Raw genomic sequence first — 56,126 nt, 5'->3', positions numbered from 1 at the left:
GGCGGCCAGAACGCCCTCGGGCGCGCCGCCTTGGCCCATGTACATGTCGATGCCGGTGATCTCGGCCTCGGCGCAATGGATCACGCCCGCCACGTCACCATCGGTGATCATGCGGATCGCGGCGCCGGTTTCGCGGATCTCGGCGATCATGTCGGCGTGGCGCGGACGCTCCAGCACGCAAACGGTGATGTCGGCGGCGGCGCAGCCGCGTGCCTCGGCCAATGCGCGGACCCGGTCGGCGGGCGACATGTCGAGGCTGACCACACCCTCGGGATATCCCGGGCCGATGGCCAGCTTGTCCATGTAGACGTCGGGCGCATGCAGCATCGTGCCGCGCGGGCCCATGGCGATGACGGTCAGCGCGTTCGGCATGTCCTTGGCCGTGAGTGTGGTGCCTTCCAGCGGGTCCAGCGCGATATCCACCGCCGGGCCGTCCCCGGCGCCGACTTCTTCCCCGATATAAAGCATCGGCGCCTCGTCGCGTTCGCCTTCGCCGATGACGACGACGCCCTCGATCTCCAGCTTGTTCAACTGTTCCCGCATGGCGTTCACGGCAGCCTGGTCCGCGGCCTTCTCATCGCCGCGCCCGACCCAGTCGGCCGAGGCGATGGCGGCGGCCTCCGACACGCGGGCAAGGCCCAGCGACAACATGCGGTCGTTGAAATCTACGGGGTGCGACATGGGATATCCTTGCATGAAACGGGCTTGGCCTCGGACTTACCCGCCGGGGCGCAAAGGGGCAAGGATGGGTGCGCTAACGTAGCCGCGCCAGTCCCCCGGTGCGCAGCAGCATCTGGAGAAGCAGGCCGATCATCACCCCGTTCAGCACATGCCACAGGAAATGCGTGCCAAGCGGCAGTGCTTCGCATAAATCGCGGTCAACGGTGCGCAGGATCAGCGACAGAACGAACACGCCCGTCGCAGCCAAAAGCCAGGGCGCGGCGGGATGGCTCCACCGCCAAGTGAGGAGGGTAAAGGTCGCTAGCGCCAAGAGCGCGGGGGCGTATTGCGCCGAGCCGTTCAAAGGGTCCGGCCCGGCAGGCTCGGTGCTGCCCTCGCCCATTGCCAGACGCGCGATCAGCACGGCCACCGTCACGACGGCCAGCGAGACACCGGCCACCCGCGCTGGCGGCATACCGCCGATATAGCGCATCCCGGCCAGGACGAAGGTCGCGACGAATGCCCAGATCGGGACAACATCGGCCAGCGCGGACCAGGTGTTGGCAAAGGTGTGAAACAGGAAGGATCCAACCCCGATCAGCCCGGCCAGTACGATCAGCAGCCATGCCACCCAGTGGCGGATGCCAAGCCGTGCCGCCGTCACCCCGCCCCAGATCGCCGCCGCGATGAAGGCAAGGTTCGACCATGCATTCCAAGGCTCGGCCCAGAACTCCGCGCCGACCCGTTCACAGTAGATGTCGACAGGGGCCAGCCAATCCATCGCCTCAGAGGTCGACGATGCGCAACGCCACAGGCTCGCCGACCATCACGCCGGTGCCGGGCAAGGCGGACAGGGCCGCGTCCAGATCGCCCCGCGCGGTCTTGTGCGTGACGATCAGAACCGGCGCGTTCTCGCCGGAATGATCGTATTGGCGCATGCGGTCGATCGAGATGCCGTTATTGCCCAGAACGGTCGCCACCTTGGCCAGCGCCCCGGGTTTGTCCAGAAGCTCCATCCGCAGGTAATAGCTCTCCGGTGCCTCGGCGGTTGCGGCGGGCGCGTGTTTCAGGCTTGTCGCCGGCTGGCCGAAGACCGGCAGGACGATCCCGCGCGCGATATCGCAGACATCGCCCATCACGGCGCTGGCGGTCGGGCCTTCGCCCGCGCCAGGGCCGCGCAGCACGATCTGCTCGACCGCGTCGCCTTCGATCACGACCATGTTCGTGCCGCCGACCAATTGCCCGATGGGCGACGTCGCGGGCACGAGGCAGGGGGTCATGCGCTGTTCCAGCCCTCGGCCGGTCATCTGCGCCACGCCCAAGAGCTTGATCTTGTAGCCGAGATCGCCCGCCTGCCGGATATCGTCGATGGAAATGCGACCGATGCCTTCCAGCGTCATGTCGTCGAAGGCGACCTGCGTGCCGAACGCGATGGAGGCGAGGATCGACAACTTGTGTCCCGCGTCGATGCCGCCCACGTCCAGTTCCGGGTCCGCCTCGAGGTAGCCAAGCCCGTCGGCCTCGGCAAAAGCCTCCTCGTAGGTGAGGCCGGCCAGTTCCATCCGGGTCAGGATGTAGTTGCAGGTGCCGTTCATCACGCCCATCACGCGGGTGATGGCGTTGCCGGCCAGCCCCTCGTGCAGGGCCTTGATGACGGGAATGCCGCCAGCCACCGCCGCCTCGTAGCGCAGGGCGACGCCCGCGGCTTCGGCCGCTTCGGCCATGGCCTGCCCGTGATGCGCCAGAAGCGCCTTGTTTGCCGTGACCACATGCTTGCCAGCGGCTAGCGCGGCCTCGGTTGCGGCCTTGGCAGGGCCATCCGAGCCGCCCATCAATTCGACGAAGACATCGACATCGTCACGGCGGGCGAGGGCGACCGGGTCATCCTCCCACGCGTAGGCCTTGAGCGAGACGCCGCGATCCTTGTCGCGCGACCGCGCGGATACCGCGCTGACCTCGATCGGGCGTCCGCAGCGCGCGGCCAGCAGGTCGGCTTGTCGCTGCACGATTTTCACGACGCCCGCGCCCACGGTGCCAAGCCCCGCGATGCCAAGGCGGATAGGGTCGGTCATGTGGGGTCTCCGGAATATCAGACAGGCACGATCCCGCATCTGTTAGCCGCTTCGCGCGGCGGGTTCAACGCGAGGCTGTCTCGGATCAGGAGATCGACATGCGGCGGAGTTGCGCGGCCCGGCGGCGCAGGTCTGCTGCGCGCGACTCGAGGCTTTGCCCCTCGGCGGCCGCGCTGCGCGGCAAAAGGGCGTCGACCTGGGCCAGAAGCGGGCCAAGCGGCACCAATTCGGGGTAGGGCGCGTTGCGCGATGCCTCCGTCAGCCGCGAGTCGAGATCGGGCATGCCACTGGAACAGGCCGCAAGCGCAAGCGCGGCGGCGGTCGAGAGGGCAAGGGGCAAGCGGCGTCGCATGCGCCAGAGGTAACCCCATGTGCCCGCGCAAGTCCAGCACGCAAGGCGATGCGGCGGCGCTTTCCGGTCGCCTTCGACAGTTGAATTGAACGTATGTTCAGATAATCTGGTGGACATGGCACGAAAACAGGGCTCTCACGCCGATATCACCGGCCCCAAGGTGCGCGACGCGGCGCTGCGCCTGTTCGCGCGGCACGGGTTTGCCGCCGTCTCGATGCGCCAGATCGCGGCCGAGGTCGGGGTGCAGGCCGGCGCGCTTTATCTCTACACGCCCGACAAGCAGGCGCTGCTGTTCGAATTGATGCGCGACCACATGGAAGAGCTTCTGGCCGACTGGCAGGCGCCCGATGCGCCGCCGACGGATCAGTTGGAGGATTTCGTGCGCCACCACATCCGGTTCCATCTCGACCGGCCGGAACTCGTTTTCATCGCCTATATGGAATTGCGCAATCTCACGCCCGAGAATTTCGCCGTGATCGAGGGCCTGCGTCGGGACTACGAGGACCGGCTCGAGGCGATCCTGCGCGCGGGACAACAAAGCGGCGTGTTCGCGGTGCCCGATACCAAGCTCGCCACGATGGCGCTGATCGCCATGCTGACCGGCGTCACCACGTGGTATCGCGAAGGCGGACGGCTGAACCGCGCCGCGGTCGAGGGCATCTATTGGGACATGGTCCGCAAGGCCGTGGCGGCTTGAGGCGGATAGCGGCTTGGCGCTGGTCGTGCCCTGCGCTACGCCTTCCACATGATCGTGCCGCTCTTCCTCCTGATCCTGTCGCTGGCCGGTGTCGCGGCCGCGGTCCTCGTGCCCGAGTTCTCTGACCTACTGCTGATCGCTGCTCCGTCTGCTGTCGCAAGCCTTTTCCTCCTCCTCAAGGCATGGCGTGGACGCCCCGATGCCGGGGGGGCGACGAAGTATATCGTGATCGACGGCTCCAACGTCATGCATTGGGCCAATGGAGAACCAAGCATCGAACCGGTGCAGGACGTCGTGCGACATCTCAAGCGCCTTGGCTTCACACCGGGCGTCATCTTCGACGCGAATGCGGGCTACCTGCTGTCCGGGCGCTATCAGCATGACCAGGAATTCGAGAAACTCCTCGGGCTGAAGCGTGATCGCGTGATGGTCGTGAACAAGGGCGAACCGGCGGACCCGACGATTCTGCAGGCTGCGCAGGACATGAACGCCCGCGTCGTCACGAATGATCGTTACCGGGATTGGGCCGACCAGTTTCCGTCAATCCGGCAGCCGGGGTTCCTGGTGCGCGGTGGATTTTCGGAGGGCCGCCTCTGGCTCAATCTCGACCCGTCCCGTGAAGAGACTTTGGCAGGAAAGCGACGGCGCTGACGACCGGGCAGCCGAGGCAAAATCCATGGTATTGCCGGGAGATCATGCGCCGCTGACCACCGGCCGGTGTCGAGCCTCGCGCGGGAAGGGGACCAGTCTTTCCTGCTCCTCGTCCCAGAGCTTCAGCGTGAAGGACCGCAGCGCCTCGGCCCAGCCGATGGTCTGCACCTCGTATTTCTCGCGCAGGGCGCGGTGGCAGGCCCGCAGGCGATAGCTGGGGATATTGGCGTTGAAATGGTGGATGTCGTGATAGGTGATGTTCGCCACGGCAAGGTCGAACCACCATCCCAGATCGAGCGCAGACGACCCCTGTAGCGCGGCCCGGGCCGGGTTCAAATCGGGTTTACGGTCCCACCACGTGTCCTCGAAATTGTGCTGAAGGTAGACGAGGAACACGCCGATGCAGCCGGCAATGAAAACGGTGGCCGCGTAGATCGCCATCGCTGGCCAGCCCCCCAGAAGCCACAGCAGGGCGACCCATGCGACCAGACCCGCGTTGTGCAGCAGAACTCCGCGCGCATCGACCGTTCCCGCGTTCTTCGGCCAGCGATAAGCGAGCACGTAGGTAAACAGCCCCCCGATCGGGATCATGATCAACGGGTTTCGGTAGATCCGGTAGTAGAGGCGCCGCCACGGTCCGGCCTCATTCCATTCCCGAACCGTCAGCGTCAGGATCTCGGTCGTGTCACGCTCATCCAGGTTTCCCAGATGCGAGTGGTGCTGATTGTGATTGTGCTTCATCACCCGGTAGGGCGTCAGCGTGAAAACCGAAAGCGCATGCCCCGCAAGGTCGTTCGCATGCTTGGATGTGAACAGCGATCCATGCCCGCAATCATGCTGGAGCACGTAGAGCCGCACGCCAGCCATGGCGTTGATCAAGACCAGCGGGGCGATCAGCCACCATGTCGGCCACAAGGCCACGGCGGCCCAAAGAGTCAGGAAATAAACGGCAAAGGTCGCGAGATAACTCAGGCTAGCCAGCCGGTCGTCGCGCGCGGTCCAGTCGCGGACAAAGGCCCGGATCTCGCGCTCGGCTTCTTGCCTGTATTCGAGGGTAATCTGGGGTCGGTTGGGCGAATCGGCAGTCATGGCATCGGTCTCGGTCCAAGGACAGATCATCGCTGGGCGCGCGCATACGTCTCCCAGCTACCGTCCACCTAGACGCGCACCTTGCCCCTGCAAGGTGACATGCATTTGAAAGCCCTGCAAGAAAACGCCGCCCAACGCAAAGGCGTGGGCGGCGAATGGCCTGTCACGACTGGCGCGGGTGCGCCGTGTGCGTCAGAGATGGGGATAGATCGGGAAACGCCCGCAGAGTTCCAGCACTTCCGATTTCACCTTGTCCTCGACGGCGCCGTTGCCGTCCTCGCCATTGGCGGCAAGCCCATCGACCACCTCGGTGATCCAGCGCCCGATCTGGCGGAACTCTTCTTCCGAGAAACCGCGCGTCGTGCCTGCGGGGCTGCCGAGGCGGATACCGCTGGTGATCATCGGCTTTTCCGTGTCGAAGGGAATGCCGTTCTTGTTGCAGGTGATATGCGCGCGGCCGAGGGCTTTCTCGGTCGCGTTGCCCTTCACGCCCTTGGGACGCAGGTCCACCAGCATCAGGTGCGTATCGGTGCCGCCGGTCACGATATCAAGGCCGCCCTGCATCAGCTGATCGGCCAGCGCCTGCGCGTTCTTGATGACCTGGGTCTGGTAGTCCTTGAACTCGGGGCGCAGCGCCTCGCCGAAGGCCACGGCCTTGCCCGCGATCACGTGCATCAGAGGTCCGCCCTGGATGCCGGGGAAGATGGCCGAGTTGACCTTTTTTGCGATGTCCTCGTCATTGGTCAGGATCATGCCGCCGCGCGGACCGCGCAGGGTCTTGTGCGTGGTGGTCGTCGCCACATGCGCATGGGGGAAGGGCGAGGGGTAGTGCCCCGAGGCCACGAGCCCTGCGAAATGCGCCATGTCCACCAGCAGGTAGGCGCCGACCGTATCGGCAATCTCGCGCATGCGGGCGAAATCTATGATGCGCGGAATGGCCGAGCCGCCGGCTATGATCATTTTCGGCTGATGCTCGGCTGCAAGGGCTGCGATCTGGTCGTAGTCGATTTCCAGGTCGCTTTCGCGCACGCCGTATTGCACGGCGTTAAACCACTTGCCCGACTGGTTCGGCTTGGCGCCATGGGTCAGGTGACCACCGGCATCGAGGCTCATGCCCAAGATCGTGTCGCCCGGCGTCAGAAGTGCCGTGAACACGCCCTGGTTGGCCTGGCTGCCCGAGTTGGGCTGCACATTGGCGAAGCCGCAGTTGAACAACTGCTTGGCGCGGTCGATGGCGAGGTTCTCTGCGATATCGACGAACTGGCACCCGCCGTAGTAGCGGCGGCCTGGATATCCTTCGGCATACTTGTTCGTCATCACCGAACCCTGCGCCTCCATCACGGCGGCGGAGGTGATGTTCTCGCTGGCGATCAGTTCGATCTCGTCGCGCTGGCGGCCCAGCTCCTTCTGGATCGCGTCGAAGATCTCGGCGTCGCGGGTCTCAAGGCTTTCGGTGAAGAAACCTTCGTCACGGTGAGAGGCGTTCATGGTCATCCTCCTTTCGAGGGGTGGCAGCGGGGCCGCGCCGCAGGGCGGGGCCAATTGCCGCTTGGTTTAGGGCATGGGGTCGGTGCGGGGAAGGGCGGAAAGCGGTGATAAATGACGCGGGAGCGTCACGATGACGGCGACGATCCTGTGCCGCTGTCCATCATCCGGGATTGAGTTTCGGGCCTGCCCGCGCGATGGTCCGACCGTCACACGGCCCGGCAGGGCAGAAAACCCGGAGGTGCCGGATGCCCGCGGCCCGCAATATCGCCTTTCTGGCCTCGGACACGCCCCTCGCGCAGGACGCCAAGGCGCGCCTGACCGCGCGTTACGGCGATTTCGCCCCGGAAGAGGCCGATGTCATCGTGGCGCTTGGGGGCGACGGGTTCATGCTGGCGACCCTGCACGCCACGCAGCAGATCGAGGCCCCGGTTTACGGCATGAACCGCGGCACCGTTGGCTTCCTGATGAACGAATACCGCGAAGACGGGCTGATTGACCGGCTGGAGGCCGCCGAGGAAGAGGTCATCAACCCGCTGCACATGCGTGCGATCGCCGTGGATGGCACCGCCCACGAGGCGCTGGCCATCAACGAGGTCAGCCTGCTGCGCGCCGGCCCGCAGGCCGCAAAGCTCAAGATCTATGTCGACGGGCGCCTGCGGATGGAGGAACTGGTCTGCGATGGCGCGCTTGTCTGCACGCCCGCCGGGTCCACCGCTTACAACTACTCGGCCCACGGGCCCATCTTGCCCATCGGGTCCGACGTGCTGGCCATCACCGCCGTCGCCGCCTTTCGCCCCCGGCGCTGGCGCGGCGCGCTGCTGCCTAAAAGAGCAGTTGTGCGGATCGAGGTGATCGACCCCGACAAGCGGCCCGTGATGGCCGATGCCGACAGCCGCGCGGTCAGCGACGTCGCCTCGGTCGAGGTCAGGTCCGAGCCGGACGTCGCGCATCGGATCCTGTTCGATCCGGGTCACGGGCTGGAGGAACGCCTGATCCGCGAGCAGTTCGTCTGAGGCTCGGCGTCTCTGGTCCGCCGCGCAGAGATGGTTTAAGGCTAAACTATCCAGACCGGAGGGACATCATGAGCGAAGAAAAACACGAGGCCCTGCGCGCCGCCGCGCTGTTTTATCACGAGCATCCTCGCCCCGGGAAACTGGAGATCCGCGCCACCAAGCCGCTGGCCAACGGGCGCGACCTGTCGCGCGCCTACAGCCCCGGCGTGGCCGAGGCCAGCCTTGAAATCAAGGCCGATCCGGTCAACGCCGCCCGCTACACCTCGCGCGGGAATCTCGTTGCCGTCGTCTCGAACGGCACGGCGGTTCTCGGGCTTGGCAATATCGGTGCGCTGGCGTCCAAGCCGGTGATGGAGGGCAAGGCCGTCCTCTTCAAGAAATTCGCGAATATCGATTGCTTCGACCTGGAGATCAACGAACCGGACCCCGAGAAGCTGGCCGACATCGTCTGCGCGCTGGAGCCGACCTTCGGGGCCATCAATCTCGAAGACATCAAGGCGCCGGATTGTTTCATCGTTGAACGGCTGTGCCGCGAGCGGATGAACATCCCGGTGTTCCATGACGACCAGCACGGCACAGCCATCGTCGTCGGCGCCGCGGCCACCAACGCGCTTCGGGTCGTCGGCAAGAAATTCGAGGATATCAAGCTTGTCTCGACGGGCGGCGGCGCGGCAGGGATCGCGTGCCTGAACATGCTGCTCAAGCTCGGCCTCAAGCGCGAGAATGTCTGGCTCTGCGATATCGACGGGCTGGTCTATCACGGGCGCGAGGTCGGCATGACCCCGCAGAAGGCCGAGTATGCGCAAGGGGCCGAACCCAAGAGCCTCGACGAGGTGATCGAAGGCGCGGACATGTTCCTTGGCCTGTCGGGCCCCGGCGTGCTGACGCCCGAGATGGTGAGCAAGATGACGGACCGCCCTGTCGTCTTCGCCTTGGCAAACCCCACGCCGGAAATCCTGCCCGACGAGGTTCGCACGGTTGCGCCAGATGCCGTTATCGCCACGGGGCGCAGCGATTTTCCGAACCAGGTCAACAACGTCCTGTGTTTCCCCTTCATCTTTCGCGGCGCGCTGGATGTCGGTGCGACCGAGATCAACGACGCCATGCAGATCGCCTGCATCGAGGGCATCGCGGCGCTGGCCCGGGCCACGACCAGTGCCGAGGCGGCGGCAGCCTATGCCGGTGAACAACTGACCTTCGGGCCGGAATACCTGATTCCCAAACCCTTCGACCCGCGCCTGATCGCCGTCGTCGCCGGGGCCGTGGCCGAGGCCGCGATGAAATCGGGGGTCGCCACGCGACCGCTGGACGACCTCGGGGCCTATCGCGACCGGTTGAACCAGTCTGTCTTCCGCTCTGCGCTGATCATGCGCCCGGTGTTCGAGGCGGCGTCCGGCACCTCGCGCCGGATCGTGTTCTGCGAGGGCGAAGACGAACGCGTGCTCCGGGCCGCGCAGGCCATGCTGGAGGAGACGACGGACAAGCCGATCCTGATCGGCCGCCCCGAAGCCATCGACCTGCGGATCGAACGGGCGGGCCTGACGGTGCGGCCGGGCATCGATTTCGAACTGGTGAACCCGGAAAACGACCCCCGCTACCGCGATTATTGGGGCACCTATCACGAGGTGATGCAGCGCCGCGGTGTCACCCCTGACCTCGCCCGCGCCATCATGCGCACCAACACCACCGCCATCGGCGCTGTCATGGTTCATCGCGACGAGGCGGATTCGCTGATCTGCGGCACCTTCGGCCAGTATCTCTGGCACCTGAATTACGTGTCGCAGCTTCTTGAAACGCCCGACCTGACGCCCGTCGGCGCGCTCAGCCTGATGATCCTTGAAGATGGTCCGCTGTTCGTGGGCGACACGCAGGTGCACCCCGTGCCCAGCCCCGAGCAGATCGCCGAAACGGTCTGTGCCACGGCGCGTCACATCAAGCGCTTCGGGGTCGAGCCGCAGATCGCGCTGTGTTCGGGCAGCCAGTTCGGCAATCTCGAAAGCGACAGTGGACGCCGGATGCGCGCCGCGCTCGACATTCTCGATTCACAGCCACGCTCGTTCACTTACGAAGGCGAAATGCACGTCGATAGTGCGCTGGACCCCGAGTTGCGCGAACGGATCTTCCCCAATTCGCGGCTGAATGGCCCCGCGAATGCGCTGATCTTCGCGTCGACCGATGCGGCAGGTGCCACGCGAAACACGTTGAAAGCCAAGGCAGGTGGTCTGGAAGTTGGTCCCATTCTCATGGGGATGGGCAACCGCGCGCATATCGTGACACCATCGATCACCGCGCGCGGTCTTCTGAACATCTCGGCGCTCGCCGGGACGCCCGTGGCCCATTACGGCTGAGGGGGAGGAGAGTCCTCAGCCGTTACAGCGTCCATCCAGAGAGGAGCCTGAATGGACGCAACGGGATTACCCGAGGGTGATGCGCACCAGCGTGATGAACATCAGCGCGGTCGCGGCCAGCCCGACGAAGATCAGGGCGGGGTAGCCGAACATCAGAACCGCCGAGGCGATGGCCGCCACGATCCCGAAGATGGCGGCGAAGGCGTTGTCGACGGGGCCGTCGACGACCTCGCGCGCCATGCGGCCGATGACCGGCAGACGATAGGTGACATGGCGGGTGATCCACCGCTGCTGCGGGGCGTCGGGCATGGTTGTCATTGATAATCTCCTGTTCGCTGCCGCCACATATACGAAGTATTGAATGTGATGCGAGGGGCGGGGTGTCGCACTGCGACGATTAGACGGTGTTCCAATGTATACGTTAGCGCTCTCATGTCGTTTGGGGGTCTCGTAATTGCGCGAGGCGCCAATTAAACGATAGGAAATTACCGACCCGGAGGAGGAGGGACAGCATCATGGCCTACGGTGACATTTACGAGGCCGCCAAGCGCGACCCCGAAGCATTCTGGATGGAGGCGGCAAAGGGCATCGATTGGGACGTCCAGCCGTCCAAAGCCCTCTTCGACGAGAACGCACCGCTTTACGAGTGGTATGCCGATGGCAAGCTGAACGCCTGCTGGAACGCCGTGGACCGCCACGTCGAGGCCGGGCATGGCGATCGCACCGCGATCATCTACGACAGCCCCGTCACCCATACGAAACGCGAGATGACCTTCGTCGAATTGCGCAACCGCGTCGCGACGCTGGCCGGGGCCCTTCGCGCGAAGGGTGTCGAAAAGGGGGACCGGGTCATCATCTACATGCCGATGATCCCGGAGGCGCTCGAGGCGATGCTGGCCTGCGCCCGTCTCGGTGCCATTCACTCGGTCGTTTTCGGCGGGTTCGCCTCGCATGAGCTCGCGGTGCGCATCGACGACTGCAAACCGAAATGCATCATCGCCGCATCCTGCGGGATCGAGCCTGGCCGGGTCGTCCACTACAAGCCGCTTCTCGACGGTGCGCTCGAACAATCGACTCACCAGCCGGATTTCTGCGTCGTCTACCAGCGTGAACAGGAGGTTGCCCATCTCGAAGAGGGGCGGGACGTCAATTGGCACGGCTTCCAGTACGGCGTCGAACCGGCGGATTGCGTTCCGGTCGAGGGCAACCACCCGCTCTACATCCTCTATACCTCCGGAACGACAGGGCAGCCCAAGGGGGTCGTGCGCCACACGGGCGGCCATTCCGTCGCGCTGAACTGGACGATGCGCAACCTCTACGACATGAACCCCGGCGAGGTTTTCTGGGCCGCCTCCGATGTCGGATGGGTCGTGGGCCACAGCTATATCTGTTACGGCCCGCTGACCTTTGGATGCGCGACTGTCGTGTTCGAGGGCAAGCCCGTGGGCACCCCCGATGCCGGGACCTTCTGGCGTGTGATCCAGGATCACAAGGTGCGCTGCCTCTTTACCGCGCCGACGGCGTTCCGCGCGATCAAGCGTGACGATCCGACCGGCAGCCTCGTGGGCGACTACGACCTCTCCAGCCTGCGGTCCCTGTTCCTCGCTGGCGAACGGGCCGACCCGGACACGATCGAGTGGGCGCAGGACAAGCTGGGCGTGCCGGTGATCGACCACTGGTGGCAGACGGAAACCGGCTGGGCCATCGCGGGCAACCCACTCGGGATCGAGAAGCTGCCGGTCAAGATCGGCTCCCCCTCGGTGGCGATGCCGGGATATGACGTGTGCATCCTCGACGAAGGTGGCCACCCGATGAAACCCGGCGAGTTGGGCGCCATCGCGGTCAAGCTGCCGCTGCCACCTGGCACGCTGCCCACCCTGTGGGAGGCGGAAGAGCGGTTCCGCAAGGCGTACCTCACCCATTTCCCGGGCTATTACGAGACCGGCGATGCCGGCATGATCGACGAGGACGGATACCTCTACATCATGGCGCGCACCGATGACGTCATCAATGTCGCGGGCCACCGCCTGTCGACCGGCGCGATGGAAGAGGTTCTGGCGGCCCATGCGGATGTGGCCGAATGCGCCGTGATCGGCGTGACCGATACGCTGAAAGGGCAGCTTCCGATGGGCTTCCTCTGCCTGAACAAGGGCGCTGAAACGACCCCGGAGCAGGTGGTCAAGGATTGCGTGAAGATGGTGCGCGACCAGATCGGCCCGGTCGCCGCCTTCAAGCTGGCGGTCGTGGTTGATCGTCTGCCCAAGACCCGCTCGGGCAAGATCCTGCGTGGCACGATGGTCAAGATCGCCGATGGCGAGGACTTCAAGATGCCCGCGACGATCGACGATCCCGCCATCCTCGACGAGATCGCCGAGGCCGTGAAGCCGCTGGGTTACGGCAAGTGACCTGAAGTTGCGGCAGTCGTCCGCCCCGGGCGCAGCCATCGCAGCCAAACTCGAAAGTCGGCCCTCGGGCCGGCTTTTTGCTGCCGCCGGGGGAGGGTGGTCTTCGTCTTGCGCTTGAGGATACACCGCTCCACACTGTGGCTCAGCGGTTGCGTGAACGGAGGCGCCCCATGTCAGAAATCTTGGTCGAGGCAGCGGATATCGTGCGCGCAAAGGCCTATGCGCCCTACTCGAATTTCCAGGTCGGGGCCGCCATCCGCTCGGTCGAGGGGAATGTTCACCTGGGCTGCAACGTGGAGAATGTCGCCTATCCCGAGGGCACCTGCGCCGAGGCCGGGGCCATCGCCGCGATGATCGCTTCGGGCGACACGAGGATCGCCGAGATTGCCGTGATCGCCCAAGCCTCCGCGCCCGTGCCGCCCTGCGGCGGGTGTCGCCAGAAGATCGCGGAATTTGCCTCGGGCGACGTGGTCGTGACCATGGCGACGACGTCAGGCGAGACCTTGTCCATGACCGTGGCCGAGCTGCTTCCGGGCCGGTTCGATGCAGGCCATATGGATGCGTCCGAGGCCCGCACGTGACCGACGCCCGCGCCATTCTCGCCAAGCTGCGCGACGGGATCCATCCGACCGAGGCGGAGTTGTTCTGGTTCGCCAATGGGCTTGCCTCCGGCGAGGTGACGGACGCGCAAGCCGGCGCCTTTGCCATGGCGGTCTGCACCAAGGGGCTGGGCAAGGCGGGCCGCGTGCAGCTGACCACAGCGATGCGGGAAACGGGCGATGTCCTGAAATGGGATCTCGACGGCCCGGTGGTCGACAAGCACTCCACCGGTGGCGTGGGCGATGCGGTCTCGTTGCTGCTGGCCCCGGCGCTCGCGGCCTGCGGCGCCTTCGTGCCGATGATCTCGGGGCGCGGGCTTGGTCATACCGGGGGCACGCTCGACAAGCTCGAAGCGATCCCGGGCTACCAGACGCAGGTCTCCATCGAGGACCTGCAAGAGATCGTGGCCGATATCGGCTGCGCCATCGTGGGCGCAAGCGCCGATATCGCGCCCGCCGACAAGCGCCTCTATGCCATCCGCGACGTGACCGGCACGGTGGAGTCGATCGACCTGATCACCGCCTCGATCCTCTCCAAGAAACTGGCGGCGGGGCTGGAATCCCTTGTCCTCGACGTGAAGGTCGGCTCGGGTGCCTTCATGGCCGACCCGGCCGATGCGCTGGCCTTGGCCCAATCCCTTGTCAGCACGGCGCAAGGCGCGGGCTGCATGACCTCGGCGCTGGTTACGGACATGAACCAGCCGCTGGCGCGCACCGCCGGCAATGCGCTTGAGGTGATCGAGGTGATGGAGGCCCTGACCGGGGGCGACACCGAATCCGACCTTGCCCGCATCACCATCGCGCTTGGCGGCGAGGTGCTGGCGCTTGGCGGGTTGGCCGCCGATGCCGCCGACGGGGAAGGGCGGATCGCCTCCGTTCTGGCCGATGGACAGGCCGCGGAAATCTTCGGGGAAATGGTCGCCATCCTGGGCGGTCCGGCGGATTTCACGGAACGTTGGAGTGACAGGCTGCCGGCGGCGCCGGTGATGCTGGACGTGCATCCGGGGGAAAGCGGGGTGGTCGCAGCAATCGATACGCGCGCCTTGGGCGAGGCGGTCGTGCATCTGGGCGGCGGGCGTCTGAAGCAGACCGACCGGGTGGACCCCGCGGTGGGCCTCTCTGCCATTGCGCGGCTCGGCGACGAGGTCGATGCGCAGACGCCGCTGTTGCGCATCCATGCGGCCAGCGAAGAGGCGGGCCGCGCCGTCGCGGCCAGCCTGCGCGGGGCTTTCGAATTGTCCGACAGCGCGCCGGATCTTCCGCCGCTGATCCACGAAAGGATCGGGTGATGCCCCGTGCGTTTCTCGTTGTGATGGACAGCGTCGGGATCGGCGGCGCGCCCGATGCAGACGACTTCTTCAACGGTGACCGGCCCGATACCGGTGCGAACACAGTCGGGCATATCGCAGCGGCCTGCGCCGAGGGGCAGGCCGAAGAGGGGCGCAGCGGGCTTTTGCACCTGCCGCATCTCGACGCGCTGGGGCTGGGTGCGGCGCTCAGGCTGGCCTCTGGCGCACGGGGCGAGGGGCTCGACGCCGACCCGGTCGGCCTGTGGGGCGCGGCGCAAGAGATCAGCGCAGGCAAGGACACGCCCTCGGGCCACTGGGAACTGGCCGGTCTGCCCGTGCCGTGGGAGTGGAGCTATTTCCCCGACACGACGCCGGCCTTCCCCGAGGATATCGTCGAAGAAACGAAGCGTCTGGCTGGCACCGACGGGATCCTCGGCAATTGCCATGCCAGCGGCACCGAGATCATCGCGCGCCTTGGCGCGGAGCATCAACGCACCGGTTGGCCGATCTGCTATACCTCGGCCGATAGCGTTTTCCAGATCGCCGCGCATGAAGAAAGCTTCGGCTTGGACCGCCTGCTGACGCTGTGCGAGGGCCTTGCGCCGATGCTGCATGACCGCCGCGTGGGCCGCGTGATCGCCCGACCTTTCGTCGGCGAACCGGGCAGCTATGCCCGGACCGGCAACCGCCACGATTACGCGATGACGCCGCCTGCACCGACCCTGCTGGACTGGGCGCAAAGTGCTGGGCGCAAGACCATCGCCATCGGCAAGATCCGCGACATCTTTGCCGGGCAGGGGGTCGACGAAGTGCTGAAAGGCGATGACCGGACCTTGATGGACCACCTCGCCACCAGCGTCGACTCAGCCCCGGATGGCAGCCTGACCTTCGCCAATTTCGTCGAGTTCGACAGCCTGTATGGCCATCGCCGCGACGTGTCGGGCTATGCGCGCCATCTCGAATGGTTCGACGCCGCCATCGGCCCTGTTCTGGCGGCGATGCGGCCCGATGACCTGATGATCCTGACCGCAGATCATGGCAATGACCCGACATGGAGCGGCACCGACCACACCCGCGAAAGGGTGCCCGTGCTTGCCAAGGGGCCCTATTCGGGGCAGATCGGCATCCGCGCCTTTGCCGATGTCGCGGCCTCGGTCGCGGCGCATATGGGCATCCCGGCCGAGGGACCCGGCACCAGTTTTCTGTGAGGGCTCATGACCTCTGAACAAATTTATTTCGTGATGACCTTCGTGGTGGTCACGCTGGCCGTGCGCTACATAGGCCCGCTGATCGGACGCCCGCGCACGCCGTGGCGCGGCGCGATCCTGTTCGGGTTCATCATCGCGTTCATCGGATGGGTGATCGGCGCATGAGAGAGATCCCGAAGGTCGAGCTTCACCTCCATCACGAGGGCGCCGCACCGCCTGCCTTCATCCGTGGCCTGGCCAAGGAAAAGGGCGTCGACCTGTCCGGCATTTTCCGCGAGGACGGCAGCTATGCTTTCCGCGATTTCGTGCATTTCCTGAGCGTCTACGAGGCCGCGACCAGCGTTCTGACCAGCCCCGAGGATTACGCCCGCCTGACCCGCGCCGTGCTGGAGGAAAGCGCCGCCAACGGTGTCGTCTATTCCGAAACCTTCCTCAGCCCCGATTTCTGCGGCGGTGGGGATGTCGATGCGTGGCGCGACTACCTCGCCGCGATCCGCGAGGCCGCCGAGGAGGCCGAGCGCGACTTCGGCATCACGCTGCGCGGTATCGTCACCTGCATCCGTCATTTTGGCCCCGAGGCAGCGAAGCCCATCGCGCTCTGCGCCGCCGAAACGGTGGGCGACTGGCTGACGGGCTTTGGGATGGCGGGCGACGAGATGAAGGGGAAACCCGCCGATTTCACCTGGGCTTTCGACTGTGCCCGCGAGGCCGGGCTGCGGCTGACCGTGCATGCCGGGGAATGGGGCGGGGCGAAATCGGTCCGCGATGCGCTGGTGGCGCTCCGGCCCGAGCGGATCGGCCACGGGGTGCAGTCGATCGACGACCTCGCGCTGGTCGATGACCTGGCCGAGCAGGGGATCGTTCTGGAATGCTGCCCGGGGTCGAACGTGGCGCTCGGGGTCTATCCGGGCTGGTCCGCCCACCCGATCCAGCGCTTGCGTGACCGCGGCGTGAAGGTCACGGTTTCCACCGACGACCCGCCGTTTTTCCATACCACCATGACGGCGGAATACGAAAACCTTGCCGCCACCTTTGGTTGGGGCGAAGAGGATTTCGCCGAGATCAACGCAAATGCCATCGACGCGGCCTTTTGCGACGAGGCCACGAAAGACAAGATCCGCAAGAAACTGGGGGACAGGACATGACCGAACATCTCACCGTGGTCGAGCATCCGCTCGTGCAGCACAAGCTGACCTTGATGCGCGAGAAGGACACCTCGACCAAGACCTTCCGCCAGCTTCTGCGCGAGATTGCGCATCTTCTGGCCTACGAGGTGACGCGCGAGTTGCCGATGACGACCAAGACGATCGACACGCCGCTTTGCCCGATGGACGCGCCGATGATCGAGGGCAAGAAACTCGCCCTGATCTCGATCCTGCGGGCAGGCAACGGGCTGCTCGACGGGATCCTCGACCTTGTGCCGGCGGCCCGTGTGGGCTTCGTCGGCCTCTATCGCGACCCCGAGACGCTGCAACCGGTGAAGTACTACTTCAAGGTGCCTGACGCGCTGGAAGAACGGATCACCATTGTCGTCGATCCGATGCTGGCCACCGGCAATTCCTCCGCAGCCGCAATCGACATGCTGAAAGAGGCCGGAGCCAAGAACATCCGCTTCCTCTGCCTGCTGGCCGCGCCCGAAGGGGTGGCCCGGATGAAGGAAGCGCACCCAGATGTGCCCATCGTGACGGCGTCGCTGGACGACCACCTGAACGACCATGGCTATATCGTGCCTGGCCTCGGCGATGCAGGCGACAGGATGTATGGAACCAAATAATCGTTGTTGCGCCTTTACTTGAGGTAAGTGTTGCGCCACTCTCGGGCCAGCAAACCTGGGGGTCTTGCATGCGGATTAACCAGATCGTCCGCGCCACCGTCTTCGGCTGTGCAGCAGCTGTGGCGGCAACAGGCGCATCTTTTGCACAACAGACCGTGCCAGCGGAAACCCCGCCGAGCAGCTACAGCGGTGAGCAATACGTGGACAGCCAAGGCTGCGTCTTCGTGCGCGTCGGCTATGGCAGCGCCACCGAATGGGTGCCGCGCGTCGGGCGCGACCGACGCCAGCTGTGCGGTTACCAGCCGACGCGCGTGGCCGGTGCGGGCCCTGCTCCGGGCAGCGTCGATCCGGCCAATCCCGGCCCGGGTGTCACCGTGATCGGCGGTCCCGCGACGGCTGTTGCCGCTGTGTCGCCTGCCACACCGCCCGCAACCGTGCCAACGGCCGCACAGCCCCGCACGGTGATCCGGCAAACTCCCGCAGCGGTGTCGACGCCCGGTATCCGTGTTCTGCCAGCTCCCACCGCCACGGCCCCGGCAGCCGCCCGCCCGGCAACGCCAACGCCGCCGCCCACCGAGGTGCGCACCACATGCCCGGGTTTGACCGGCCTGACCGCGCAGTACCTGTCCGGCCCCGGCGTACGCTGCGGCCCGCAAGCCGTTCATCCAGGCGATGCGGCGCGCGGCATCGACCGCGCGGGCGCGGCCCTGAACCCTGCCTCGTATAACGGCCAGACCCTCAGTTCGACCGGCCACCTGCCCGCGCGCATCGTTCCGCCGCCAGCACCGGAAAGGGTTATCCCCGAGGGCTACGTGCAGGTCTGGGATGATGGCCGGATCAACCCGCTGCGCGGTATTCGCCACGTCTCCGGTGAGGCCGAGATGGCCATGGTCTGGACCGACACGGTGCCTCGGCGTCTGGTCGCCGCCGAATAGGCGCGGCACGGGAGTTAGCCCCTGATCCCTTGTGCCGTGCCTACGGGCAGTGCCGCGATCAGCCTCCTGAGCAGATCTCCTGCAAGCTGACCCACCGGTCATCGGGCAGGAGCGGGGTGGCGCCTGAGGTCCGCATCGGGTCTGCCTCGATCAGGCCGAGGACTGTCTCGCCCGACACGTCCCGCGCGAAGGCGTAAGGCTGTGTCGAGAGATTGGCAGCGGCAAAGCGCGCGACGAGTGTCGCCTCGTCGACCGGTGGTTGGGGCCGGCTGAGCAACGTGACTGCATGGGCGGCGAGGGCGTCATCGGCGATCTCCCCCGTCGTGAGAAGGCGGAAGGTTACGACCAAGCCCACATCCTCAAGCAGCGTCTGGATCGGGTCGCTTGCTTGTCGACGCACGTCCTCTGCCAAAAGAAACCCGGCGAGCACCTCGGGTGTTTCAAAATCCTCGACCAGCGCGGCGGAGGCGACGATCAGGTTGCCCGGCAAGGCGATGGTGTCGGGGATCGTGGCCGGAAGGAGGATCACGCCCGGAACGCGCGTGCCCTGGAAAACCCGGTTGGTCAGGTCTTGCAGCGCGGCGCGCCCGCGGGCCGCAGTGCAGGGGCGACCGGCCAGCCGGGTGATCTCATCGAGGAGGGCTTCCCCGATTTCGGCGCGCTTGGCTTGCGGCAGAAGCGAGACCGTCTGCCGGGTCAACGCCTCGGGCAGCCAGAAAAGCGCCAAGGCCATCGCCCCGACCCCGATCGTCGCGCTGAGCAGCCACCTGAGCCGCCCTGGATGTGGACCGGACCGGCGGATCGCGGTCAGGACCTTTTCGAGGGCCTCGATCATGTCGGGGTCTTCGAGTTCCAACTGCTCGGTGCTGTCCGCGCCGGGTGCGTAAAGCGCGGGCACCCGACCCGGGTTCTTGCGCTCGATCGCTGGAAGCGACCAATGCGTCAGCGCTGTTTCGGACGGGGTCGAGATCACAAGCGTCGCATCGCCGAGCGAGACCACGACCTCGCGGCGCTGGTCGGCGGGGCTTTCACGCCACAGGCCAAGGGCCTCGAGCCGCCGATATTGCTCCAGCGCGGTCATGGACGCCTGTCATCCTGCTCATCGTTCTTTGTCAAACAGGATAACCGCTTACCCGGTTTTGCTCAACGCGTGATCGGACACGCCCCTACAACGCGGCGGCCGCTTTGCGCAGTTCGAATTTCTGGACTTTCCCGGTCGAGGTCTTGGGCAGTTCCTGGAACACCACGTGCTTGGGCGTCTTGAACCCGGCAAGGCGCTGGCGGACGAAATCGATCAACTCCTGCTCGGTCGCCTCGGCACCGTCTTTCAGCTCAACAAAGGCGCAAGGGACCTCGCCCCATTTGTCATCGGGCTTGGCCACGACGGCCGACAGCAGGACCGCAGGGTGATGCATCAATGCGCCTTCCACCTCGACCGAGCTGACATTCTCGCCGCCCGAGATGATGATGTCCTTGGCGCGGTCGGCGATCTGCACGTAGGTGTCGGGGTGCTGCATGGCGATATCGCCGGTGTGGAAATAGCCGCCGCGGAACGCCTCGCGGGTGGCGCGGGGGTTCTTGTAATAGCCCTTCATCACCGCGTTGCCGCGCATCATGATTTCGCCAAGCGCCGCGCCGTCCATCGGGATCTGCTCCATGTGCTTGGGCTCCATCACCGTGATGTGGTCCATCTGCGGCATGGGCACGCCTTGGCGCGCCTTGACCATGGCACGGTCGGCCCCCTCCAGAACATCCCAGACCCCATCCTTGAAGGTGCATTCGGTGGCCGGGCCATAGGTCTCGGTCAGGCCGTAGACCTGCGTGATGTTGAAGCCCATCGTCTCGATGGCCGCGAGGGTCGCCGCGGCGGGCGGGGCGCCGGCGGTAAAGACCTCGACCGTGTGGTCGAAGTCCCGGCGCTCTTCGTCCTTGGCGTTGACGATCATGTTCAGCACGATCGGCGCACCGCCGAAATGGGTCACGCCCTCATCCGCGATGGCGTCGTAGATGTTCCTGGCCGTGATCTCGCGGCAGCAGACGGTGGTGCCGCCCACCACGGGCATGGTCCAGACATGGCACCAGTTGTTGCAGTGGAAAAGCGGCACGATGGTCAGGTATGTCGGGTAGAGCGTCATGCGCCACGAAATCGGCGTCCCCATCGAGATGAGATACGCCCCGCGATGGTGATAAACGACCCCCTTGGGCCGCCCCGTGGTGCCCGAGGTATAGTTCAGCGCGATGGATTCCCATTCGTCCTGCGGCATGATCCATTCGAACTCGGGGTCGCCCTCGGCCAGCAATTGCTCGTAGGTCACGTGCCGGCCGCTGGCGTGATAGCCCGCCGCCTCGTCCGGCACCTCGACGATCAGGGGCAGGTCTTCGGCCTCCATCTCCTTCATCGCCGCTTCGACCGTGCCGAGGAATTGGGTGTCGCACAGGATCACCTTCGCCTCGCCATGGTCGAGGATGTAGCTGATCGTGCCGATATCGAGACGGATATTGATCGAGTTGAGGATCGCGCCACAGGCGGGCACGCCGAAATGCGCCTCGACATGCGGATAGGTGTTGGGAAGCACCGTGGCCACCACATCGCCCGGATGCACGCCGCGCCGCGCCAGGGCGGAGGCAAGTCGCGTCACCCGCGACATGTGCTCTGCATAGGTGGTGCGAAAGGACCGGTCGACGACAGCCGTGCGGTTGGCGAAGATCTGCGCCGCGCGTTTCAGGTGGGACAGCGGCGTCAGCGGCACGAAATTCGCCGCGCGTCTCTCAAGCCCGGTTTCGTCCTTCATCCAGCCCATGGCCAACCTCCCTCTTGCGCAAGAATCTGAGGAAAGACATGGCAAGCCGCGCAAGAAAAGGAAAGGGGGATTGGCCTGCGCAGCCGGACTTGCCGGAGTATGGAGTGCCAAGGACGGAAAAAAGCCCGCCCACGCGACTTGGGGACCGTGCGCGGGCGGGCAGATCGGGCCGGGAGAACGACCCGACCGAAGGGATATGGGTGATACGGATCGCGGGCGGGTTTCCGTCGAACTTTTTTCGCGCCGAGTGTCTCAGGACAGACGGCACCGCGCCAAGGCATCCTCGTCAGGTGTCCACCCGAACCCGGGTGCATCGGGCACAGGCTGAAACCCGTCTTGCGCCTGCGCCATGTCTGGCATCAGCAACCGCACGATCCGCGCCTGCGCCCGGTGCAATTCGATGGCGCCCGTCTGCATCGCGCCGCACATCCAGTGCAGGTTCACAAGGTCCCAGCCGCCCGCCGGGGACACGGCCCGTCCGTGGGTGACGGCCGCCTGCGCTGCCGACACCGCCGCGGCAAGGCCGCCCGCGAAAACCGCGTTGGGTTGGATGACATCGACGCCCGCCTCGATGAGCAGTTCGAACCGCTCGCCGCTCTGCTCCATCTGGCCAGCCCCCAGTGGAATGCCCTGCCTCTCGGACAGCCGCCGCAGGGCGTGGCGGTCGTTGCGATGCACGGGTTCTTCCAGCCAGGTGAGGTTCAGGTCTTCGACAAGGCCGCAGAAGGTCAGTGCAGTCTCGAGGTCCATGCCGCAATTCGCGTCGGCGATCAGCTCGGCCTTGGGACCGATCGCCTCGCGCACGGCACGCAGGCGCGCGGCATCCTCCTCCGGGCCGCGCCCCTTGGCGGCAATCAGGACCTTCACGCCCCGCGCGCCCATCGCGATCTCTTCGGCGCAAACGGATACCAAGTCGTCGGTATCGAGGGCCGGAAAGCCGCAGGTCACGTGCACCGGTGCCGCGCCTCTCTGGCCGCCCAGCAATGCCGACACGCTGTGTCCGGCCTGCTTGCCGGCCATGTCGGACAGGGCGACCTCCAGCGCCGACAGGGCGGAGACGACGACACCCGTCATCCCGCGTGGGTTCAGCACCCGGGCGAGGTCCGCCATGAGCTCTGAAAGCAGGACGTCTCCCGACCGATCCGCGAGGGCATCCGAAATCGCCCCGTTGAGCAGATGCGCCACTTCAGCCGCGAGGAACCGACCCGTGAACCCATCGCCGGTGACACCATCGGCATCGGTGACGCGCACCCGCACGAAGGTAAAGCTGTCCGCCCCCGTATAAGGCGCCGGATCACCCGGCGCTGCCCCGGCGCGATGCACATGAGCCGCCACCCGAAACGGGCCACGCAAGCTGGCCTCCACGCCATGCCACTCCTGTTTGGCTGTCATTTGAGGCCCTCCCGTTTCTGCGCCGCGCGTGCCCGCCGATCATCTGGCATGACCGGTGAGGGAGCAACCGACATGGGGAATGTTTCTGAGCCCGGTCGCGAAGCCCAAGGCCCTTGAAAGAAAAAGGGGCGACGGATGACCGTCGCCCCAAATTCCAGTCGGATGAAGGTCGCGTCAGGCCGCGGCGGCCTGCGCCCCGAACCGCCCGTAGAACGTCTGGTTCTTCTCCGCCATCTCGCGCAGGAGGGCAGGGCAAGCGAACCGGTCGCCATAGGCGGCTTGCAACTGCTCGCAGCGCTCGGCGGCATAGGGCGTGCCGAGGATGTCGAGCCAGCTGAACGGGCCGCCCGACCATGGCGCGAAGCCCCAGCCGAGGATCGCGCCCACGTCGCCCTCGCGGATGTCGGTCAGGACACCGGCCTCGAGCGCACGCACGGCCTCCAGCACCTGCGCAAAGAGCAGGCGATGTTGCACCTCGGTCAGGTCTGGCTGGGTGGCGGCGACCTCGTACTTGTCGCGCAGACCGGGCCAGATCATTCCGCGTTTGCCCGCCTCGTCATAGGCGTAGAAGCCCGCGTTCGACTTGCGGCCAAGTCGGCCCTCGTCGGCCATCCAGAACAGCACCTCTTCGACGGCCTCGTCGGGGTAGGCGTCGCCCATCGCGGCCTTGGTCGCCTTGGCGATCTTGACGCCAAGGTCGATCGAGGTCTCGTCCACCAGTTGCAGCGGACCCAGCGGCATGCCGACCAGCTTGGCGGCGTTCTCGATCAGGGCGGGTTCCACCCCTTCGGCCACCATGCGGATGCCTTCGTTGATGTAGGGGATGATGCAGCGGTTGGCGTAGAAGAAGCGCGCGTCGTTCACCACGATGGGCGTCTTGCGGATCTGGCGCACGAAATCCAGCGCCTTGGCCACGGCGATATCGCCCGTCTGTTCGCCCTTGATGATCTCGACCAGCATCATTTTGTCGACAGGGCTGAAGAAGTGGATGCCGATGAATTGCTCGGGCCGCGCGCTGGCCTTGGCCAGTTCTGTGATTGGCAGGGTCGAGGTGTTGGTGGCGAAAACGCCGGTGTCCAGCATCGCGGCCTCGGCCTTTTTCGTCACCTCGGCCTTGACGCCGGGGTCTTCGAACACGGCCTCGACGATCAGGTCGCAGCCCTCAAGCGCGGTGTAATCGGTGGTGGCGGTGATCCGACCCAGCACCTGTTCCTTCTTCTCGGCCGTGACCTTGCCGCGCTTCATCCCCTTGTCGAGGATGCCCTCGGCATGCGCCTTGCCGCGATCTGCCGCATCTTGCGTTGCGTCGATCAGGACGACCTCGATGCCCGCATTCGCGCTGACATAGGCGATGCCCGCGCCCATCATGCCCGCGCCCAGAACGCCGACCTTTTGCACGCGCTGATCTTCGACCGCAGGCCGGTTCGCGCCCTTTTCCAGCGCTTCCTTGTTGAGGAAGAGTGACCGGATCATTGCGCTGGAGGACGGGTTCATCAGAACGGAGGTGAACCAGCGCGCCTCGATCTTGAGGGCCGTATCGAAATCGACCAGCGCGCCTTCGTAGACCGAGGAGAGCAGCGCCTTGGCCGCCGGGTAGACGCCCTTGGTCTTGCCGTTGATCATGGCGGAGGCCCCGACGAAGGTCATGAAGCCCGCCGGGTGATAGGGCGTGCCACCGGGCATTTTCCAGCCCTTCTGGTCCCAAGGTTTGACGATATCGGCGTCCTTTGCCGACAGCACCCACGCCTTGGCGGCAGACAACAACTCATCCGCCGGAACGACCTCGTCGATCAATTGCGCCGACTTGGCCTTTTTCGGCTCCAGCATCTTGCCTTCCAGCAGGACCGGGGCCGCGGCCATCGCGCCGACCATGCGGGAATAGCGCGTTGTGCCGCCACCGCCGGGGAAGATGCCGACCAGGATCTCGGGCAGGCCGATCTTGGCCTTCGGATTGTCGGCCATGAAGCGGCGATGACAGGCCAGCGCGATTTCGGTGCCGATGCCCGCGCAGGTGCCGGGGATGGCGCAGGCGATGGGCTTGCCGCCCTTGTTCGTCTTGGGGTCGAGGCCCGCGCGCTCCAGCTTTCTTAGAATGCGGTGGCCGTTCATGGTGAAATCGAACAGGCCCTTGGCGGGGTCGTCGCCCGATTCTTCGCGGATCGTGGCCAGCGTGTTCAGGTCCATGCCTCCGGCAAAGCTGTCCTTGCCCGAGGTGATGACGATGCCCTTGACCGCGTCATCGGCCAGCGCCTCGTCGATCAGCGTTTCGACCGTCGCAAATGCCTCCCGCGACAGCACGTTCATCGACTTGCCGGGCACGTCCCAGGTGACGATGGCAACGCCGTCCTCGTCGATCTTCATGGTGAAATCGGTCATGGTCATCATCCTTCTTTACATTGGCCCGGCCGGGTCCGTCTGGACTCCATCAGGTGAGCGGGCGACAGGATTGTGCAGGTGCAGGTATCAAAGGCCGAGCGCAGGCCAGCGCCCAGCCAGGCGCCGGCCCGAAGGACCAGCGCCATGTCGTTTTGAAACGGATCGAGGGCGTAGGTGCCGCCTCGCAGGATGTAGGTGCGGTGCGCTCCTTCGACCCGGCAATGCCAGAGATCGGCCCAGACGCGGTCGAGCCAAGCCCAGTAGCTCTCTTTCGCGTGTGTGAGCATCAGCGCCCCTCCCGCGGCAGGATATCCGGCCACGCAACGAACCGGGTGAAATGGCGGGTCCAGATGGACCCCCAACGCCCGTCGCGATGGATCAGCTCGACCTGGTTTTCGAACCGCGGCGCGACCAGTTTTCCCGACGAGGTGATGAAGGCCTCATGCCAGCCGATGATGCGATCGGGTGCCACGCGCTCGGCCCGTTTCACCGTGCGCACATAGACATCGACCCCCTGCGACCGAAGCGCCGCGGCAAAGCCATCGAAATGGCGGCGCGCGGTTGCGGCGTCCTCGATCAGGATGGTCTCGGTTTCGGTCATGATGCGGTGCGGTAGAACGATATGATCCAGGAAGGCGGCAGCATCGTTGGCCAGCAGAGCGTCGCCCGTCCTGTCGAGGAAATCCTGGTAGATTTTCGCGGGATCTGCGGACATGCGACGCTCTCTGTTCGGGCCAGGGTTTGCTCGGGTTAAACGCGCTCGATGATCGTTGCGGCCCCCATGCCGGAGGCGACGCAAAGCGTGGCAAGGCCGGTGCCCTTGCCGCTGCGCTCCAATTCATCGAGCAGCGTGCCGAGGATGATCGCGCCGGTTGCGCCCAGCGGGTGGCCCATGGCGATGGCGCCCCCGTTCACGTTGACCTTGGAATGGTCCACGTCGAAGGCCTGCATGAAGCGGATCACGACCGAGGAGAACGCCTCGTTCACCTCGAACAGGTCGATATCCGAGATCGACATGCCGCTATCGGCGAGGATCTTCTCGGTCGCCGGCACGGGGCCGGTCAGCATGATGGTCGGGTCGGTGCCAATCTTGGTCGTGGCCTTGATCCGGGCACGCGGCTTGAGGCCCCATTTCTCGCCAAATTCCTTGTTGCCGATGAGGATGGCGGCCGCGCCATCCACGATCCCCGAGGAGTTCCCGGCATGGTGGATGTGGTTGATCGCCTCGAGATGGGGGTACTTCATCAGGGCAATCGCGTCGAAGCCGGGCATCTGCTCGCCCATGTCCTTGAAGGACGGTTTCAGCGCGCCAAGCGCCTGCATGTCGGTGCCCGGACGCATGTATTCGTCGCGGTCGAGGATGGTCAGGCCGTTGATGTCCTTGACGGGAACGACCGACTTTTCGAACCGGTTGTCGGCCCAGGCCGCGGCGGCGCGGTTCTGGCTCTCGACGGCCAGCGCGTCGGCATCATCGCGGGAAATCCCGTATTCGGTGGCGATGATATCGGCGCTGATGCCTTGCGGCACGAAATAGGTGTTCATCGCGATCGAGGGATCGACGGCGATGGCCGCTCCGTCCGAGCCCATGGCGACGCGCCCCATCATCTCGACCCCGCCGGCGATATAGCCGTCGCCTGCACCGCCCTTGACCTGGTTGGCAGCAAGGTTCACGGCCTCCAGCCCCGAAGCGCAGAAGCGGTTGATCGACAGGCCGGGAATGCGCTCGTCCAGATCCGAGGCCAGAACGGCGGTGCGTGCAAGGCAGCCGCCTTGTTCCATCACCTGCGTGGCATTGCCCCAGATCACGTCTTCGACCGCGTGGCCGTCGAGGTTGTTGCGCTCTTTCAGGCTGTTGAGCGTGAAGGCCGACAGGCGGGCCGATGTCACCTCGTGCAGGGCGCCGTCCTTGCGTCCCTTGCCGCGCGGTGTGCGGATCGCGTCGTAGATATAGGCTTCGGTCATTATGTGCGCTCCGTTGGTCACTTGGTCGCCCCGGCGACGGGGCACTGGTGTGTCAGGCAGACGGGAAAGCCCGCTGCATCAGATCGTAAGGATGCTTCCATCCCGGCGTCGCGGCGATCCGGTCGAGCCATACGGAAATGGCGGGGTAGTCGGATCGGTCGAAGGTGAAGGGCTCATCGTAATAGAGGTATCCGCAGCAACTCAGGTCAGCGCAGGTCAGGCTGTCGCCCACCAGCCAATCGCGGGTGCCGAGTTCTGCCTCCAGAACCTGCAAGGCCGCCTTGAGGCGACCGGCCATGAACCCTATGACCTCGTGCGGGCGCTTGTCCTCGGGCAGGAAGTTCATCAGGAACCGCAGAGGCCCGGCCTGGCCCGAGACCTTCTGGTTGTCGAAGATCGTCCAGCGCAGGATCTCGCGGCGCGTGGCCCTGGCGCCGTCTCCGCACAGCTTGCCGCTTTCATCCATGACCCAATCCTGGATCACGCCCGACTGGGTCAGGATCGTGCCGTCCGCGTCGAGGACAGGGACCTCGCCCATCGGGTTGATCGCGCGAAACTCCGGGCTGCGGGCTTCTCCGTTGAAGAAATCGACGAAGCGGGCCTCCCACGGGATCCCGGCCAGTTCCAGGGCCAGCGCGGCCTTGTAGGCGTTGCCGCTTTCGCCAAAGCAATAAAGCGTGTTGGTCATGCGATGCGCTCCTTCGGTCCGGTGATCTGCTGACGAGAGAGCAAGGACGAAAAACGGGTCAAGGTCATCGCTTGCGGTCGTCCAGCTCGGAATTGAACAGGCGCAGCCGTGCGACGAATTTCTCTTCGTTGATGCAGCTTGACCAGTTTTCGAACAGGAAGGACAGGAACTCGCCCTCGTCCAGCCCGGCCTCTGACGACAGGCTGCGCAGGCGGCGATAGGCATCCTCGCTCATGGCGATATTCGGTCGGCGTGTCAGCCGCAGACGCTTTGGCATCCTCTCCTCCCTCGATGTGATCCGGGGCCATGCCTCTCCCCGCATGGCCCCGGACCGAAGCTTAGAAGTTGGCGGCTTCCAGTGCCATCACCGGATCGGCACCCGATTGAATGCGCGCCAGATGCGTCGCCGTCATCGGCAATTGACGGGCCATGTAGAAGCGCGCCGTGGCCAGCTTGGTCTGGTGGAACACCGGATCGGACGTGCCCTCGGCCAGCGCCTTGAGCGACGCTTTCGCCATCTTGGCCCACATCAGGCCGAGGCAGACATGCCCGAACAGGTGCATGAAATCATAGGACCCGGCCAAGGCGTTGTTGGGGTTCTTCATGCCTTCCTGCATGAAATACATCGCCGCCGCCTGAAGATCCTTGGACGCCGCCTTCACCGGGCCGGTGAATTCCGCCATGCCCTCGGTTTCGGCCTCGTCCTTGCAGAAGGTCTTCACGAGGTCGAAGAAGGCCATGACGTGCTTGCCGCCATCCTGTGCCAGCTTGCGGCCGACGAGGTCCAGGGCCTGAACGCCATTGGCGCCTTCATAGATCATGGCGATCCGGGCATCGCGGGCGAATTGCGACATGCCCCATTCCTCGATGTAGCCATGCCCGCCATAGACCTGCTGGGCCTGCACGGTCATGTCGAAGCCCTTGTCGGTCAAGAAGCCCTTGATTACCGGTGTCATCAGCGAGATCAGGCCATCGGCATCCTTGTCCTTGGCGCGGTGCGCCTGGTCGATCAGCGTGGCCCCCCAGAGCATGAAGGCGCGCGCGCCCTCGGCAAAGCTCTTTTGTTCCATCAGGTTGCGGCGGATGTCGGGGTGCACGATCAGCGGGTCGGCCGGGCCGTCGGGGTTCTTGGGGCCGGTCACGTCGCGACCCTGCAGGCGGTCCTTGGCATACTCGAGGGCGTTCTGGAACGCGACCTCGGCCTGAGCCAAGCCCTGCATGCCGACGCCAAGGCGGGCTTCGTTCATCATCGTGAACATCGCGCGCATGCCCTTGTGCATGTCGCCCAGTAGATAGCCCGTGGCCTCGTCGTAATTCATGACGCAGGTGGCGTTGCCGTGGATGCCCATCTTTTCTTCGAGCTTGCCGACGGACACGCCGTTGCGTGCGCCAAGGTTGCCCTCGTCATCCACGAGGAACTTGGGCACGATGAACAGGGAGACGCCCTTGATGCCCTCGGGGCCGCCGGGGATCTTGGCCAGCACGAGGTGAATGACGTTCTCGGCCATGTCGTGATCGCCCGCCGAGATGAAGATCTTCTGGCCGGTGATCTTGTAGCTGCCATCGTCTTGCGGTTCGGCCTTGGTCCGCATCAGGCCCAGATCGGTGCCGCAATGCGGCTCGGTCAGGTTCATGGTGCCGGTCCAGTCGCAGCTGACCATCTTGGGTAGCCACTTGTCCTTCTGCGCATCCGTGCCATGCGCAAGGATGGCCGATGCCGCGCCATGGGTCAGGCCCTGGTACATCGTGAAGGCCTGGTTGGCGGCGGAAAAGAATTCGCCGACGGCGGTGCCAATCACGTAGGGCATATTCTGCCCGCCGTATTCCTCGGGCATGTCGATGCCGGGCCAGCCGCCTTCCTTCATCTGGTCGAAGGCCGCCTTGAAGCCGGTGGGGGTGTACACAACACCGTTCTCGAGGCGGCAGCCCTCGGTGTCGCCGACCATGTTCAGCGGCGCCAGCACTTCCGAGGCGATCTTGCCGGCCTCTTCGAGGATCGCGGCCGTGAAATCGCGGTCGAGATCGGCAAAGCCGGGGATCTCTTTCCCGGAGATGTTCAGCACGTCATGCAGGATGAACTGTGCGTCCTTGGTGGGGGCGGTATAGCTCGGCATCCTCAAAATCCTCCCGGGGATGTCTTGGGCTGTGGTCCTGTTCGCAGGGAAGGCGGCCGATTATTCGGCCGCGTCCCGTGTCGAGCGCGCAGCCAGCATGTCGCTGACAAGGCCCATCTGCGATTTCAACTCGTCGATGGCGTCGTCCAGTTCGGCGCGCTGGCGCTCCATGTCCGACAGCCGGTCCTGCGCGATATCGAGGGTGCGCGACAGCTGCGTCGTCTGCTGGTCGCCGACATAGTAGAGGTCGAGCAACTGGCGGATTTCCTCGAGGCTGAAGCCGAAGCGCTTGCCGCGCAGGATCAGCTTGAGCCGCGCACGATCGCGGCGGGTGAAGAGGCGCTTCTGACCTTCGCGGATCGGAAAGAGAAGCTCTTTGGACTCGTAGAAGCGAAGCGTGCGGGGCGTCACGTCGAACGCATCGCACATCTCACGGATGGTCATGGTTTCCTGGGTCATGAGGTCTTTCGATATGTCAAACATGCCTGTTCTGGCCCATGATTTGCGAGTCACGGGGGAAACCTACAAGACTGGATGACGTTTACGTAAATAGGACGTCACGTCACTTTTTCGCTGACGAAACGTAAGGAAAGATGACGTAGGGGTGGGCGCAATTTTTTGACCTTTTGGTCAGTTCGATCCTGGCCTGCGTGCAGGGACGGTCCTGCTCGGCGATGGGATTTCGCGGCTGTGATACGTCGCCATGCGGCTTGGCGGGAATCGGTGCGCGAGGCTGTTCCAAACCACGCGCCTTGCCGACATGCGTTCCGCGAACGGTTTGAGCACGTCTTCACGCGCAGAAAGAGGCGGCCTATACCGACCTGGTCCCGCCTGGGTCGAGTGTTGAGGGCGCCAGCGCCAAGTGGAGGACGCGCCCCTTACCGGTGGCAGCGGTGCCCGACTGGCCGGTCTTGGCGTCGGGATCCTGCATCTGGGTCCTGGGATACATCGCTTCGGCCTTTCGAATGGGAAAACACGTCTTCCGATCCGTCTAACGGCCTATCGCGATGTTTTTTGCGCATGGCGCCGACCGGTTCTGCGTGTTCCGGGGAAACGGGCGAGGACCGCGCGACTTCGGCCCCGTCACATCACAAAGCATCATCCTGACGCGCCGTCTGATCCCTCAACTCGCGCAGTTCCGCGATCACCTCTTCAAGCTCCCGTCGGCGGTTGTCCAGCTCGGCCAGTTGCTTGTCCGCCATGTCGAGCCACGTGGCGCGCTGCAGTTGTCCCTCGGGATCCTGGTCGTAAAGCTCCAGCCATTGCCGGATCTCTTCCAGCGAGAAGCCGAAGCGTCGTCCCCGCAGGATCAGCGTCATGCGGGCGACCTCGCGCGGGCCATAGAGCCGCTTGCGCCCATCCCGTTCGGGCATCAGCAGCTCGATATATTCGTAATGCCGAAGCGTGCGCGGGGTGACGTCGAAATACGCGCACATCTCCTTGAGGTCCATTTTCGTGACAGACATCGCCCTCTTGTGTCCCGCTGGGTGACGTTCGGGCAATTAGGTAGCACCGCCGCCACGGAATGCAAACCGTCCCGCCACGGCACGGCCATTGACCCCTTGCGCCCGACCGGTTGCCCGGTGAAACGTTGGAAAACATCGAAACCGCTCAGCACATTGGGGCAGACATGGCCGAAACGCGCCACATCAATGCGGAACAAAAAGCCCAGATCGCACGGCAATTCATCGAAGCCATCCCGTTTTCTAAGGCCCTGAACATGCAGTTCGAGGTGATCGGGGACGGTGTCGCGCAGATCTCCATGCCCTATTCCGAGGCCCTCGTGGGCGACCCGCGCACGGGTGTGATCCATGGCGGCGCGGTGTCGGCGCTGATGGACACCTGCGGCGGCGCGGCGGTGATGAGCTACCCGGACGCCCCCGCCGGAACGGCTACGATCGACCTGAGGATCGACTACATGCGCGCCGCCGAGCCGGGCCAACGCATCACCGCGCGGGCCGAATGTTACCACGTGACCCGGTCTGTCGCCTTCGTGCGGGCCAAGGCCTGGGATCTGGACGAGGACCAACCTCTTGCCTCGGCCAGCGGGGCCTTCACCATTGCACAAGGCAAAGCTGCGGAGGTCAAGCCATGAGCACGTCGCGCAAACCGCCCGAGCCGGTCCACCTGGTCAAGCACCGCCGCGACAAGGCGCTGTCGGCGCTGGTCGATGGCGTGCCCTACATCCGCTTCATGGGGATCGGCTTTGACCGGCGCGGCGACGAGTTGACCGCTGTCATGAACTACGACGACAAGCTGATTGGCAACCCGCTGATCCCGGCATTGCACGGGGGGGCCACGGCCTCGTTTCTCGAAGTGGCCGCCATCGTCGAACTGTCCTTCCAGATGTTGTGGGACGATATCGAAACCGGGCGTCTGGATGTTGAAACCCTGACCCCCGACGCACTGCCTCGCTTGCCCAAGACCATTGACTTCACGGTGGATTACCTGCGCTCCGGCCTGCCGCGCGACGCCTACGCGCGGGCAAGGGTCAACCGGTCGGGACGGCGTTATGCCTCGGTCCATGTGGAGGCGTGGCAAGACAATCGCGACAAGCTTTTCGCGCAGGCGACGGGACATTTCCTGATGCCGCAACGCGAAGGCTAGGCGGGTGGCCGAGGCCACGGCGGACCCGCCGCAGCTGTCGCATGCACGCGTGTTGAAGATCGCGGTTCCCGTGGTCTTGTCGAATGCGACCGTGCCGTTGCTGGGCGTCGTGGATACGGGCGTGGTGGGGCAGTTGGGCGACCCTGCCCCGATCGGCGCGGTCGGCATCGGCGCGGTCATCCTGACGTCGATCTACTGGATCTTCGGCTTTTTGCGCATGGGCACCGTCGGGCTTGCCGCGCAGGCCATCGGCGCGCGGGACCGGGCCGAGGTCGCTGCGCTGCTGACGCGCGTTCTGATGATCGGGGGCGGGGCAGGGGTGATCCTGATCCTTTTTCAGGTCCCGATTTTCTGGGCGGCCTTCCAATTATCGCCCGCCAGCGAAGAGGTGGAGGGCTTGGCCCGGGTCTACATGTCGATCCGCATCTTCTCGGCCCCGGCGGCCATCGCGATCTACGGCATCCTCGGGTGGCTGATCGCGCAGGAGCGGACCGGCAGCGTCCTGGCCATCCAGCTTTGGATGAACGGGTTCAATATCGTGATGTCGGTGGCTTTCGTCCTTGGTCTCGGCATGGGGATCGAGGGCGTCGCGCTGGCGACCTTCATCGCCGAATGGAGCGGGCTTGCATTGGGCCTTTGGCTGTGCCGCGCAGCGTTTCGCGTGCCCGCCTGGCGCGATTGGGCGCGCGTGCTGGATGCGGTGAAGCTCAAGCACATGGCCTTGGTGAACACCGATATCCTGATCCGCTCGGTCCTGCTGTTGGCCGCTTTTACAAGCTTCATGTTTCTGGGCTCAGATTTCGGAGACGTGACGCTGGCCGCCAACCAGATCCTGATCCAGTTCCTGCATGTAACCGCCCACGCGCTGGACGGGTTCGCCTTCGCCGCCGAAAGCCTTGTGGGGCAGGCGATGGGGGCAAGGGCCGCGATGCGGCTCAGGCGCGCATCGATCCTGACCAGTGGTTGGGGGCTGGCCATCTGCATCGCGATGGCCGCCGCCTTCTGGCTTGGCGGGCCATGGGTGATCGACACCATGACAACCGCACCCGAGGTCCGGGAAGAGGCGCGCCGCTTCCTGCCCTGGATGGTGGCCGCGCCGATCCTGGGTGTCGGCGCCTGGATGCTGGACGGGATTTTCATTGGCGCCACCCGCACGCGCGACATGCGCAACATGATGGTGGTCAGTTTCCTGGGCTATGTCGCGCTGGCCGCTGCGCTGATGCCGATCATGGGCAATCACGGGCTATGGGCCGCGATGCTGGGAATGTTCGTTCTGCGCGGGGTGACGCTGGCATTGCGCTACCCGGCATTGGAACGCGCGGCCGGCGGGGCCTGAAGACAGGTCAGAGAAGCGCGATGATGTTCTCGGGCGGGCGCCCGATCACGGCGCGCACCCCGTCGTCGAGGATGGGGCGTTCCAGCAGGATCGGGTTCTCGGCAATCGCCAGGGCCAGCGCCGCGTCATCGGCCGCGGCCAACCCCAGTTCACCATAGGCCTTTTCCTTGGTCCGGACGATTTCGGACACCGGCCGCCCGATGCGATTGGCCAACCCCATCACCTCTTCGGCGCTGGGCGGTTCTTTCAGGTAGAGGCGGGTGGAATAGGCCGCGCCCCGGTCATCCAGCAGCTTCATCGCCGCGCGCGATTTCGAGCAGCGCGGGTTGTGCCAAAGGGTCAAAGCCATGCGTCCACTCCCGTTCCGGTGATCTCGGCGACCGAGGCCGCCCCGGCCCCCTCCAGTTTCTCGTCAAGACCTTGCGCGATGCGCCCCGCGAGCGAGAGGCCGGCATAGACAAGGGCCGTATAAAGTTGCACCGCGCTGGCCCCGGCGCGCAGCTTTTCCCAAGCCTGCTCGACGCTGCCCACTCCACCGACACCGATCAGCGGCAGACCTCCGTCGGTCAGCTTGTAGAGCTTGGCCAGAACCCGCGTGCTTTTCTCGAACAGCGGCTGTCCCGACAGCCCACCGGTTTCGCCCTTGTGGGGGCCGTGCAGCCCGTCGCGCGACAGGGTCGTGTTCGTCGCGATGATCCCGGCAAGGTGCTGAGCCAGCGCGACCTCGGCGATCTCGGCCAGTTCATCATCCGACAGATCCGGCGCGATCTTGAGGAAGACGGGCAGGGGGCGGGCCAGCTCGGCATTGGCCTCCATCACGCCGGCAAGCAGCCGGTCCAGCGCGGCGCGGCCCTGAAGGTCGCGCAACCGTTCTGTGTTGGGCGAGGACACGTTGACCGTCGCGAAATCGAGGTGCGGGCCGCAATGGGCGAGAACGCGGGCAAAGTCGCCGGCGCGGTCTGCGCTATCCTTGTTCGCGCCAAGGTTCAGGCCAACGGGCACCTGCCGAGGGGCCTCGGCCAGTCGCCCGCAGATCGCCTCCATCCCCTCGTTGTTGAAGCCGAAGCGGTTGATGGCGGCGGCATCCTCGGTCAGCCGGAACAGGCGTGGTTTGGCATTGCCCGGTTGCGCAACCGGGGTCGCGGCCCCGACCTCCAGGAAGCCGAACCCGGCGCGCGACAGGGCGGGAACGGCCTCGGCGTTCTTGTCGAAGCCCGCGGCCAGTCCCACCGGGTTGGGCAAGGCCAGCCCCGCCAGCGTTGTCGCCAGACGGGGCGAGGTGACCGGACCGCCCAAGGGCAACAGCCCGGTTTTCAGCGCGGTGATCGCCAGGGCATGGGCGCGCTCGGGGTCCATGCGCTGCATCACCGACAGGCCGAAGCGTTCCCACATGGGCTACATGTTCCTCGGAAAGGCATGGACGCCGTCGACCAGCGGCAGCGGTCCGTGCCAGATCACGTCAGAGTGGCGCAACGGCCCGTAGAGATGCGGGAACAGGGCCCCGCCGCGCGACACTTCCCATTTCAGCGCATCGCCCATCGCCTCGGCCTCGAAGGCGGCGATCACGAGCCCCTCTTCACCGGCGAAATGCTTGGCGGCGGTCTCGGGCGCCTGTTCGGCGGTGGAAAAATGGATGAACCCATCGGCCGCGTCGATCGGTGCGCCCCGGGTCTCACCCTGTTCTTCGAGGTCGGCCCATTCGGCAGGCCGCAGGATCTTGTAGATATGCATGGCGCGGGGAGTGGCGCGTTCCTGCCTGCGCGTCAAGTGTCACGCGTCCGTCAACTTGCCGCTTTACTTGACCCCTGCACCTCGCCAATCTGGTGGGCGTCCAACGAAAAACGGGAGTTTCCTATGCTTGCTCGGATCATGGGCACGACGGCGATGATGGCGGGCCTCGGCCTGGCTGCGCCGGTCGCCGCCGACACCACGCTGCACATCCTTCATATCAACGACCTGCACAGCCGTATCCAGCCGATCAACCGCTACGATTCGACCTGCCCGGCCGAAGACGACGCGGCCGGCGAGTGTTTCGGAGGTGTGGCGCGCGTCGCCACCGCCATCAACACGCTGCGTGGCGAGTTGGAAGCGGCAGGCGAGAACGTGATCGTCCTCGACGCGGGCGACCAGTTCCAGGGCTCGCTGATGTACACCACCTACAAGGGTGATGTCGAAGCCGAGTTCATGGAAGCCATCGGCTTCGACGCCATGGCGGTGGGCAACCACGAATTCGATGACGGCCCCGAGAACTTCATTCGCTTCCTCGAAACCGTCAGCTTCCCGGTCCTGTCCGGCAACCTCGACCTCAGCCAGAACCCCGATCTGGACGGCGAGCTTGAGGATACCCTGGTTCTTGAGGTGAACGGCATCCAGGTCGGTATCGTGTCTGCGCTGGCGACCGACACCGCCGAAACCGCCAGCCCCGGGCCGACGGTCATCTTCCAGAACGAGATCGACGCGATCCAGAATGACGTGGACGCGCTGACCGAACAGGGCGTCGACATCATCATCGCTCTGACCCATGTGGGCCTGCCGGTCGACATGCGCATCGCCGAGGCGGTGACGGGCCTCGACGTGATCGTGGGCGGCCATTCGCACACCTACCTGTCGGCCGATGACCCGGACCGCGCCGGCGCCTATCCGACCTGGGTCAACAACCCCGACGGTGTGATGGTCCCGATCGTGCAGGCCTATGCCTATTCGAAATACCTCGGCCACCTCGAAGTGACCTTCGACGACGAGGGCAACGTGATCTATGCGGGCGGCAACACCATGCTGCTGGACGCCTCGGTCACGCCGGACCCCGAGATCGCGGCGCGGGTCGAAGAACTGGCCGGTCCGATCGAAGAGGCCATGGCCGAAGTCATCGGCGAAACCTCGGAATTCATCGAAGGCTCGCGCGAGGTTTGTCGCGCCGAGGAATGCCCGATGGGCAACCTCGTGGCAGACGCCATGCTGGAGCGCGTGCGTGACCAGGGCATCCATGTCGCGATCCAGAACGGGGGCGGCCTGCGCGCCTCCATCGACGGCGGCGAAGTCACCATGGGTGAAGTGCTGACCGTTCTGCCCTTCCAGAACACGCTGGCGACCTTCCAGCTGACCGGGGCGCAGATCGTCGAGGCGCTGGAAAACGGCGTCAGCCAAGTCGAGGATGGGGCCGGTCGTTTCCCGCAGGTCTCGGGCATGCGCTACACGTGGAACCCCGCAGGTGAGCCGGGCAGCCGCATCGTGGCCGTCGAGGTCGAGGGCGAGGATGGCAGCTTCACCGCGCTCGACCCCGAGGCCGTCTACGGTGTCGTGTCCAACAACTACATGCGCTCGGGCGGTGACGGCTATGGCGTCTTCGCCAACTACGGCGAGAATGCCTATGACTACGGTCCGGGCCTTGAACAGGTTGTTGCCGACTATCTCGCCGACAATACGCCCTACGCGCCCTACACCGACGGTCGGATCCAGACCGCCGAATAAGTCGGGCCAGACGGTGAAAAATCGGGCCGGTGCGCAGACGCGTGCCGGCCCTTTTGCTGCGTTGCAGAAATTGCATGACGGCTATCGCGCAACGAAGATTGTATTGGTGGTTAGCGCTATCATATTGGGCGGCGAGAGAGGCAAACCCCCAATACAGGAGCTATCGATATGACATCGTTCTTCACTCGCTTGCGCTCCGCTGCCGCGAAGCGCGCCGCCTATCACCGCACCGTTTCCGAACTGTCGCGCATCGACAGCCAGCGTGGCATCGAGGATCTGGGCATCTTCCCCGGCGACGCCCGCCGCATCGCGCGCAACGCCGTTTACGGCCGCTGACCCGGTCGAACGGATTTTGAGATCAGGCCCGGCAAGCCCATCGCGCTTGCCGGGCCTTTTTCATGCGCCTAGTCTTGGCCCCATGTGCGGGCGCATGACCATGACCCATCCCAGCGATGCGATGGCGCAGCTATTCGAGGCGACGCCGTCAAACGACCTGCCGGACCCTCCGCGATACAACATCTGCCCCACGCAACCCGTGGGCGTGGTCACCTCGGAAGGGGAGGGGCGACGCTACCGCCCGATGCGTTGGGGGTTTCTGCCGTATTGGTACAAGTCGCCGACCGATGGCCCCTTGCTGATCAACGCACGCGCCGAAACGATCGCCGAGAAGCCCGCCTTTCGCGCGGCCTGCCGGGAACGGCGCTGCCTCGTGCCGGCCACCGGCTTTTACGAATGGACCAAGGACGAAGAGGGGAACCGTTTGCCGTGGTATTTCACCACGCCCGATGGCGCGCCCCTGGTCTTTGCCGGCATCTGGCAGGTGTGGGACAAGGGCGAGATGCCGCTGACGACCTGTGCCATCGTCACCTGCGCCGCCGGGGACTGGATGTCCGAAACCCACCACCGCGAGCCGGTCAGCCTTGCGCCCAAGGATTGGGTCAAGTGGTTGGGCGAAGAGGGCAAGGGCGCCGCACGCCTGATGATCCCGGCCCCCGAGGGCCGCTATGTCCGCTGGCGCGTCGATCCTGCCGTCAATTCCAACCGTGCCACCGGGTCCCAATTGATCGAGCCCTTGGCCGCCTGATCGGACCCAGGACAAAAGAAGGCCGCACCCGAAGATGCGGCCAGTGCCTTGCAGGGAGAGAGGGAACCGGTCGGAGGGAGGAGACCACCGTTTCCACAGCTCCGACAATCCTTGTCTGATATGTCCGAAATTGGACGATCTTCGAACAATTCTGGGGAAATCACCAAAACTCGGCTACAGGCCCGATGGCAATCTGTTGGGAAAGTGCTTGGAGCGGGCGGCGGGAATCGAACCCGCTTCATCAGCTTGGAAGGCTGAGGTAATAGCCAGTATACGACGCCCGCTCAGCGGTTGCTCATGTAAGTCAGGCAGAAACCGACGTCAAGCATGCGCAAGGGTGGAAGTGGGTTCTGCCGGGCGCAGCGGCCAAGGGATCAGGACCGCCTGGGCGCGGGGAAAACACGCCCCTCCATCAGTTTGCGCGCTGTCCGGACCGTGCCGGCCGCCGTCACGGCCCCGCGCTCGTCCAGTTCCAGAAGCACTTCGGCCGCACCGCTTGGATGTTCGACCCGGAACCGCCCGTCCTTGGGCAACTGTGCAAGCGTTGATGCAGGCCCGTCGGGCAAGGTGCAGGCGACCGCGGCGCTGACTGCCGCGAAGACCCCGATGGAGGCATGGCAGCGATGCGGGATGAAGCTGCGCGTGGAGATCACGCCGCCCAGCACGGGCTCTGACACCAGCGTCATCTTCGGCACCGATTTCTCGGCCACGTCGCCCAGTTGCATCATTGGCCCGGCCTTCAGGCGGATCGCCTCCACCCGCTCTTTCAGCGCGGTATCGGCGTCCAGCGCCTCGCGGCTTTCCTGCCCGGTGATCCCGAAATCGCTCGCGCGCATCACGACGATGGGCATCCCCATATCGATCAGGGTGCAGTCCACCCCTTCGATGACGTCCACGGCGTTCCCGGTTGGCAGCATCGCCCCCCCGGTCATCGACCCGGCCAGCCCCTTGAACAGAAGCGGCACGGCGGCGTGTTGGCCGGGCACGCCATCGATCGCGGCCTCGCCTGCGTAGCTGACCCGCCTGCCGGGGGTGGAGACGCGGGCAACCGCGACCTCGCCCGTGTTGACCATGTGGATGCGCACCGCTGTTTCGTCATCTGCCGCCGTCACCAGCCCACGCTCGATGGCGGCGGGGCCGACCCCGGCCAGTATATTGCCGCAGCCCTGCGCGTCCGAGACCAGCGGTTTGTCGACGAAGACCTGCAGGAACAGGTAATCGACATCCGCATCTGGCCGAGTGGAGGGCGACAGGATCGCCACCTTCGAGGTCAGCGGGTCTGCCCCCCCGATCCCGTCGATCTGGCGCGGGTCGGGCGAGCCCATCACCCGGAGCAGCACGTCATCGATCCCGGCCCGGTCCTCCGGCAGGTCGGAGGCGAGGAAATACGCGCCCTTCGAACTGCCACCCCGCATCCAGATGCAGGGGATGCCATCCAGCGCGGGATCAGACATATTTCAGCCCCTTGGCCTGCAGCCGCGGGCGCATGTCGTAGATGTCGAGGCCCAACTCGCCCGCGGCCAGCCGTTCACGCTTGGCCTCTTCGGCGGCAAGGCGCGCCTCGGCCTTTTCCAGCACCGCCGCCGCCTCGGCGCGTTTCACGATGCAGACCCCGTCATCATCGGCCACGACGACATCGCCGGGCTCCACCGACTGGCCGGCGCAGACCACGGGCACGTTGACCGAGCCGAGCGTTTCCTTGACCGTGCCCTGCGCGCTGATCGCGGTGGACCAGACGAGAAACCCCATCTGCCGCAGATCGCGCGTGTCGCGCACGCCCGCGTCGATCACCAGCGCTCGGCAGCCGCGCGCCATGGCCGAGGTCGCCAGAAGGTCGCCGAAATAGCCCATGTCGCAGGGGGCGGTGGGGGCCAGCACCATGATGTCGCCCTCCTGCAACTGCTCGATGGCGACGTGGATCATCCAATTGTCGCCCGGCGCAGCCGAGATCGTCACGGCGCTGCCCGCGACCCCGGCATCCTGCTGGATCGGGCGCATGTTCGCGGCCATCAGGCCGGTCCGCCCCTGCGCCTCGTGCACCGTGGCAACACCCGCGCGGCCAAGCGCCTCGATCACCGCAGGCTCGGCGCGCTCGATGGATTGTCTGACGATGGGCATGGGACTGCGTCCTTCCTGTTTGTGGCGCTTACAATTCGTCGACCGTCCGCGGAAAGATCGACTGGAACCCTTCAGCAAACTTGCAGTCTCGTCCGCCCGACTGCCCGCCGGAATTGCGCTTGAAATGGTTGGCGCGCTGTTGGGCGACGCGCGTGTAGTAGTCCCATAGGTGGACTTGCCCGTTCATGCATTCCATCGCGGCGCGCTTCTTGTCCCAGACGGGGGTGATGTCGAGGAAGACATCGGGTTTCCACCCCATCTGCTCGGTCTGGTGCGGCTCGAACAGGTAGAGCTGCGGTGCGCCAAGGACCTTTTCGCCGGGGTTGTGACCCCAGGCCTGCGCGATCATCCGGGCCTCGAGCGCGACCTCTGTCACGTACATGTGGTCGGTGTTGTACGGGTCGTATTTCGAGTGGCTCATCATGAAGGACGGCTGCACGGCGCGGATCAGGTCGACCAGCTTGTACTTGTCCTCTTTTTCGAGATGCAGCGGGTAATCCCCGAGATCGAAGCACTCCAACCGATGCACCCCGAGGGCGTCGGCGGCGGCCTCGGCCTCGGCGCGTCGGATGTCCTTCACCTCTTGCAGGGACTTGCCCTCTTTCCACAAGCGCGCGCTCTCGCCGCGTTCGCCGAAGGACAGGCAGGCCACCGTCACCTCGTAGCCCAACTCGGCATGCAGGGCGATCGCGCCACCGCAGCGCCAGACGAAGTCGGCGGCATGGGCCGAGATAATGAGGGCGGTTTTGGGTGTGGTCATGTCTGTGGCCTCCGGGCGGTCGTGTTTGACCTTTTGTCTCATGTCTTCGCGGCAACGGACAATTCGGAAGCTCGTGCATTGGAATAAGTTTTTGCTATGATCGGTTCTTGTCGTGCCTGTGTTCCGCCAGTGTGTCGGGTTATGTGCGGATCAAGTGGAGGACCCCGCCATGCCAGTGCTGAACACGTCCGGGACCAAACCTCGTGCCGCGCAGCATGCGGCGGGTGAGGTCATTCTCTTTTCGCCGTGCTTTGCCATCTGCGGCACAGGCCCTTTCCAGTCGAGCGGCTGTTCTGGTCGCAGCAACGGCGTGATCCCTGTCCTTGAGATTTGGAGGGGGATCACAGGATGATCTCACGGAACCTTCGGCATTTTCGGGTTTTCCTCGCCGTTGCCGAGCTTCGCACACCGACGGCCGCAGCCGATCGGTGCCTCGTGTCGCAGCCTGCCGTCACGCAGGCCTTGTCAAAGCTGGAGCGCGAGGCGGGCGGCAGCCTGTTCGACCGGACGCGCCAGGGGTTCTTCCCGACCGAGCGGGGCGATGTGCTCCATGCACGCCTGAAACGGGCGATGGATCGGCTCGACCTGGGGCTGGCCGAGGTTGCGCCGCGCCTGATCCGCACCGCCACCACGGCCCAATTGCAGGCGCTGATTGCCGTGGTCGAGACGCAGAATGTCACGCTTGCGGCCCGTGCCCTTGGGCTCGCCCAGCCCACGGTGCACCGGGCGATCACGCAGTTCGAGCAGGAAGCGGGCCGCTCGCTTTTTGAACGCACTTCTTTCGGCATGGTGGCCACGCGGGTGTGCCGCGACCTCGCGCAGGCCGCGCGGCTGGCCTTTTCCGAGTTCGACCAGGTCGAGGCGGACCTCGCCGATTTCGACGGGCGCGAAGTGGGGCGCATCGTGGTCGGGGCCTTGCCGCTGTCGCGCTCCGTCGTGCTGCCCGAGGCCGTCGCAAGCTTTCGCGCCGCACGTCCCAAGAGCAAGGTGACGATCCTCGACGGCCCCTACAACGAGATGCTGAGCAGCCTTCGGCGTGGTGAGATCGACTTCGTGATCGGGGCTATGCGTGACCCGCTGCCGATCGAGGACGTGGTGCAGGAGCCGTTGTTCGTGGACCACTTATGCGTGCTGGCGCGCCCCGATCATGAACTCGCCAAACAGCGTGATGTGCCCTTGGCCGAGTTGGTGCAGCACCCCTGGGCCGTGCCAAGGCCGGGCACCCCGTCGCGCGAGCAGTTCGACGCCATGTTCGAGGCGATGGGGATGGCGCTGCCCGAAAGCATAGTGGAATGCGGCTCGATCCTGCTGATGCGGGAATTGCTGCTGAAAAGCGATCTGCTTGGCTGCATCTCGGGGCAGCAGGCCAAGGCCGAGTTGCGCAACGGCTTGCTGGTGCGCCTGCACACGCGCATCGACTGGCCCGGTCGCAAGATCGGGTTGACCTATCGCCGGGATTGGATGCCGACCAGTGCGCAGAGCAGGTTGCTCGATGAAGTGCGGAAGGCCGCTTACCTGGTTGGTGCAGAGTAGCGACGGCGCGCGCGGATTTCTCTTTGGCTTTGCAACGGAAGCACGTTGGTTCTGCCCGAGCCAGAGCGGCGCAAGCACAGGTTCCCGCACGTTAGATTTGGCTTCGCTCCGGTCGCGAGGCAGTCACGGATACTTCGTGAGGGAAGCCGCATCTCATTGACGCGTTATCTGATCCTGGGGGCGGCAGATCCCGGCCGATCAGAACAGGAAGTCGTCCGCATCGAGATCCGCCAAGGTGACATCGGTGAGCCAGATCGCGTTGCCGTCTCCGGTGTCGATCATCACATCGGCGCCGACTTGTTCCATGACGCCGTCGGCTTCGAGATCCGCGAAGCTCGTGAAGAGGGTCAGCGCCGAAAGATCGATCTTCTCAAGCGCGTCGGTCGCGTCGAAATCTGCGATCGTGTCCATGCCGTGTCCGCCGGCAAAAACGAACGTGTCCGAGCCAAGCTGGCCCCAAAGCGTGTCGTCCCCCGCCTCACCGGCAATGATGTCGTCTCCGCCGTCACCGCGCACGATGTCGTTGCCGCCGCCCGCGTTGATGGTGTCGGCCCCATCCCCGGCGAGGATCAGGTCGACGCCGTCACCGCCGTCGAGAACCTCACCCTGGTCCGTTCCGAGCACTTCAGTCACCGGCTCAGTCGGTGTGGGTTCCTCGCCGTCGCCGGGCTCTTCACCGTCGCCGGGTTCCTCGCCGTCGCCGGGTTCCTCGCCGTCGCCGGGCTCCTCGCCGTCGCCGGGCTCCTCGCCGTCGCCGGGCTCCTCGCCGTCGCCGGGCTCCTCGCCGTCGCCGGGTTCTTCGCCGTCGCCGGGTTCTTCGCCGTCGCCGGGTTCCTCGCCATCGCCGAGCTCTTCATCGTCGCCGGGTTCCTCGTCGCTAGCGCCGCCGTCGCCCGTTCCATCATCCTCGTCGTCGCTCGGATCGTCGCTTCCACCAAGTAGTTCTTCAAGGGCAAGCTCCCAGCCCTCGAAAATGGCTCTGAAAAAAGGCGGCGGCCCAAAGTCGCTGCGCGGATGTGAGAATTCGGGCTCGGCGTCGAGTTCGCAGGCATCGGCCTCATCCGTGCCTGCGTCGCTGCCGGTCGGGGAATGATTTTCCTTCACGAAAGGCTCTGCAGTTCGCGTCTGTTGCAGCGAAGTCGCCTCGCTTCCGTCCGAACCAAAATCGCCGTCGCGACCGAATTCAACCATTACCGAACCGATCCGGTCCCACGGAAAACGCATCTCGTCCAACCGGGCGATCAGGGCGTCGACCGACGTCGCGGCTGCGCCGTTGCCTTGCGGAGCGATTTCATGGTCGGCAGGAGACGTCCCTTCGCCAGACTGATCTGCACTATGCAGGGGCGCTATGACCGTGTCGCGCCGGGTTTGCGTCACGTCATCCGCCAAAAGCGGGATCAACCATTCTTCGTTGGAAAACGACTTCATGCTTCCAGACACCGAATTACCCTATTTCAGAATCTTTGTGATCAATGAACAGCCAAATCGGGCATCACTATGAACCAAGTGTCCTGCCCGTGAAAGTCCCTCGTTGGCCGATGATATGCAGAAAAAAGTGAATTTCCGGTTAAGGCGAGCCCTTTTCCGGATCGATATTCCTGCGTCCTTCGGTCCCGTGGGCCGGTCCGTGGTGGGCTTGTGCCAAGCAAGCCCGGACGCTATCCCGAATGACGAACGGGACCAGAGAGACAGTCAGAGACATGGACGCATCCGCGCCACAGCCCGAGGCCACGAAGGTGGCAGAGGTCGCAACCCCGCAATCTGCGACCGAGGAACGTGCGAAATCGCGCCGGATCGGCAGCCTTCGCGCCCTTTGGCCATTCCTGGTTCCTTACAAACGCATGCTGGCCGCCGCGCTGGCGGCGCTGGTCCTGACCGCGATCGTGTCCCTGACGCTGCCCCTTGCGGTGCGGCGCGTGGTCGACGGGTTCGAAACAGAAAGCGAGGCGCTTCTCGACAAGTATTTCCTTGCGGCCTTGGCCATCGCCATCCTGCTCGCGCTGGGCACGGGGCTGCGCTACTACCTCGTGACGCGGTTGGGGGAACGCGTGGTCGCCGATATCCGCAAGGCCGTGTTCGACCGCATGATCGGAATGAGCCCGTCCTTTTACGAGCGGATCATGACCGGCGAGGTTCTCAGCCGGATCACGACCGACACGACGCTTCTGCTCAGCGTGATCTCGTCCTCGATGTCGATTGCGCTGCGCAACACACTGTTGCTGATCGGCGGTCTGATCCTGATGCTGATCACCTCGGCCAAGCTGACCGGAGCGGTTCTGCTGATCGTCCCGGTCGTTATCGTTCCGATCATCATTCTGGGCCGACGCCTGCGGGTGCTGAGCCGCCAGAACCAGGACTGGATCGCCGAAAGCTCGGGCAACGCATCCGAGGCGCTGCTGTCGGTGCAGACGGTGCAGGCCTTCACCCATGAAAGGGCGTCTGCCCAGACCTTCGACGCTGTCACGGAGAAAAGTTTCATCAGCGCGAAGAAACGGATCGGCACGCGTGCGGTGATGACCGTGATCGTGATCTCGCTGGTCTTTGCCGGGATCGTGGGGGTCTTGTGGGTCGGCGCACGGGATGTGCGGGCCGAGGCCATGTCGATCGGCGAGCTGATCCAGTTCCTGATCTACGCGATCATGGTGGCCGGCGCGGTTGGCGCGCTGTCCGAGATTTGGGGGGAGTTGCAGCGTGCCGCCGGCGCGACCGAGCGGTTGGTCGAGCTGTTGCACACCACAGATACGGTCGAGGACCCCGAGAATGGCCGCGAGTTGCCACAGCAGGGGCGGGGGGCAATCGCCTTTGACGACGTGCGCTTCGCCTATCCCACGCGCCAGGACACCCATGCGCTCGATGGCATCAGCTTTACCATCCAGCCGGGGGAGACGGTCGCGCTTGTCGGCCCGTCCGGCGCCGGGAAATCGACCATCTTCCAGCTGCTTCTGCGCTTCTACGATCCCTCGTCGGGGGTGATCTCGGTGGATGGCGTCGCCTTGCCCGAGATGCGGCGCGAAACCTTCCGCCATGCCATGGCGCTGGTGCCGCAAGACCCGGTAATTTTTGCGGCCTCCGCGCGCGAGAATATCCGGTTCGGGCGGCCCGATGCCTCCGATGCCGAGGTCGAGGCGGCGGCGCGGGCCGCGGCCGCGCATGAATTCCTCGAGCGCCTGCCGCAAGGCTACGACACCTATGTGGGCGAACGCGGCCTGATGCTGTCGGGTGGTCAGAAACAGCGCATCGCGATTGCGCGGGCCATCCTGCGTGATGCCCCCATCCTGTTGCTGGATGAGGCGACCAGCGCGCTTGATGCCGAAAGCGAACGGCTGGTTCAGGAGGCGGTCACGCGCCTGTCCGAAGAACGCACGACCTTGATTGTCGCCCATCGCCTGGCCACCGTGAAACAGGCGGACCGGATCCTCGTGTTCGACGAGGGGCAGATCGTGGCCGAAGGGACGCATGACACCCTGGTCGCGCAGGGCGGCCTTTATGCGCGTCTCGCCCGGCTGCAATTCACCGAAGGTGTCGCAGCGGAATAGGGCCATGTTTCGCGGCGTCAGGCTTGCGCGTCTGCGACAATCTCACCACATTTGATCGACGGCGCCGGTCCCGGGGAGAGAAAGCGGACCGACGAGAGGGGAGGACCGAAGACGATGGTGAGATTCGCCAACGCCCAAGATATTCGCGACATCGAGGCAGAGTTGCCCTGGCCGGGCAGTCAGCCGGCCGGGACGCTCTACGAGATGCTCAGCCGGACGAAAGACAAGCACGGACCGCTGAACGCGGTGACGTTCCAGATGTTTTCCGGGCCGAAAGACCCGGCCGAGACGCTGAGTTGGAATGAACTGCATGCCCGCGTGACGCAGGCAGCGAACCTCTTTCGGTCGCTTGGCGTCAAGGAAGGCGATACGATCGCCTACGTCCTGCCCAACAGCACCGAGACGGTCGTCACCCTGCTGGGCGGGGCGATTGCCGGGGTGGTCAACCCGATCAACCCGCTGCTCGAACCCGAGCAGATCAGCGCCATCCTGCGCGAAACCAACGCCAAGGTGGTGGTGACGCTCAAGGAGTTTCCCAAGACCGATGTGGCCCAGAAGATGGCCGAGGCGGTGCGCCACGCGCCCCATGTCCACACGGTGCTTGAGGTCGATCTGCTGCGGTACATGACGGGACTGAAGAAATTCATCATTCCCTTCATTCGCCCCAAGAACCCGGTCGGTCACCATGCCCGCGTGGTGGATTGGGACGCCGAGGTGTCGAAGCATCCGCGCGACCGCCTGACCTTCGAAGACAGCAAGGGCGACCGGATTGCGGCCTATTTCCATACCGGCGGCACCACCGGCATGCCCAAGGTCGCGCAACACAGCTATGCCGGGATGATCTACAACGGGTGGATCGGGCACACGCTGCTGTTCACCGAGGAAGACAACGTCATCTGTCCTCTGCCGCTGTTTCACGTCTTCGCGGTGCATGTCATCCTGATGGCGATGGTGGCCTCTGGCGGGCATGTCATCTTCCCCACGCCGCAAGGCTACCGCGGCGATGGTGTGTTTGACAATTTCTGGAAGCTGGTCGAGCGCTGGAAGGTGACGTTCATCATCACCGTCCCGACCGCCATCGCGGCCAAGATGCAGCGCCCGGTCAATGCGGACGTGTCCTCGGTCAAGACCGCGTTCTCGGGGTCGGCCCCGCTGCCGGTCGAGCTGTTCCACCGTTTCGAGAAGGCGACGGGCGTCACCCTGGTCGAGGGCTACGGGTTGACCGAGGCGACCTGCCTTGTGTCCTGCAACCCGGTGCATGGCGAGAAAAAGATCGGATCGGTCGGGATTCCCTTCCCGCATTGCAACGTGAAGATCCTCAAGCAAACCCCTGAAGGGGTTATCGAATGCGATATCGACGAGGTTGGCGAGATCTGCGTCGACAATCCCGGCGTTCGCGAAGGGGCGACCTATACGGAAACCGACAAGAACCGCAACCTCTACCACTACGGGAACTACCTGCGCACCGGTGATCTCGGGCGGATCGACCCGGATGGGTATCTGTGGATCACGGGGCGCGCCAAGGACCTGATCATTCGCGGCGGCCACAACATCGACCCCGCCGAGATCGAGGAAGCGTTGGCGGGGCACAAGGACGTGGCCTTTGCCGGTGCGATCGGCCAGCCGGACAGCTTCGCGGGCGAGTTGCCTTGCGTCTATGTGGAATTGATCGACGGCTCGGAAACCAGGGAAGACGAGCTCATGGAATGGTGCAGGCAGCATATCCATGAACGCGCGGCCATCCCCAAGCACCTGGAAATCCTTCCCGAGTTGCCGAAGACGGCGGTGGGCAAGATCTTCAAGCCGGATCTGCGCAAGCTGGCCATCACCCGGGTCTACGACAAGGCCTTGGCCGAGAACGGGATCGACGCCCATGTCGCGATGGTGAAAGAGGACAAGAAACTCGGCCTCGTCGCCTATCTCGAAAAGTCGGGCCAGGTCGACGAAGAAAAGCTGGGTCATGTCCTGGGCGAGTTCACCCGTCCGTGGCGCTGGAAAAGCGAATACGACCCGGATGCGGACTGACAGGGCAGGGGGTGCGCTTGGGCCTTGGCCTCGCTAGGCTCGGGCCCCATGCAGCGCCCCTTGATCCCCAACCGCACGGCCCGACACCTATTTCTTGCCCGGCACGCGCTGGGTGAGGCGCCGACCGGTCCCGCCAAGGGGCAGGCGCTTGCCGATCTGATCCACCGGCTGGGTTTCGTGCAGGTGGACAGCGTCAATACGCTGGCCCGTGCGCATGACCTGATCCTCTGGTCGCGGCGCAACGCCTATAAACCGGCGAGCCTGCGTTGGTTGAACGACCGTGCGCGGGGGACTTTCGAACACTGGACCCATGATGCCTCGGTCATCCCGGTCGAGTTCTTTCCCTATTGGCGCTTGCGGTTCCAGCGGGACCGCGCGCGACTGCATGGGCGTTGGAAGGACTGGCACGGTTCGGCCTTTCACGCCGAGCTTGATCGCGTGCTGGCGCATGTGGCGGATCACGGCCCGGTCTGTTCGGCGGATTTCTCGGGCGAACGGGCCGAGAAATCGACCGGCTGGTGGGATTGGCACCCCTCCAAGACGGCGCTCGAATTCCTCTGGCGGTCGGGCGACCTGTCGGTCACGCGCCGCGAGGGGTTTCGCAAACACTATGATCTGACCGAGCGCGTTATTCCGGCGGATGCCCGGCATGTGCGTCCGTCCGTGGAGGAAACGACGCACTGGGCCTGTGCCGCAGCCCTCGACCGCTTGGGATTTGCCACGCCGGGTGAGCTTGCGGCCTTCTGGACCTTGGTCACACCGCAGGAGGCGCGCGCATGGGCCAGCGACGGGGTGGCGCGGGGTGCCCTTGTCGAGGTCGATGTGGAAATGCGCGACGGACACACGCGTCGCTCGGTGATGACGCCATCCACGTTGGATGAGATCCACGCGCTGCCGGAACCGCCCAAACGCCTGCGGATACTCAGCCCGTTCGATCCGGCCCTGCGCGACCGGGCGCGGGCCGAACGGCTGTTCGGCTTTAGGTACCGCATCGAGATTTTCGTGCCCGCGGAGCGCCGCCAATACGGTTACTACGTCTTTCCGGTCATGGAGGGCGACAGCTTGGTCGGTCGGATCGACGTGGCGGCGGAGCAGGGGCGCGCGTGCCTCCATGTGCGGGCTTTCTGGCCTGAACAGGGGGTGAAAATGGGCAAGGCGCGGAAGCAGGCCCTAGTGGCCGAGCTGCATCGCATCGCGCGCTTCGCGGGGTGCGGGGATGTCACATTTGCAACGGATTGGCTGCGCCCGACCGCTTGACCGCGTTGACAGATCGCGTCTCGGCGAAAAGGTTATCCACAGATATACGCAGTTTGAATTATTGAAAGGCAATGGGTTGTCGGGCGCGGTTCACCTGATCCGAAAACTTATCCCCATTTGTTCGCTGACGCTCGCGGCCTGCGTGCCAAGCGGGAGCGGACCGGATGTGGTGGCGCGCAGCGGCGGGTCCTGTCCCGCCGATCTGGGCGTCTTTCGACCGGGGGCGGCGACCGTTGCGGCCACCGGTGATGTGCTTCTGCACCGCCTGATCCAGGAAGACGCCGCCGCGCGGCCAGACGGGTTTGCGCCAGCCTTTGCGCATGTCGCCCCGTATCTTTCGCGCGCCGATCTGACCGTCGTGAACCTGGAGGGACCTGCTGCCGAGGGCGTGCTGCCCGGCGGTCGCGCAGCCCCCGTGGCGCCGCGGAGCGTCTTCGACAACCGGGTCTACACGGGCTATCCGCAGTTCAATTATCACCCTTCGATTGCCGGTGTCCTCGACCGCGTCGGGGTCGACGTGGTGCAGACCGCGAACAACCACGCGCTCGATCGTGGTCCGCTCGGGGTGGACCGCACGCTTGAGGCCCTTGCGCGGGCCGGGTTGCGCAGCACGGGAACCCGCGCGCGCGGAACGGGCGGGCCGTGGCATACGACCGTTCGCCTGCCGATGTCCGGTGGCAGCGCCACTGTCGCCATCCTGGCCTGTACCTACAGCGTCAACGGGCTGCCGAACCCGAATGGCCAGGCGCTGATGTGTTACGGGTCCTCGCCTTCGGTGCCGTCCCTGATCCGGGGGCTGGCCGCCGACCCTGCCATCGACGCGGTCCTCCTCACCCCGCATTGGGGGCAGGAATACAGCGCCCGCCCGGATGGACAGCAAAGGCGCCTGGCGCGCGCCGCGATCGAGGCGGGGGCGGCGGCCGTCATCGGTGCGCATCCCCATGTGCTGCAACCCATCGAAGAGATCGTGGCCAGCGACGGGCGGCGCGGCTTCGTCGCCTATTCGCTGGGCAATTTCCTGTCGTCGCAATGGGCCTTGCCGCGAAGGACGGGGGCGATCCTTTACTTCGACCTTGCGCGGGACGGGCGGGGGCGCGTCGTGGCCCATCCGCCGCGGGCCCTCGTGACGCGCGGGGAGCGTTATGTCAGCCAGGGCGTGGTCGTCGCGCCGGCCGCGACGATCTCCACGGGCGGCGCCAGCATCGCGCATGCGCGCGCCGTTCTGGGCGAGGCGCGCGTGATCTCGCCCGAGGAGCTGGCCTGCGCCCGCTAGCTCAGGTGCCCGAGATCCTCGCCATACGGTCCAGCACATCGACGCCTTGCGTCTTCATCATGTGCAGCATGTCGATGAACACCCAGTTCTCGGCCAGCTTGTCCCCGTCGCGGCGGTAGATGTCGATCACCCGAAACTCGGCCAGCCGGTCCGTGGCTGGAAGCCCCATGAACCCGCCGGTGGGCCGCGCCGTGAAATTCGGCCAGCCGAAGAAGCCGCCGAAATGACCCTCGGCCAATCGCGCGAGGTGTTTCGTTTTGGCCCGGTCGGTGAACCCCGCGCGGAACGGGCCGGAATGCTGCTTGGCATAGCGTTCGATCGTGAAGGTCGCGCCCACGCCATGCGGTCCCCACCAGATCATGTCATCGGCCCATGTGCGTGCCAGTTCCTCTTCCAGCGGCAGGCCAAGGCCCCAGGTGCCCAGATCGCCGATCATCGCGTTGATCGCGGCCAGCGTCGCGGCCCCCTGCTCGGGCGGTTGCCCCTCGTAGAGCAGGCCGCCATGGCCCATCGGCCCCGGTTGGACGAGGTGGGCGGCGGTGGCGGGGCCGAACGGGTCTTGTACCGCTTGCGCCATCAGATGGGGGATGTCGCAGAAACAGGCGGTTTCGGCGATCTTGCCCTGTTCGATCCGGTTGAACTCGCAATAGCGCAGCATGACGATCTTGCGGGTGGGGCGGATGCCAAGCCACGGCGCATCGAAAAGGCCCATCATGTGGCCCATCGACACGACCCAGCGGCCTTGGAATCCATCCATCTCGTTCAGGCCCGCGAAGAAGATATCCTCGCGCCGTTGAATGCGGTTGATGGAGGACAAAAGCGGCCTCCAGAAGAAGCGTGCCACCGCCTCGGCACCGGTCTGGTCGTGGAACGGGTGCATGCCGCGCCAGTGCCAGTCCGGAGCGGTGCGTTCCGCCAGTACCTCTGCCACGGTGTCGGGCGTGGCTTGCGACAGCGCCGCGTAGTGGTCGCGGACCAGTTGCTTTTCGGCCTGGAGCCCGATGGTCACGTCGTCCCTCATCCCTTCACCGCCCCGGCGGTCAGGCCGCTGACGATCTGGCGCTGGAAGAACAGGATCAGCACGAACAGGGGCGCGGTGGCCGAGACCACAGCGGCGACGGCGAACATGACATTGCCCTCTTGTTGGGTGGAGCCGAGGAAGGATGCGATGCGCGGCACCATGGTCTGGTTCTCCTGGCTGAGCAGCATCGCGGTGACGGCGAAATCGTTATAGGCGAGCAGGAAGCTGAACAGGCCCGTCGTGATGACGCCGGGCCACATCACCGGCATGATGACCAGTCGGAAGGACTGGAACCGGGTGCAGCCATCGACCATCGCGCTTTCGTCCAGGTCCTTGGGGATGTTCAGGAAGAAAGAATGCAGCATCCACAGCGTGAAGGGCTGGTTGATCGCGACCAGCACGATGATCGTGGTCGGCAGGTGCCCCCAGAGGTTCCATTCGAAAAACGGCAGCAGGTAGCCCGAGACCAGCGTGATATGCGGCATGGCGCGGAAGACCAGCGCGATCATCAACAGCCAGAAGGCATAGCGGTAACCCGACCGCGCCAGCGCGTAGCCCCCGAGCGTTCCCAGTGTCAGCGAGATCACGACCGTCGCCATGACGACAATGCCGGTATTGAGCACGTTGCGCCAGAAGCCGGACTCGATCCACGCGCCCCAGTAGCCCTGCCCGGTGAAGCGCGCCCCGGTTTCCTCCAGCGTCAGGGGGCCGCGAATGGCGTTCATCCAGTCCGCGCGGGAAAAGAAGTCGCCCTGCACCTTGAACGAGCCCCAGAGCGTCCAGAGGAAGGGAAAGGCGGCCAGGATCAGCCACAGGATCACGAAACCCGTGGAGAGCACGATCAGACCCGTGGATTTGCGATGCGCGGCGGCTGCCATGGTCTCAGACCCTCTTGCGGTTGAAGTCGCGCCAGGTGCGGATCAGCACCGGCGTCAGCAGGATCGCCACGCCAAGGATCGTCAGAACCGAGGTAGCGGCGGCCGAGCCGAATTGCTGCGTGTCGCCCCGCAGGTCGGAATAGATGATGTAGCTGAGCGACGTGGCGCTGGCCTGCGCCTGGAAGCCGACGATGGGCTCGAAAACGCGGAAATTGTCCATCAGCTGGATCAGTGTGATGAAGACGACCAGCGGCATCAGGTGCGGGATGACGACGTAGCGCACACGCTCCCACCGGCTGGCGCCGTCGATCATGGCCGCTTCCAGCGTTTCCTCGGGCACGGTTTGCAGACCGGCGTAGAAGACGATGAAGGCGAAGGGGGCGGAGTGCCAGACACCGTATACGAACAGCGTCAGCCAGGTCAGGGTCGGAGAGGCCTTGAGCGACAGGTCCGGATCGTCGAAGAGCAGTTGCAGGGTCGCGCCGATGATCCCGTCGGCGTCGATCATCCAGAACAGCACCAGCGACCCGATCAAGGGCGTCACGATCATCGGCAGGAGCGAGAAGAAGATCGTCACCCCGCGCAGGCGTTGCGGCAACCCGTTGACCCCAAGCGCGATGGCCAGCCCGAGGACCAGCACCAGTGGTGTGACCAGGAAGGTGTAGGCCAGCGTGAAGGCCAGCGCCTTGTAGAAGGGCAGGTTCATCACGCGGCCACCGAACGCGCCCCACGTGTCGCTTTCGGCCCAGGCGGTGGCCAGTTCCTCGGTCGCCAGATGCGCCCGGTTGACATAGGTGCCCAGGCCATTGAACCGCCCAAGGGGTTCGGCCTCGCGCAGGGCGCGGGTAGCCTCGGTGTCGACGCGGGTTTCCTCGGTGCAGCCGAAGGGGCCGCAGGTTTCGACAACCTCCAGAACCTGCTCGTGTTCGACATGCAACGACTGGATCACGACCGACACGATGGGCAGCGCGATGAAAAGGATCATCGCGGTCAGCGACGGAAGGATGAACCAGAAGAAGGTGCGGTGGGGCATGTGCGGCCTCGCGTCGGCGCGGATGGGGACGGGGCGAGGGGGATTGCGGGGCGGCGTTCGGACCGCCCCGCCGTTTGACTTTGTGTCAGTCGAGGAAACCCTGTTCGCGCGCGGCGGCGATATAGGCGGCCTCGACATCGGCCAGCGCCTGCTCGGCGCTTTCTTCGCCTTGCAGGAATTGCGCAAGCTCGTTGCCAAGCGCGGTATGCATCAGGCCGGCATAGGGCAGCATCGGGTAGGGGGTGGCCCCGGCCTCGGCCGTGGCCGAAACGCCAGCGGCAGGTGCGCCGGGCGTGTAGCCCTCCAGCAGCCAGACCGCAGCATCGTTATTGGCTTCGACGATCTCGGGGCGCAGTCCGTTCATCAGCGCGATGAAGGTGGCCTCGGCATCTTCGTCCGAGATGTTGGCGGCAATGGTGAACCCGTCCCACCAGAGGGTCGAGGCGGGCGTGTCACCACCGCCAACGGTCGGGGCCGCAACCAGAAGCGTGTTTTCAACCACGCCCTCGGCAGCGCCCTCGTCATCGAGGATGCCACCCCCGCGCGAGCCCCACATGTAGGCGATCGCCAGCTCGCCCGACTCCCACAGGGCCTGCGTGGCGTTGCTGTCGAAGGTCAGGAAATCGGGGTTGGCATAGTCGTTCAGCGCCGCCAGCATCTCCAGCGCGGCGATGCCTTCCTCGGAATTGACCGCCGGCTCGGCGCTGCCGGGCTCGAACAGGCTGCCGCCCATGCCGATCATCATGTTCACGAATTCCTCGCCGAGGTTCCAGCCCGAAGCGGTGTTCATCGCCCAGGGGTGGTCCATGATCCCGGCCTCGCGCACAGCGGCCAGCACCTCGAGCACCTCTTCGTAGGTGGTGGGCACCTCGGCGCCGACCTGTTCGAGGATGTCGGTCCGCACGTAAAGGTGCTGGGCATTGGCCATGAAGGCGATGGCCATCACCTCGCCGTCGATGGTGATGCGGTTGAGGCCGGGCAGGTCAGGCGCGTGTTCGGCGATCAGGTCGTCGAGCGGGCGGATCAGACCGTCGTTCAGCAGCGGCACGATGGAGGAGTTTGCGACGACCGCGCTGGTGTACTGCGCCGGATCGGCGGTCAGGGCGGCAACCTGGATGTCGCGATGTTCGGTCGTCTGGTTCGCCGAGACCTCGACCGTGTCGCTGGCACATTCGGCGGCGCCGGCGGCCATGGCCTGCAAGGCGGGAAAGTCATTGGACAGGATCGCGACGCGACCGCTGTCGATGCCGCAATCGGCCAACGCGGCGCCGCCGCCGATCGCGGTCGCGGCGAGGGTGATGGCCGTCAGTCTGGTGAAGATCATGGCACAAGGCTCCCTGGAATGGTCGGCGCGGTTTGCGGGGCGCAACCGGCCTTGTCGTGTTTAAAGTGTCACGAGCCGCAATCGCGAATCGAGTTGTGACTTGCATACGTGTGCAACATTGGGGCATGGTTCACGGGTCGGGCAAGCTTTTTTCTCGGAAGCGCTCTTTCGTAAACGTCTTTCAAATATGGCTTGCGTGCTTTCCAGAATCGGCGATAGCGTGAGTGCATTCGTATGCACTACGCCTTGGGCGAGGGGGCTGCCATGGCCGAGATCGAGTTGCGCAATCTGTCCAAGCGGTGGGGCAATTTCGTTGGCGTCGACCGCTTCGATCTCACCATCCCCGATCGGGAATTCCTTGTGCTGCTGGGCCCGTCGGGATGCGGCAAGACGACAACGATGCGGATGATCGCCGGACTTGAAGAGATCACCGAGGGTGACATCCTGATCGACGGGCGGCGCGTCAACGACCTCGACCCCAAGGATCGCGACGTGGCGATGGTGTTCCAGAGCTACGCGCTCTACCCCAATCTCGACGTTTACGAGAACATCCGCTTCCCCCTGAAGGTGCGCAAGATTGACCCTGCGACGCACAAGGATCGCGTGATGCGCGCGGCCGAGATGGTGGAACTGACCGATTTCCTGCATCGCCGCCCGGCGGAACTGTCCGGCGGTCAGCGGCAGCGGGTTGCCTTGGCCCGTGCCATCGTGCGCCAGCCCAACGTGTTCCTGATGGACGAACCTCTGTCGAACCTCGACGCGAAACTGCGCGTCTCGACCCGGGCGCAGATCAAGAACCTCAGCCACGAGTTGCAGGTCACGACGATTTACGTGACCCATGACCAGATCGAGGCGATGACGCTGGCCGACCGCGTGGTGGTGATGAACAAGGGCGTGGTTCAGCAGGTGGGCAGCCCGACCGAGATTTACGACCGGCCTGCGAACACCTTCGTCGCAGGC

At 65.1% G+C, this 56,126-nt stretch carries 54 protein-coding genes and 1 tRNA gene (2 of these 55 only partly in view); 24 read left to right on the top strand and 31 right to left on the bottom strand.

All coding sequences use genetic code 11. The features are described from left to right. The 4 genes from glpX to KUV65_RS17480 form a co-directional block, all read right to left on the bottom strand. Positions 1–681, bottom strand: partial view of a class II fructose-bisphosphatase gene (glpX, locus tag KUV65_RS17495; RefSeq protein ID WP_222192016.1) — the 5' portion only. It extends 285 nt beyond the left edge of the window; the window shows 681 of its 966 coding nt (coding positions 1–681); the start codon lies at positions 679–681; its stop codon lies off the left edge, out of view. Between the two features lie 73 nt (positions 682–754). Beyond that, positions 755–1,441 (bottom strand): ceramidase domain-containing protein, encoded by a 687-nt coding sequence (locus tag KUV65_RS17490; protein ID WP_222192015.1) that lies wholly within the window; start codon positions 1,439–1,441, stop codon positions 755–757. Between the two features lie 4 nt (positions 1,442–1,445). Next, positions 1,446–2,732 carry a homoserine dehydrogenase gene (locus KUV65_RS17485; RefSeq protein ID WP_222192014.1) on the bottom strand — a complete coding sequence of 429 codons (1,287 nt, stop codon included), beginning with the start codon at positions 2,730–2,732 and terminating at the stop codon, positions 1,446–1,448. A gap of 85 nt (positions 2,733–2,817) precedes the next feature. After that, positions 2,818–3,084, bottom strand: coding sequence for a hypothetical protein (locus tag KUV65_RS17480; protein WP_222192013.1), 267 nt, complete (start codon positions 3,082–3,084; stop codon positions 2,818–2,820). A gap of 115 nt (positions 3,085–3,199) precedes the next feature. Between KUV65_RS17480 and KUV65_RS17475 the strand changes: the two genes are divergently transcribed. Next, entirely contained in the window at positions 3,200–3,781 is a 582-nt protein-coding gene (locus tag KUV65_RS17475) for a TetR/AcrR family transcriptional regulator (protein WP_222192012.1), read from the top strand. A 48-nt stretch (positions 3,782–3,829) separates the two neighbouring features. Further along, positions 3,830–4,432 (top strand): NYN domain-containing protein, encoded by a 603-nt coding sequence (locus KUV65_RS17470; protein WP_222192011.1) that lies wholly within the window; start codon positions 3,830–3,832, stop codon positions 4,430–4,432. Positions 4,433–4,474: 42 nt separating this feature from the next. Here KUV65_RS17470 and KUV65_RS17465 read toward each other — a convergent pair whose 3' ends face one another. Both KUV65_RS17465 and glyA read right to left on the bottom strand, forming a co-directional pair. Beyond that, the gene (locus KUV65_RS17465; protein ID WP_222192010.1) at positions 4,475–5,521 is read right to left on the bottom strand and encodes a fatty acid desaturase; all 1,047 of its coding nucleotides are present in this window, start codon (positions 5,519–5,521) and stop codon (positions 4,475–4,477) included. Positions 5,522–5,713: 192 nt separating this feature from the next. Then, positions 5,714–7,009: a serine hydroxymethyltransferase gene (gene glyA, locus KUV65_RS17460; RefSeq protein WP_222192009.1), complete on the bottom strand. Its 1,296-nt coding sequence runs from the start codon at positions 7,007–7,009 to the stop codon at positions 5,714–5,716. 245 nt (positions 7,010–7,254) lie between these two features. Here glyA and KUV65_RS17455 point away from each other — a divergent pair, with 245 nt between their 5' ends. Both KUV65_RS17455 and KUV65_RS17450 read left to right on the top strand, forming a co-directional pair. Next, positions 7,255–8,022, top strand: coding sequence for an NAD kinase (locus KUV65_RS17455; RefSeq protein WP_222192008.1), 768 nt, complete (start codon positions 7,255–7,257; stop codon positions 8,020–8,022). A 68-nt stretch (positions 8,023–8,090) separates the two neighbouring features. Continuing rightward, entirely contained in the window at positions 8,091–10,370 is a 2,280-nt protein-coding gene (locus tag KUV65_RS17450; RefSeq protein ID WP_222192007.1) for an NADP-dependent malic enzyme, read from the top strand. A gap of 66 nt (positions 10,371–10,436) precedes the next feature. Here the strand turns inward: KUV65_RS17450 and KUV65_RS17445 are convergent, their stop codons facing one another. Next, positions 10,437–10,688 (bottom strand): hypothetical protein, encoded by a 252-nt coding sequence (locus tag KUV65_RS17445; protein ID WP_222192006.1) that lies wholly within the window; start codon positions 10,686–10,688, stop codon positions 10,437–10,439. A gap of 197 nt (positions 10,689–10,885) precedes the next feature. Here KUV65_RS17445 and prpE point away from each other — a divergent pair, with 197 nt between their 5' ends. The 8 genes from prpE to KUV65_RS17405 all read left to right on the top strand — a co-directional run bounded on the left by prpE (position 10,886) and on the right by KUV65_RS17405 (position 18,580). Then, a complete protein-coding gene (gene prpE, locus KUV65_RS17440) occupies positions 10,886–12,775 on the top strand; it encodes a propionate-CoA ligase PrpE (RefSeq protein ID WP_222192005.1) in 1,890 nt (629 codons plus the stop codon). 170 nt (positions 12,776–12,945) lie between these two features. After that, positions 12,946–13,356 (top strand): cytidine deaminase, encoded by a 411-nt coding sequence (locus KUV65_RS17435; RefSeq protein WP_222192004.1) that lies wholly within the window; start codon positions 12,946–12,948, stop codon positions 13,354–13,356. Further along, positions 13,353–14,663, top strand: coding sequence for a thymidine phosphorylase (locus KUV65_RS17430; protein WP_222192003.1), 1,311 nt, complete (start codon positions 13,353–13,355; stop codon positions 14,661–14,663). Before KUV65_RS17435 ends, KUV65_RS17430 begins: the two co-directional genes overlap by 4 nt. Continuing rightward, the gene (locus KUV65_RS17425) at positions 14,663–15,871 is read left to right on the top strand and encodes a phosphopentomutase (protein WP_222192002.1); all 1,209 of its coding nucleotides are present in this window, start codon (positions 14,663–14,665) and stop codon (positions 15,869–15,871) included. The genes KUV65_RS17430 and KUV65_RS17425 overlap by 1 nt, the downstream gene beginning before the upstream one ends. A gap of 6 nt (positions 15,872–15,877) precedes the next feature. Then, on the top strand, positions 15,878–16,036 hold the full coding sequence (locus KUV65_RS17420; RefSeq protein ID WP_222192001.1) for a hypothetical protein: 159 nt from the start codon (positions 15,878–15,880) through the stop codon (positions 16,034–16,036). Continuing rightward, on the top strand, positions 16,033–17,016 hold the full coding sequence (locus KUV65_RS17415) for an adenosine deaminase (RefSeq protein ID WP_222192000.1): 984 nt from the start codon (positions 16,033–16,035) through the stop codon (positions 17,014–17,016). Before KUV65_RS17420 ends, KUV65_RS17415 begins: the two co-directional genes overlap by 4 nt. Then, a complete protein-coding gene (gene upp, locus KUV65_RS17410; protein ID WP_222191999.1) occupies positions 17,013–17,645 on the top strand; it encodes a uracil phosphoribosyltransferase in 633 nt (210 codons plus the stop codon). Before KUV65_RS17415 ends, upp begins: the two co-directional genes overlap by 4 nt. Positions 17,646–17,800: 155 nt before the next feature. Further along, on the top strand, positions 17,801–18,580 hold the full coding sequence (locus KUV65_RS17405) for a hypothetical protein (protein ID WP_222191998.1): 780 nt from the start codon (positions 17,801–17,803) through the stop codon (positions 18,578–18,580). A gap of 58 nt (positions 18,581–18,638) precedes the next feature. On the opposite strand, the gene KUV65_RS17400 is transcribed toward KUV65_RS17405, so the two are convergent. The 12 genes from KUV65_RS17400 to KUV65_RS17345 form a co-directional block, all read right to left on the bottom strand. Beyond that, positions 18,639–19,661, bottom strand: a complete 1,023-nt coding sequence (locus KUV65_RS17400) for a hypothetical protein (protein ID WP_222191997.1) — start codon at positions 19,659–19,661, stop codon at positions 18,639–18,641. Positions 19,662–19,746: 85 nt separating this feature from the next. Then, positions 19,747–21,381, bottom strand: a complete 1,635-nt coding sequence (locus tag KUV65_RS17395) for an AMP-binding protein (protein WP_308124725.1) — start codon at positions 21,379–21,381, stop codon at positions 19,747–19,749. A 252-nt stretch (positions 21,382–21,633) separates the two neighbouring features. Then, positions 21,634–22,773, bottom strand: a complete 1,140-nt coding sequence (locus tag KUV65_RS17390; RefSeq protein ID WP_222191996.1) for a mandelate racemase/muconate lactonizing enzyme family protein — start codon at positions 22,771–22,773, stop codon at positions 21,634–21,636. 174 nt (positions 22,774–22,947) lie between these two features. Beyond that, complete coding sequence (locus KUV65_RS17385; protein ID WP_308124724.1) at positions 22,948–25,149, bottom strand: 3-hydroxyacyl-CoA dehydrogenase NAD-binding domain-containing protein; 2,202 nt, start codon at positions 25,147–25,149, stop codon at positions 22,948–22,950. A gap of 5 nt (positions 25,150–25,154) precedes the next feature. Beyond that, entirely contained in the window at positions 25,155–25,436 is a 282-nt protein-coding gene (locus KUV65_RS17380) for a hypothetical protein (RefSeq protein WP_222191994.1), read from the bottom strand. Continuing rightward, positions 25,436–25,864, bottom strand: coding sequence for a hypothetical protein (locus KUV65_RS17375; protein ID WP_222191993.1), 429 nt, complete (start codon positions 25,862–25,864; stop codon positions 25,436–25,438). Before KUV65_RS17375 ends, KUV65_RS17380 begins: the two co-directional genes overlap by 1 nt. A 35-nt stretch (positions 25,865–25,899) precedes the next feature. Beyond that, entirely contained in the window at positions 25,900–27,111 is a 1,212-nt protein-coding gene (locus tag KUV65_RS17370) for an acetyl-CoA C-acetyltransferase (protein ID WP_222191992.1), read from the bottom strand. Positions 27,112–27,163: 52 nt separating this feature from the next. Further along, positions 27,164–27,799, bottom strand: a complete 636-nt coding sequence (locus KUV65_RS17365; protein WP_222191991.1) for a glutathione S-transferase family protein — start codon at positions 27,797–27,799, stop codon at positions 27,164–27,166. A 64-nt stretch (positions 27,800–27,863) separates the two neighbouring features. Then, positions 27,864–28,076: a hypothetical protein gene (locus KUV65_RS17360; RefSeq protein ID WP_222191990.1), complete on the bottom strand. Its 213-nt coding sequence runs from the start codon at positions 28,074–28,076 to the stop codon at positions 27,864–27,866. A 61-nt stretch (positions 28,077–28,137) separates the two neighbouring features. Further along, positions 28,138–29,913 (bottom strand): acyl-CoA dehydrogenase C-terminal domain-containing protein, encoded by a 1,776-nt coding sequence (locus tag KUV65_RS17355; RefSeq protein ID WP_222191989.1) that lies wholly within the window; start codon positions 29,911–29,913, stop codon positions 28,138–28,140. Positions 29,914–29,973: 60 nt separating this feature from the next. Continuing rightward, positions 29,974–30,357 (bottom strand): MerR family transcriptional regulator, encoded by a 384-nt coding sequence (locus KUV65_RS17350; RefSeq protein ID WP_222191988.1) that lies wholly within the window; start codon positions 30,355–30,357, stop codon positions 29,974–29,976. 644 nt (positions 30,358–31,001) lie between these two features. Beyond that, positions 31,002–31,379, bottom strand: a complete 378-nt coding sequence (locus KUV65_RS17345; protein ID WP_222191987.1) for a MerR family transcriptional regulator — start codon at positions 31,377–31,379, stop codon at positions 31,002–31,004. A 164-nt stretch (positions 31,380–31,543) separates the two neighbouring features. On the opposite strand from KUV65_RS17345, the gene KUV65_RS17340 reads away from it, so the two are divergent. Genes KUV65_RS17340 through KUV65_RS17330 form a run of 3 tightly spaced genes read left to right on the top strand, consistent with a single transcriptional unit; the run spans position 31,544 to position 33,856 of the window. Further along, positions 31,544–32,008 (top strand): PaaI family thioesterase, encoded by a 465-nt coding sequence (locus KUV65_RS17340; RefSeq protein WP_222191986.1) that lies wholly within the window; start codon positions 31,544–31,546, stop codon positions 32,006–32,008. Next, positions 32,005–32,520 (top strand): PaaI family thioesterase, encoded by a 516-nt coding sequence (locus tag KUV65_RS17335; RefSeq protein WP_222191985.1) that lies wholly within the window; start codon positions 32,005–32,007, stop codon positions 32,518–32,520. The genes KUV65_RS17340 and KUV65_RS17335 overlap by 4 nt, the downstream gene beginning before the upstream one ends. A 4-nt stretch (positions 32,521–32,524) precedes the next feature. Beyond that, on the top strand, positions 32,525–33,856 hold the full coding sequence (locus KUV65_RS17330) for an MATE family efflux transporter (protein ID WP_222191984.1): 1,332 nt from the start codon (positions 32,525–32,527) through the stop codon (positions 33,854–33,856). Between the two features lie 7 nt (positions 33,857–33,863). Here the strand turns inward: KUV65_RS17330 and KUV65_RS17325 are convergent, their stop codons facing one another. From KUV65_RS17325 to KUV65_RS17315, 3 genes are read right to left on the bottom strand one after another with little or no spacing between them, the layout of a single operon-like run. Continuing rightward, positions 33,864–34,205, bottom strand: coding sequence for an ArsC/Spx/MgsR family protein (locus KUV65_RS17325; RefSeq protein WP_222191983.1), 342 nt, complete (start codon positions 34,203–34,205; stop codon positions 33,864–33,866). Further along, positions 34,196–35,248: a quinone-dependent dihydroorotate dehydrogenase gene (locus KUV65_RS17320; RefSeq protein ID WP_222191982.1), complete on the bottom strand. Its 1,053-nt coding sequence runs from the start codon at positions 35,246–35,248 to the stop codon at positions 34,196–34,198. The genes KUV65_RS17325 and KUV65_RS17320 overlap by 10 nt, the downstream gene beginning before the upstream one ends. A 3-nt stretch (positions 35,249–35,251) precedes the next feature. Further along, a complete protein-coding gene (locus KUV65_RS17315) occupies positions 35,252–35,587 on the bottom strand; it encodes a DUF952 domain-containing protein (protein WP_222191981.1) in 336 nt (111 codons plus the stop codon). A gap of 123 nt (positions 35,588–35,710) precedes the next feature. Between KUV65_RS17315 and KUV65_RS17310 the strand changes: the two genes are divergently transcribed. The 3 genes from KUV65_RS17310 to KUV65_RS17300 all read left to right on the top strand — a co-directional run bounded on the left by KUV65_RS17310 (position 35,711) and on the right by KUV65_RS17300 (position 38,408). Then, on the top strand, positions 35,711–37,324 hold the full coding sequence (locus KUV65_RS17310) for a bifunctional metallophosphatase/5'-nucleotidase (RefSeq protein ID WP_222191980.1): 1,614 nt from the start codon (positions 35,711–35,713) through the stop codon (positions 37,322–37,324). Positions 37,325–37,492: 168 nt separating this feature from the next. Next, on the top strand, positions 37,493–37,660 hold the full coding sequence (locus tag KUV65_RS17305) for a hypothetical protein (RefSeq protein ID WP_222191979.1): 168 nt from the start codon (positions 37,493–37,495) through the stop codon (positions 37,658–37,660). 94 nt (positions 37,661–37,754) lie between these two features. Continuing rightward, entirely contained in the window at positions 37,755–38,408 is a 654-nt protein-coding gene (locus tag KUV65_RS17300; RefSeq protein ID WP_222191978.1) for an SOS response-associated peptidase, read from the top strand. 209 nt (positions 38,409–38,617) lie between these two features. Here KUV65_RS17300 and KUV65_RS17295 read toward each other — a convergent pair. From KUV65_RS17295 to KUV65_RS17280, 4 genes are all read right to left on the bottom strand, one after another. Then, positions 38,618–38,692 (bottom strand) — tRNA-Gly (locus tag KUV65_RS17295). Positions 38,693–38,782: 90 nt separating this feature from the next. Next, complete coding sequence (locus tag KUV65_RS17290; protein ID WP_222191977.1) at positions 38,783–39,862, bottom strand: 4-oxalomesaconate tautomerase; 1,080 nt, start codon at positions 39,860–39,862, stop codon at positions 38,783–38,785. Beyond that, positions 39,855–40,526 (bottom strand): 4-carboxy-4-hydroxy-2-oxoadipate aldolase/oxaloacetate decarboxylase, encoded by a 672-nt coding sequence (locus KUV65_RS17285; RefSeq protein ID WP_222191976.1) that lies wholly within the window; start codon positions 40,524–40,526, stop codon positions 39,855–39,857. Before KUV65_RS17285 ends, KUV65_RS17290 begins: the two co-directional genes overlap by 8 nt. A 28-nt stretch (positions 40,527–40,554) precedes the next feature. Continuing rightward, the gene (locus KUV65_RS17280) at positions 40,555–41,286 is read right to left on the bottom strand and encodes a PIG-L deacetylase family protein (RefSeq protein ID WP_222191975.1); all 732 of its coding nucleotides are present in this window, start codon (positions 41,284–41,286) and stop codon (positions 40,555–40,557) included. Between the two features lie 348 nt (positions 41,287–41,634). Here KUV65_RS17280 and KUV65_RS17275 point away from each other — a divergent pair, with 348 nt between their 5' ends. Further along, entirely contained in the window at positions 41,635–42,819 is a 1,185-nt protein-coding gene (locus KUV65_RS17275) for a LysR family transcriptional regulator (protein WP_222191974.1), read from the top strand. A gap of 198 nt (positions 42,820–43,017) precedes the next feature. On the opposite strand, the gene KUV65_RS17270 is transcribed toward KUV65_RS17275, so the two are convergent. Beyond that, entirely contained in the window at positions 43,018–44,247 is a 1,230-nt protein-coding gene (locus tag KUV65_RS17270) for a hypothetical protein (RefSeq protein ID WP_222191973.1), read from the bottom strand. A 272-nt stretch (positions 44,248–44,519) separates the two neighbouring features. On the opposite strand from KUV65_RS17270, the gene KUV65_RS17265 reads away from it, so the two are divergent. From KUV65_RS17265 to KUV65_RS17250, 4 genes are all read left to right on the top strand, one after another. Next, positions 44,520–46,355 carry an ABC transporter transmembrane domain-containing protein gene (locus tag KUV65_RS17265; protein ID WP_222191972.1) on the top strand — a complete coding sequence of 612 codons (1,836 nt, stop codon included), beginning with the start codon at positions 44,520–44,522 and terminating at the stop codon, positions 46,353–46,355. Positions 46,356–46,469: 114 nt separating this feature from the next. After that, a complete protein-coding gene (locus KUV65_RS17260) occupies positions 46,470–48,380 on the top strand; it encodes an acyl-CoA synthetase (protein WP_222191971.1) in 1,911 nt (636 codons plus the stop codon). Between the two features lie 48 nt (positions 48,381–48,428). Beyond that, a complete protein-coding gene (locus tag KUV65_RS17255; protein ID WP_222191970.1) occupies positions 48,429–49,637 on the top strand; it encodes a winged helix-turn-helix domain-containing protein in 1,209 nt (402 codons plus the stop codon). 169 nt (positions 49,638–49,806) lie between these two features. After that, the gene (locus KUV65_RS17250) at positions 49,807–50,910 is read left to right on the top strand and encodes a CapA family protein (protein WP_222191969.1); all 1,104 of its coding nucleotides are present in this window, start codon (positions 49,807–49,809) and stop codon (positions 50,908–50,910) included. Position 50,911: 1 nt separating this feature from the next. On the opposite strand, the gene KUV65_RS17245 is transcribed toward KUV65_RS17250, so the two are convergent. The 4 genes from KUV65_RS17245 to KUV65_RS17230 all read right to left on the bottom strand — a co-directional run bounded on the left by KUV65_RS17245 (position 50,912) and on the right by KUV65_RS17230 (position 55,166). Then, a complete protein-coding gene (locus tag KUV65_RS17245; protein WP_222191968.1) occupies positions 50,912–51,919 on the bottom strand; it encodes a nuclear transport factor 2 family protein in 1,008 nt (335 codons plus the stop codon). An 8-nt stretch (positions 51,920–51,927) separates the two neighbouring features. Next, positions 51,928–52,809 carry a carbohydrate ABC transporter permease gene (locus KUV65_RS17240; RefSeq protein WP_222191967.1) on the bottom strand — a complete coding sequence of 294 codons (882 nt, stop codon included), beginning with the start codon at positions 52,807–52,809 and terminating at the stop codon, positions 51,928–51,930. Between the two features lie 4 nt (positions 52,810–52,813). Beyond that, positions 52,814–53,842 carry a carbohydrate ABC transporter permease gene (locus KUV65_RS17235; protein ID WP_222191966.1) on the bottom strand — a complete coding sequence of 343 codons (1,029 nt, stop codon included), beginning with the start codon at positions 53,840–53,842 and terminating at the stop codon, positions 52,814–52,816. An 85-nt stretch (positions 53,843–53,927) separates the two neighbouring features. Beyond that, positions 53,928–55,166 carry an ABC transporter substrate-binding protein gene (locus tag KUV65_RS17230; RefSeq protein WP_222191965.1) on the bottom strand — a complete coding sequence of 413 codons (1,239 nt, stop codon included), beginning with the start codon at positions 55,164–55,166 and terminating at the stop codon, positions 53,928–53,930. A 264-nt stretch (positions 55,167–55,430) separates the two neighbouring features. Between KUV65_RS17230 and KUV65_RS17225 the strand changes: the two genes are divergently transcribed. After that, positions 55,431–56,126, top strand: the 5' portion of a protein-coding gene (locus KUV65_RS17225; protein WP_222192038.1) for an ABC transporter ATP-binding protein. Its footprint extends 345 nt past the window's final position; the window shows 696 of its 1,041 coding nt (coding positions 1–696); its start codon is at positions 55,431–55,433; its stop codon lies beyond the right edge, outside the window.

It is taken from the genome of Maritalea mobilis, assembly GCF_019800885.1.
Classification (GTDB): domain Bacteria; phylum Pseudomonadota; class Alphaproteobacteria; order Rhodobacterales; family Rhodobacteraceae; genus Roseibacterium; species Roseibacterium beibuensis.
The sequence above is the reverse complement of the archived record's forward strand: the minus strand, read 5'-3'. Positions and strand labels throughout refer to the sequence as shown.

Coding starts and splice junctions, on each gene's coding strand:
- KUV65_RS17490 (WP_222192015.1), bottom strand. CDS start 1,441: ATGGATTGGCTGGCCCCTGTCGACATCTACTGTGAACGGGTCGGCGCG.
- KUV65_RS17485 (WP_222192014.1), bottom strand. CDS start 2,732: ATGACCGACCCTATCCGCCTTGGCATCGCGGGGCTTGGCACCGTGGGC.
- KUV65_RS17480 (WP_222192013.1), bottom strand. CDS start 3,084: ATGCGACGCCGCTTGCCCCTTGCCCTCTCGACCGCCGCCGCGCTTGCG.
- KUV65_RS17475 (WP_222192012.1), top strand. CDS start 3,200: ATGGCACGAAAACAGGGCTCTCACGCCGATATCACCGGCCCCAAGGTG.
- KUV65_RS17470 (WP_222192011.1), top strand. CDS start 3,830: ATGATCGTGCCGCTCTTCCTCCTGATCCTGTCGCTGGCCGGTGTCGCG.
- KUV65_RS17465 (WP_222192010.1), bottom strand. CDS start 5,521: ATGACTGCCGATTCGCCCAACCGACCCCAGATTACCCTCGAATACAGG.
- glyA (WP_222192009.1), bottom strand. CDS start 7,009: ATGAACGCCTCTCACCGTGACGAAGGTTTCTTCACCGAAAGCCTTGAG.
- KUV65_RS17455 (WP_222192008.1), top strand. CDS start 7,255: ATGCCCGCGGCCCGCAATATCGCCTTTCTGGCCTCGGACACGCCCCTC.
- KUV65_RS17450 (WP_222192007.1), top strand. CDS start 8,091: ATGAGCGAAGAAAAACACGAGGCCCTGCGCGCCGCCGCGCTGTTTTAT.
- KUV65_RS17445 (WP_222192006.1), bottom strand. CDS start 10,688: ATGACAACCATGCCCGACGCCCCGCAGCAGCGGTGGATCACCCGCCAT.
- prpE (WP_222192005.1), top strand. CDS start 10,886: ATGGCCTACGGTGACATTTACGAGGCCGCCAAGCGCGACCCCGAAGCA.
- KUV65_RS17435 (WP_222192004.1), top strand. CDS start 12,946: ATGTCAGAAATCTTGGTCGAGGCAGCGGATATCGTGCGCGCAAAGGCC.
- KUV65_RS17425 (WP_222192002.1), top strand. CDS start 14,663: ATGCCCCGTGCGTTTCTCGTTGTGATGGACAGCGTCGGGATCGGCGGC.
- KUV65_RS17420 (WP_222192001.1), top strand. CDS start 15,878: ATGACCTCTGAACAAATTTATTTCGTGATGACCTTCGTGGTGGTCACG.
- KUV65_RS17415 (WP_222192000.1), top strand. CDS start 16,033: ATGAGAGAGATCCCGAAGGTCGAGCTTCACCTCCATCACGAGGGCGCC.
- upp (WP_222191999.1), top strand. CDS start 17,013: ATGACCGAACATCTCACCGTGGTCGAGCATCCGCTCGTGCAGCACAAG.
- KUV65_RS17400 (WP_222191997.1), bottom strand. CDS start 19,661: ATGACCGCGCTGGAGCAATATCGGCGGCTCGAGGCCCTTGGCCTGTGG.
- KUV65_RS17395 (WP_308124725.1), bottom strand. CDS start 21,381: ATGGGCTGGATGAAGGACGAAACCGGGCTTGAGAGACGCGCGGCGAAT.
- KUV65_RS17390 (WP_222191996.1), bottom strand. CDS start 22,773: ATGACAGCCAAACAGGAGTGGCATGGCGTGGAGGCCAGCTTGCGTGGC.
- KUV65_RS17385 (WP_308124724.1), bottom strand. CDS start 25,149: ATGACCGATTTCACCATGAAGATCGACGAGGACGGCGTTGCCATCGTC.
- KUV65_RS17380 (WP_222191994.1), bottom strand. CDS start 25,436: ATGCTCACACACGCGAAAGAGAGCTACTGGGCTTGGCTCGACCGCGTC.
- KUV65_RS17375 (WP_222191993.1), bottom strand. CDS start 25,864: ATGTCCGCAGATCCCGCGAAAATCTACCAGGATTTCCTCGACAGGACG.
- KUV65_RS17370 (WP_222191992.1), bottom strand. CDS start 27,111: ATGACCGAAGCCTATATCTACGACGCGATCCGCACACCGCGCGGCAAG.
- KUV65_RS17365 (WP_222191991.1), bottom strand. CDS start 27,799: ATGACCAACACGCTTTATTGCTTTGGCGAAAGCGGCAACGCCTACAAG.
- KUV65_RS17360 (WP_222191990.1), bottom strand. CDS start 28,076: ATGCCAAAGCGTCTGCGGCTGACACGCCGACCGAATATCGCCATGAGC.
- KUV65_RS17355 (WP_222191989.1), bottom strand. CDS start 29,913: ATGCCGAGCTATACCGCCCCCACCAAGGACGCACAGTTCATCCTGCAT.
- KUV65_RS17350 (WP_222191988.1), bottom strand. CDS start 30,357: ATGACCATCCGTGAGATGTGCGATGCGTTCGACGTGACGCCCCGCACG.
- KUV65_RS17345 (WP_222191987.1), bottom strand. CDS start 31,379: ATGTCTGTCACGAAAATGGACCTCAAGGAGATGTGCGCGTATTTCGAC.
- KUV65_RS17340 (WP_222191986.1), top strand. CDS start 31,544: ATGGCCGAAACGCGCCACATCAATGCGGAACAAAAAGCCCAGATCGCA.
- KUV65_RS17335 (WP_222191985.1), top strand. CDS start 32,005: ATGAGCACGTCGCGCAAACCGCCCGAGCCGGTCCACCTGGTCAAGCAC.
- KUV65_RS17325 (WP_222191983.1), bottom strand. CDS start 34,205: ATGGCTTTGACCCTTTGGCACAACCCGCGCTGCTCGAAATCGCGCGCG.
- KUV65_RS17320 (WP_222191982.1), bottom strand. CDS start 35,248: ATGTGGGAACGCTTCGGCCTGTCGGTGATGCAGCGCATGGACCCCGAG.
- KUV65_RS17315 (WP_222191981.1), bottom strand. CDS start 35,587: ATGCATATCTACAAGATCCTGCGGCCTGCCGAATGGGCCGACCTCGAA.
- KUV65_RS17310 (WP_222191980.1), top strand. CDS start 35,711: ATGCTTGCTCGGATCATGGGCACGACGGCGATGATGGCGGGCCTCGGC.
- KUV65_RS17305 (WP_222191979.1), top strand. CDS start 37,493: ATGACATCGTTCTTCACTCGCTTGCGCTCCGCTGCCGCGAAGCGCGCC.
- KUV65_RS17300 (WP_222191978.1), top strand. CDS start 37,755: ATGACCATGACCCATCCCAGCGATGCGATGGCGCAGCTATTCGAGGCG.
- KUV65_RS17290 (WP_222191977.1), bottom strand. CDS start 39,862: ATGTCTGATCCCGCGCTGGATGGCATCCCCTGCATCTGGATGCGGGGT.
- KUV65_RS17285 (WP_222191976.1), bottom strand. CDS start 40,526: ATGCCCATCGTCAGACAATCCATCGAGCGCGCCGAGCCTGCGGTGATC.
- KUV65_RS17280 (WP_222191975.1), bottom strand. CDS start 41,286: ATGACCACACCCAAAACCGCCCTCATTATCTCGGCCCATGCCGCCGAC.
- KUV65_RS17275 (WP_222191974.1), top strand. CDS start 41,635: ATGATCTCACGGAACCTTCGGCATTTTCGGGTTTTCCTCGCCGTTGCC.
- KUV65_RS17270 (WP_222191973.1), bottom strand. CDS start 44,247: ATGAAGTCGTTTTCCAACGAAGAATGGTTGATCCCGCTTTTGGCGGAT.
- KUV65_RS17265 (WP_222191972.1), top strand. CDS start 44,520: ATGGACGCATCCGCGCCACAGCCCGAGGCCACGAAGGTGGCAGAGGTC.
- KUV65_RS17260 (WP_222191971.1), top strand. CDS start 46,470: ATGGTGAGATTCGCCAACGCCCAAGATATTCGCGACATCGAGGCAGAG.
- KUV65_RS17255 (WP_222191970.1), top strand. CDS start 48,429: ATGCAGCGCCCCTTGATCCCCAACCGCACGGCCCGACACCTATTTCTT.
- KUV65_RS17240 (WP_222191967.1), bottom strand. CDS start 52,809: ATGGCAGCCGCCGCGCATCGCAAATCCACGGGTCTGATCGTGCTCTCC.
- KUV65_RS17235 (WP_222191966.1), bottom strand. CDS start 53,842: ATGCCCCACCGCACCTTCTTCTGGTTCATCCTTCCGTCGCTGACCGCG.
- KUV65_RS17230 (WP_222191965.1), bottom strand. CDS start 55,166: ATGATCTTCACCAGACTGACGGCCATCACCCTCGCCGCGACCGCGATC.